Raw genomic sequence first — 55,733 nt, forward strand, 5'->3', positions numbered from 1 at the left:
GCCGTTGGTGCCGTTGGTGCCGTCTTTGCCAGCTGCGCCGGTATCGCCTTTGGCGCCGTCAACGCCGTTGGTGCCGTTGGTGCCGTTGGTGCCGTCTTTGCCAGCTGCGCCGGTATCGCCTTTCAGGCCAGCAGGAATAGCAAATGCAAAAACAGCATTTGTGTTAGTGCCAGTATTCGTTACACTTGCTGAGGAACCAGGTGCAAGAGTCGTTACGCTGCCTGCAGCAATTGTTGCGGCTACACCTGCTGGTCCACTGAGGCCGGTAGCACCTTGCGGGCCATCTGCACCTTGCGGGCCGGTAGCCCCCGTAGCACCAATGTCGCCTTTGGCACCCGTTGCGCCGGTAGCCCCAGTAGCGCCGGTAGCCCCCGTGGCCCCCGTCAGACCAGTAAGCCCTTGCAGGCCCGTATCACCTTTCGGCCCTTGAGCACCCGTTAAGCCTGTCGGACCTTGTACACCCTGCAAGCCAGTCAGGCCAATCGGACCCTGCGAGCCCGTAGTACCGGCTATGCCTTGCAAACCTTGTGGGCCCGCTGGGCCAGTGGCTCCTTGTGCGCCAGCCGCGCCCGCCGGGCCCTGGGCTCCCGTATCTCCTTTTTGGCCGGTGGCACCAGTCAGGCCGATGGGGCCTTGCGGACCAGCAGCGCCAACATCACCCTGCACACCGGTAGCACCGGTAGGTCCAATTGGGCCGGTTGCGCCGGTTGCGCCCGTGGCTCCGGTTGCGCCCGTGGCGCCAGTCAAGCCAATTGGCCCTTGTGCGCCCGTTAAGCCCATTGAGCCTTGGGCCCCTTGCAACCCTGCTGCGCCCTGCGAACCCTGAGCACCCGTCAGGCCGGTTGGCCCTTGTGAGCCAGTATTACCAGCTACACCTTGTGGCCCGGCGGGGCCGGTGGCACCCTGGGCACCGGCTGGCCCTGCGGGGCCTTGAGACCCCGTATCACCTTTCGCACCGGTGGCCCCAGTCAAGCCAATCGGGCCCGTCGCCCCCGTCGCGCCCGTATCGCCTTTGGTTCCCGTGGCCCCGGTAGCGCCGGTAGCGCCCGTGGCACCGGTTAGGCCCGTGGCCCCGGTAGCTCCGGTGGCTCCGATATCGCCTTTCGGCCCTTGCGCCCCGGTTAGGCCGGTGAGGCCCTGCGCCCCCTGAGGCCCGGTGAGGCCAGTAGCGCCTTGCGCTCCAGTCGTGCCAATAGGCCCTTGCGCACCCGCGGGGCCAGTCAGTCCCTGAAGACCTTGCGGGCCGGTAGCCCCCGTAGCACCGATGTCGCCTTTGGCCCCCGTGATGCCTTGAGGACCAGCGGGTCCGGTAGCACCAATTGGGCCCGTCGCGCCCGCTGGCCCTGTTGCGCCCGTGGCCCCGGTAGCCCCCGTGGCCCCCTGAGGGCCGGTCGAGCCAACGGCACCTCTGGGCACAGTGAAGTTCAGGACGGCGGCGGTGCTGGTGCCGCTGTTGGTGACTGCGGCATTGGTGCCGGCGGCCCCGGTTGTGGTGTTCCCAATGGTTACGGTGCTGGCCGGCAGCGTAACGGCGGTGGTTCCCGCACCCAGGCTGAGCTGCTGGCCACTCAGGGTCAATACATCGAGCGGGCGCGTCAGCAGTTTGCCGGTCGCATCAACCGTCACCTGCCGGGTGGTACCTACTGCCCCTGCCAGCGCGGGAAAGGTGGCATTGCCCCCCACCGTCAGATTGCCGCCTAGCGTACCAGAGCCGTCAATATTAAAGCTGGCTTGGTTCTGTACCGCAGTGCCGTTGTTGATGAAAGACCCAGAGGCCGCCGCCGAACCATTGCCGGAGTTTGCGGTGCCCAGCACTGTAATGGGCGCAACTTTAGCCACCGAATGCCAGGTGTCAATGCCTACGGGCGCACCGCTGGTTGCTACGCGCACCCAATTGGTGGGGCTGGCACCCTTGCCGCCGGTGTTTCCCCCGGCGTTGTAGTAGAGGCCCGGCCCGCCCGGAAGCGCGTCGCTGGTGTTGAAAATCATGAGCCCGGTGGCCGGCTTTTCAACCGTTGTGTTGTCCGTGGCCGATTGCAGTGCCACTCGCGGGATGAGCAGGCCCTTGTTGCTGCTCGAAATATCGAGCGCGGCCGACGGGTCCGGGGTGCGCGTGCCAATGCCGGTTTGCGCATGGCTCAGCATTGGTACGGCCACAAGGGCCCCAGCTGATGTCATGCTCAATAAAACCCTCAGAGGTAATTGAGTTTTCATGCGGTGTGGAAATTTTGTTGAAGAAAGAAAAAGTATAAATTATGCCAGAGGAAGAGCACAATATTATTTCTTTCATTTCACACTTTCCAACCTTTGTATTTATTTAAACAAGCATTAATTTTATAATATATTTATTAAATCATATTTTTTTCGCGATTTCAGAATCACAAGTGTTGAAGCACAGATTGCTAATGCCAATGGAGAAAATCAGGCAATACCAAAGCAATAGTCACAGTCTTTAGTTAAACAAATTATGTGAATAATGAAATTAAAATATTTTAAAACTTTTTAAATAAATATTTTAATCAAAGCAATATTTTTTTAATCGAAGAAACAGTATTATCATGCAAGTCTGCATAAGGGTATTTCCGCCAGCCCTTAAAGCAAAGCAGTGAAAAAAACGATGCCTTCTTACGTAATATAAATGTTAAATACCTGTACACAAGGTATTTGCGATATTGGTATCTTAGGCGGGAAAGCTAACGCCGGCAAGCAGCTAGTGCACTTGTTACGGCATGCCTATTGCTGCACAAACGCCTTTACCAGCCCAAACACCTCTTCCGGCTTCTCGGCGTGCACCCAGTGGCCTGCATCGACCACGGTAGCCACCTGCGAATGCGGGAATAATGCCGGAATACCGTGCAGCTTATCCTCGGCGGTGATGTAGTCTGACTTGCCGCCGCGAATGAACAGGGTCGGTTTCAGAAACGGCGCTGGGCCGGTGGTTTCCTCGCCCACGGCGGGCAGCTGCGCGGCCAGCACGTCGAGGTTGATGCGCCAGGCGAAGGAGTTGTCCTCCTTGCGGTAGAGGTTTTTTAGCAAAAACTGCCGGGTGCCGAGGTTGCCGACGTGTTGCGCCAGCGCCGCATCGGCCTCCTGCCGGTTGGTGATGGTGCTGAGGTCCACGGCGTGCAGGCCGGCCAGGATATCGTCCTGGTGCTCCATATCCGAAAAGCGCGGGGCAATGTCGACCACAATGAGCCGGGCCAGCCGCTCGGGGTGGTCGAGGGCGAGGCGCATGGCCACTTTGCCGCCCATGCTGTGGCCCATGAGCGTGGTATCGGGGCCGAGCTGCAGGTGGTCGAACAGCTCCAGCACGTCCTGCGCCATGAGGGCGTAGGTGTGCTCCGCGCTGTGAAAAGAGCGGCCGTGGTTACGCAAATCCACGCTGACGACGCGCAGGCCGGCTTCGGTGGCCCAGCGGCGGGCCAAGCTCTGCCAGTTATCAAGGGTGCCAAACAGGCCGTGGAGGATAACCAGCGGGCGGCCCTGGCCCTGGTCGAGGTAATGAAGTAGCGGCATGGGGCAAAAGTAGGGTGCGGGGGCTGCGAAAGCCTGTTATGAACAAACGAAAAGCCGTCATGCTGAGCGCAGTCGAAGCATCTCTACCGCGAGAGCAAATAATTACTTGCACGATAGAGATGCTTCGACTGCGCTCAGCATGACGGCCTTTATCTACTCAACCCTCTGCCTACGCGCCTGTCGTGGCCGCCTTGAAAGCCGGCGCAAACACCGTCTGGGCAAATTCTTCTACCGTGGTGGGCGTGGTGCTGGCCGCATCGCGCGGGCCGTCTGCCATCGACTTGCCTTCGTTGATGTTGCGCGTCATCTCGTCGTAGAGGTCAGCCTGATTTTCGCTCAAACCCGCGCCAACCATGCCCTTTTTAGCATCCTCATAGGAGAAGGCCACGTAGGGAAGCTCCGGCCGGCCAATGGCTTGGCCGATAGCGGCCGTAGCCTCGGCCAGGGTGTAGTTGCGCGGCCCCAGGATGTACTGCACGGCATGGTTTTCCAGCTTATCGGCGGCCAGCAGCTCAGCGGCTTTGGCGGCGATATCTTTGGTCGCCACCATTGGGAACGCCACATCCGCTTTCGTGGCCGAGCCGGCGATGCCCATGTGCTGAATCATGCCCACGTTGGCCAGCAGGTTTTCCATGAAATAAGCCGGGCGCAGGTGCACCACGTTCAGGCCCTCTATGGCGTTGAGGCGGGCTTCCTGGCGGTGCAGGCCCACCACAGGGCCGGTGCCGGCGGCCTCATCGGCCCCGATGCTGCTCAGGTGCACGGCGTTTTTCAGACCGGATTCGCGCACGGCCTGGGCAGTGGCTTCGCCGATTTGGTCCATGAAGGCCAGCACGTTGGGCGAGGTCACGTTGGGCGGAATCATCAGGAAGGCGGCGTCGGCTCCGCGCAGGGTTTCGGTGAGGAAGGGCGCGTCGTGGGCATCGCCGGCTTTGATGGTGGCGCCGGCTTGGGCCAGGGCATCGAGGCGGGCGCTGGGGCGGGCCACGGCCGTAACCTGGTGGCCCTGTTTCAGGAGGCTGTGCACGAGGGCGGTACCGATGTGGCCGGTAGCGCCGAGGACGGTGATTTTCTTGGACATAAGAGCAAAAGGTTGGGCCGGGGCATTGTTGCGCGGCGGCGATACAAAGGTGGCGGCTTACCTTTGCTTTTCGCAAGTACCTACTAAAAAGTAGGGTACTTACCTAAAGGTAAAAATCGCTGTTAATCAGCTGAATAATTTTATGTCGAAACTCACCAAGCAACAAACGGCCGAAGCATACTGGTCTGCGGCCGATACCGAGCGTAACCTGACGTGCCCCGTGCGCACCACCCTCAACGTGCTGGGCGGCAAGTGGAAGCTGCTCATTCTCTCATACTTGCTGGATGAACCCCGGCGCTACGGCGAGCTGCGCCGGCTGATGCCCGAAATCACGGAGAAGATGCTGATTCAGGAGCTGCGCGAGCTGGAAACCGACGGCATCGTGGCCCGCACCGTGCACCAGACCGTGCCACCGCGCGTCGACTACAGCCTGACGGAGCAGGGGCAGCGCGTGCAGCCGCTGTTTGGCGAGCTGGTGGGCTGGGGCAAGCAGTACCTGGGCCGCACGGTCGGCTGCGGGCTACCCGAAACGTTGGCCCTGACCACGACGGTAGGCGTTGGGTAAACTTCACTCGTTCAACATCTGCGGAGCGGGAACTTTCGCCTCATTTTATTAGACCTGCTTAATTTTTTTGGTTCTGAAACACACATATTTACTCCTTGCCGGGGCGCTGCTGCTGGCCCTGCCCGCCCTGGCCCAGGTCACGCCGCCCGGCTCTGCCACGCCTGCCACGCCTCCCAAAGCCGCTTCGGCCCAGGAGCCCATGCACCAGCCCATCGAAAAGGCCCGCAACTGGAGCCTGCACTTCCAGCAGACGCTCATCGACCAGTGGCACAATAATTTGACCACGCCCTATTCGGGCGACTTTAGCCTGGCCGACCGCGAATCGGCGAAGCTTTCCTTTACGAGCACGGTGTTTATCGGGCGGCGGCTGTGGAAGAATGCGGCCGTGTATTTCAACCCCGAAGTGGCCGGCGGCAGCGGCCTGAGCGGCGCGCGCGGCGTGGCCGGCTTCACCAACGGCGAGACGTTCCGCATCGGCGACCCGTCGCCTAACCTGTACCTGGCGCGGCTGTATTTGCGGCAGGTGTTTGCGCTGGGCACGGCGACTGATATGGACCTCGACGACCTCAACCAAGTGGCTGGCCCCACGCCCCAGCGCTACTTCGCCGTCAACCTGGGCAAGTTCAGCACCGCCGATTTCTTCGACCAGAACAGCTACTCGCACGACCCGCGCACCCAGTTTCTGAACTGGAGCCTGATGAGCGCCGGGGCCTGGGACTACGCCGCCAACACGCGCGGCTACACCGTGGGTGGGGTTTTTGAGTACGTCACGCCCGGTTTCACGGCCCGGTTTGCCTCCACGCTCATGCCCACGCTGGCCAACGGCCCCATCCTGGATTTTCACTACGGCACGGCCCACGCCGAAACCGTGGAGCTGACCAAAGTGTACCACCTCAAGGGGCGGCAGGGCACTATTCGGGCGCTGGGCTTCCGCAACGTGGCGGCCATGGCGACCTATAACACGGCCATCCGGCTGGCCCAGCTCACCGGCGAGCAGCCCGATGTGACGCTGGTGCGCCACGATGGCCACACTAAGCTCGGCTTCGGCCTGAACGCCGAGCAGGAAATCGCCAAAAATGTGGGCCTGTTTGCCCGCGTGAGCTACAACGACGGCAAGAACGAAACCTGGGCTTTCACCGAAATCGACCACAGCGCCAGCATCGGCATTGCCAGCACCGGCGACCGCTGGGCCCGGCCCGACGACCGCCTCGGCGCGGCCATTGTGGTGAACGGCCTCAGCCCCGAGCACCGCGCCTACCTGGCGGCCGGCGGCTACGGCTTCATCGTGGGCGACGGCCCCGGCACGGGCTACGTGGCTAACAGCGGGGCGCTGAACTACGGCCTGGAGCAGATTGGCGAAGTGTACTACAGCTTCGCGCTGCACGCTTATCACGCCTCCATCAGTCCCGATTATCAGTTGGTTATCAACCCGGCTTATAATAAAGACCGCAGCGGGCCGGTGCATGTGGTGGCCGTGCGCCTGCATGTGGAGTTCTAACTATGCGGTCCGTCTAGGGTAGGGGCGGGGCCTGCCCCGCCCGCCGTTCGCATCGTTGCAGCGATTCCGTTCAACGGCGGGCGGGGGCAAGCCCCGCCCCTACATCGTCAATATTGAAAATTGCGGTAGAAAAAAGGCAGAAAGAAATAACTTCGGGCAACCGCTGTAACGCCGACGGCATCATGACGGTAACCGGGTTTACTCACTCACCCTTTACCCTTTTTTCGCATGAAGAATTTTCGGATTACCTCGATGTGTGCCAGCCTGCTGGTGCTGGCCGTGGGCGCGCTCTCGTCCTTCACCAATAGCAGCCCCCTAAGTGACCGCGAAACCCGCTCGGTGGGCTCGTTCACCGAAATCAGCCTTGGCGGCTCGGCCCGCGTGGTGGTGAAGCAGGGCAGCCCCCAAAGTGTGGTGGTGGAAGCCAGCAAAGAGGACCTGGCGGACTTTGAGACTGAGGTGAAGAGCAGCCAGCTTCGTCTGGGCTTCCGCCAGAGCTCGGGCCGAATGTTCAGCAACAAAAGCCACGGCCCCGTGACGGTGTACGTGACCGCGCCCAGCCTGACGGCGCTGCGCGTGGGCGGCTCGGGCAAGATGGAAGTGAACGGCGCGCTGCAAGCTGATGCCATGACGCTGGCCGTGAGCGGCTCCGGCGATTTGCTGGTGCCGCAGCTCAAGGCCGGGCACTTGGAAACGGCCGTATCCGGCTCGGGCGATGTGACGGTGGGCGGCACCTGCCCCAGCAACGAAATTCGCATCAGCGGCTCGGGAAAAGTGAAGGCCCACGACCTGAAAACCGAAACCAGCCGCGCCCGCATCAGCGGCTCGGGTGACGCGCATGTGTACGCCAGCCGCACGGCCGATGCGTCGATTTCGGGTTCGGGCAATATGTATGTGGCCGGCGGCGCGCAGCTTAGCAGCGCCGTGCACGGCAGCGGCCGGATTACGAAGGAATAACCGCCTAAAAGACTGTGGAAAAGCCCCGGCCGCAAGCAGCGGCTGGGGCTTTTTGGTGGCCGATAGTGGCCTGCTGGTATAAAATTCGGGCATATGGCCATAGCGGGCCGACCGCCGGGGAATGCGGGCCGTACCTTTGTGGGGCCGCTTGCCGGCTTTGCGTTTCACCCAATACCACCCCGTGTATCTTCATCATGTGGCGGCCTACCTCCCGGAGGCCGTCGTCACCAATGCTCATTTCACTCGTCTTAATGGCTTGGCCAGCGAGTGGATAATTGAGCGCACCGGCATTCAGGAGCGCCGCAAAGCGGGCCCCGGCGAGAATGCCAACACCATGGCCATTGCCGCTACCCGCGCTGCGCTGGCCGCTGCCCCCGCTTTTGCCCAGGCTAGTGTCGACCTTATCGTGGCCGGCACCTACACGCCGCACGATACCATTTTCACCGCCGCGCACGCCGTGCAGCGCGATTTGGACATCAACGAAATCCCGACCGTCAGCATTTCTTCGGCCTGCTCCTCGCTGCTGAACGCCGTGGAAATTGTGGAGGGCTACTTCGCCATGGGCAAGGCCAGCCGCGCCGTGGTGGTCGTGACCGAGCACAACACCGCCTACAACAACGAGGAAGATACCATGGCCGGCCACCTCTGGGGCGACGGCGCGGCGGCCCTGCTTATCAGCAAAGAGCGCATCAGCCCCGGGGATTTGCACATTGCCGAAGTCATCACCGGCGGCGCGGCCCCGGTGGGCAAGGCCGATGAGGCCGTGACCCTCAAGCCGGTAGAAAAAGGCATCGTGATGCCCTTCGGCCGCGACGTCTTTCAGCAGGCGTGCACCTACATGGCCCGCGTGACCCAAACGCTGCTCGACAAGCACCACATCGCCACGCCCGACCTCACCTACCTCATCCCGCACCAGGCCAATCTGCGCATCTCGAAAAACGTGGCCAAGCAGCTCGGTATCGAGCTGGAACGCACCGTGAACAACATCGAGCGCCTCGGTAATACCGGCTGCGCAGGTGCTGCCATCGGCCTGGCCGAGGTATGGGACACGCTGAAGGGCGGCGATAAGGTGATTATTACGGTGTTTGGCGGCGGGTATTCCTACGGGGCGATGCTGCTTAATAAGTAGGTAGGGGCGGGGCTTGCCCCCGCCCGGATGTTCAGCGGACGAGCCTTACGATTCGGGCGGGGGCAAGCCCCGCCCCTACATTTGCCCAATGCTTCCTCCCGCCGCCGCTTTCCTCCCCGAAATCACCTTCCAGACCAGCCGGGCCAGCGGGCCGGGCGGGCAGAATGTGAACAAGGTAGAGTCGCGCGTGGAGCTGCGCTGGCACCTGCTGAACTCCGAAATCCTCACCGACAGCCAGAAGCAGCTGATACTGGAGAAGCTGGCGAACCAGCTCACCGCCGACGGCCTGCTGCTCCTCACCGCGCAGGACGACCGCAGCCAACTCCGCAACAAGGAAATCGTGCTGGCCCGCTTCCACGAATTACTCCTCAAAAGCCTGCGCCGCCCAAAGCCCCGCAAGGCCACCAAGCCCAGTAAAGGGGCCGTGCGCAAGCGCCTGGAAGGCAAGAAGATTCAGGGCGAGAAGAAGGCTAACCGGCGGCGGCTGGAGTAGCTTTCTGACCTGACTTAAAAGTGAAGAACCTATAGTAGCGTGCCGCGCAGTATCAGCAGGGCCACCGAGAAGTAGATAATCAGGCCCGTGACATCGACTAGCGTGGCCACAAAGGGTGCGGAGGACGTGGCCGGGTCCAGGCCCAGCTTCTTGAGCAGCAGCGGCAGCATGGAGCCCGCCAGCGAGCCCCACAGCACGATGCCCACCAGCGCAATGCCTACCGTGACGGCCACCAGCAGCCAGTGCTCGCCATAAATGGGCGTGATGCTCTGCCAAATGGCAATGCGGCTGAAGCCCACCAAACCCAGAATCAGGCCCAAGGCCGAGCCGGTGATAAGCTCGCGGCGCAGCACCCGCCACCACTCGCCCAGCGTGAACTCGCCCAGGGCCATGGCCCGGATGATGAGCGACGTAGCCTGCGAGCCCGAGTTGCCGCCCGAGCTGATGATGAGCGGCACGAACTGCACCAGCACAATGGCTTTCTGTAGCTCGCCTTCGAAGAATTGCATGGCCGAGGCCGTGAGCAATTCGCCCAGAAACAGCACCACCAGCCAGCCAGCCCGCTTCTGCACCAGGCTCATGAGCGGCATGGTGAGGTATGGCTCATCAAGGGCTTCGGAGCCGCCGAGCTTCTGCATGTCCTCGGTGTCTTCCTGCTCGCGGATGCTCAGGATATCATCAATCGTCACGATGCCGAGCAGGATGCCCTGGTCCGAAACCACGGGCAGGGCGTTGCGGTCGTTGCGCCGGAACACATCGATGGCCTCTTCCTGGTCCTGCGTCACGGTGAGTTGCACGAAGCGGCGGTCCATCAAATCGCGCACCCGAGCCGTGGGCGCGGCCAGCAGAAACTCGCGGATGCGGATGTCATCAATCAGCACGCCCTGCGCGTCGGTCACGTAGAGCATGCTCAGCGTTTCGGACTGCCCGCCGTGCTGGCGGATGTAGTCGAGCACCTGCTGCACCGTCCAGTTCTCGCGGATGGCGATGTAGTCGGGCGTCATCAGGCGGCCCACCGAGTATTCGGGGTAGCCCAGGAGTTGCAGGGTCACCTTGCGCTCTTCCTCGGAGAGGCTTTGCACGAGCTCGGCCACGAAGTTGGCGGGCAGAAATTCCAGCAGGGCCGTGCGGTCATCCGGCGACATCTCGTTGAGGATGTCGGCCATCTTGTCCTGGGCCAGGTTGTCGAGAAAGTGCCGCTGCTCCTCCAAATCGAGGTATTCGAACACCTCGGTGGCCAGCTTCAGCGGCAGCAGTCGGAAAATGATGAGCTGTTCCCGGTCCTCTTCGGCCTCAATGAGCGATACCAGCTCCGAGGGTTGAAAATCGCGGAGCAGCTGCTTGAGCTTAAAAAATTCGCCCTCCTGAATCAGGGACGTGATGGTTTCCACGGTCTGCGGCTGCATGAAAAAGAAGGAGGGGGAGGTGCTTCGCTAGGCAAGCGGGGTTGATGAAGGGAATAAGCGCCACAAAAGTAGGGCGAAGCGGGCGGTAAATGGGTAGGGCGGGGCGGTTTGTTGTTTGAGCAACGTCTGTCATCCTGAGCGCAGCGAAGGACCTTACCATGTCTGCTACCGTTTGCAGTGGCCTCATACGGCGCTGGCGTGGTAAGGTCCTTCGCTGCGCTCAGGATGACAGACCAATTTCCCCCTCCCGCCCCCAAATCCCCGCCGCCGCCCCATCTTGCCGCCCAATCCCCGTGCTCATGCCTGAAGATGACTCTCCCATTGCCGCGCCGCTGGGCACCCTCGTGGTGCTCGGCGGGGGTGACGACGACCCCCTGCTCACCCTACTAGCCGGCCTGCTGCCCGACCGCAACCTGCCCATCGAAGTGCTGACCACGGCCACCCGCCGCCAGCCCGCTCGCACTGCCGCCGCCTACGCCCACGCCTGGCACCAGCTGGGATGCCCCCACGTGCGGCACCTGCAAGTGAACGAGGACCACCCCGCCGACGACCCCGCCACGCTCACGCGCCTGCGCCGGGCCGCGCTCGTTTTCATGAGCGGCGGCGACCAGGAGCGCCTCACTGATTTCCTGCTCGGCACCGAATTCCTGGCCATTCTCAAGCAGAAATACCAGACCGAAGCCGGCTTCATCATCGCCGGCACCAGCGCCGGGGCCTCCGCCGTGGCCGAGTTTATGTTGGTGGACGGCCACGGCTGGCGCAGCCTGCTGGGCGGCCGCATCGAAGTGCAGCCCGGCCTGAACCTGCTACCCGGCGTGCTCCTCGACCAGCACTTTGCCGAACGCGGGCGCTACCCGCGCCTCATGCACGCCGTGCTGGCCCAGCCTGAATTATTAGGCATAGGTTTGAGCGAGGAAACGGGGTTGATTATCCGCCCCGGTCAGCCCGCGCAGGTGTTTGGCGAAGAAGCCGTGGTGGTTATCGACGCGGCCCAGGTTACCCACAACAACCTCCCCGGCCTGGCCGAGGGTGCGGTTATCAGCGGGCACGGCTTGCAGCTGCACGTGCTGGTGGCGGGGCAGGTGGTGGATATTCCGGGCCGGGCCGCCCGGCACGCCGGGGAATAATTGGTCATTCCGAGCGGAGCGAGGAATCTGAGATAAGCTGTTTGGACGGCTTTACCCAGATTCCTCGCTCCGCTCGGAATGACAGCATTCTACCGGCGTACTTCTACCCAGCCTTTGGCGCGGCGGTTGTCGGCGTCGCGCAGCTGGTAATAGTAGATGCCGTCGGGCAGGCCGGTGGCGTCCCAGTTGTTGTGGTAGTCGTCGGTTTGATACACGCGCTGGCCCCAGCGGGTGTATACTTCCAGCGAAGCCGGCCGACAGCTGAAGCGGGGCTGAAAGGTCTGGTTGGCGGCGTCGCCGTTGGGGGTGATGATGTTGGGCATGAACACCTCGCCCACCTCCACGGGCGAGAAGCCGGTGAGCACCTCGCAGTTGCCGTAGCGCGCCGTGAGCGTGACGTGATAGGTGCCCGGCTGGGCGTAGCGGTGCTTCGGCTCAGCCAAGATGCTGGGTTCGCTGCCATCGCCAAAATCCCAGCTATACGTGGCGTGCGGGGCCAGCAGCACCGGCGAGAACGGGCAGTCGAACGGCGCGAGGCCGGTGTAGCGCGGCGCGGCGGCGCACACCGGCAGGTTAAGCCCCACATCCTGCGCCGACACGGGCGCCAGCACCACCGTGCGGGTGGCCGTGGCCTGGCAGGGCCCCTGCGTCACGGTGTAGGTGAGCGGGAAAACACCGCCCCGGTTGCCGGTATTCGGCGGGGTGAAGAAGCCGCCGGCCGTGACGCCGGTGCCGCTCCACACGCCCCCGGCCGGTGCGTAGCCCAGTAGCTGGAAGGGCTGGCGCAGGTCGGCGCACAGGGTGGTATCACGGCCGGGCGTGATGGCCGGCAGGCGGGCCACTACCACCTGCTGGCTGAGTGTGCCGCAGCCCATTGAGTCGGCAACGCTGTAGGTGAGCGTGTGGGTGCCCACGCCGGCCGCCGCCGGGTCGAAGCGACCATTGCCCACGCCCGGCCCGCTGAAGGTGCCGCCGACCGGCGTGGCCGCCAGCGCCACCGCCGCCCCGGCCACGCACTGCGGAGGCACCGGCGCAAACGTGGGCACCACCGGCGGGGCCACCAGATAGCGCACGCTGCGGGTGCTCAGGCAAATGCCGGTGGTAGCCACCGTGTAGCTGATGACGTATTGCCCCGGCCCCACGGCCGTGGGCACGAAGCGGTAGCCGCCGCCCGCGTTTGCCTGCACGCCCGGCCCGGCCCACACACCGCCCGCCGGACTGCCGGCCAGCGCCACGGGGCCGTTGTCGAGGCACACATAGCGGCGCGGGCCGGGGTCGGCCTGCAGCACTTCAAAGTTCATTTTGAAGGCCCCGTTGTTGCAGTTCGAGCTGCCGTTGCGCACGGTGTAGGTGCCCGCGCCCGGCGGTAGCGGGAAGCCCTGGTTACTGCTACAGCTGGCGCACACCGCTTGGTACACCACGCCGCGCTTGTCGAAGCGCGACGTGCCGCCGTCGACGTGCTCCCGGGTCCCATTCTGGCCATAAAAGGTGGCGTACTCCAGCCGGGTCATGCCGGCCGAGAACTCGGCCAGGTAGAAATCGGAGCCGTCGGTAGTGGTCTGGACCGCCCCGCTGGTGGTGGGCAGGCCGGTGGTGCTGCCGCCTAGGTAGCTGATGCCGGTTCGGCTGGGGCTGTTCACTTGCCCGCCCCAGCCGCACACGTACACCCGCTCACAGTCATCGACCAGGAAAGCCGTGGGCACCAGGTTGGGGCCGTTGGCATTGCTGCCGCTGCCAAACGCCGTGCTGTAGAGGCTGGCGGTGAGGTCAGGATTCAGTTTCTGAATGAATTGCGTGCCATTGGGCGTGGCGTAGAGGCCCAGCGTGGCGGGGTACTGGCCCAGCGTCTGGCCCAATAAGTAGGCATTGCCCGCCGCATCGAGTTGCAGCAGGTAGGCCTGGTCATAGGCACTGGTGCCCACGTAGCTGCTGCGCTCCAGGGTGCGGCCATCGGCGCTGATGCGGGCCACGAAGCCATCGATGAAGCCGGGCGCGGTGCGGCGGTATGCTCCGGCGGTGGTCGGAAAATCGGTCGAGACCGTGCCACCGCATACGTAGGTGCGGCCCTGCGCGTCGAGCTGGATGGAGTAGGCGGCATCGGCCCCGAGGCCGCCCAGGTAGCCGGCCCAGAGCATCACGTTCAGGCCCGGCGTGAGTTTGCAGACGAGCGCATCGGACTGCCCACCGGCCGCCAGCACGTTGTTAAACCCGTTGTTCATCAGCGGGAAGTTGCGCGAAAAGGTATTGCTGGCGATGTACACGTTGCCGGCCCCGTCGAGCAGCACATCGCCCCGGAAGGTGTCGCCGTAGTTGGCCGCCAGCGCGGACTGGGTCACGCCGTCGTTGCCCGAGCCGCCCAGGTACGTGCTGGCCAGCAGCCGGCTGCCATCGGCGCTGAAGCGCGTCACGAACAGGTCGGAGCCGTTGGGCATGTTGTAGGGGTCGCCGTCGCCGAAAGGGTCGAGGTAAGAGCCGCCTCCAAAGTTGCGCTGCACCACGCCGGTCGTAGTAGGGTAGTTGGTGGAGGACGTGCTGCCCAGCACCACCAGCTCGTTCTGCGCATTCACCACTAGGCTGTGCGGAAACTCGCTGCTGCCGCCGCCCAGGTAGGTGGCCCACACCCGCGCCGCTGCGCCGCTCACGCTGGTGTTGTACTTGATGATGCCAATGTCCTCGATGCTGCTGAAGGTGGTGTGAAACGCGCCCGGCGTGGCCGGGTAGGTTCCGCCCAAATTGCTGGCCACGATGCCGCCCGAGTACATATTGCCCGCGTTGTCATAAGTCGCGGTGAAACCCCAGTTATCAGCCGTTGAGCCCGTGAGGGTGGAGAACTGCACCGTGGGGTCGATGGTCAGGGCGCGGGCGTGGTCGTAGCTGCCGAGAGCGAAGGTGAGGGTGCTGCCCGTGAGCACGTAGCGGCAGGCCACCGGCTGGCGCTGCCCGGCGGCATCGAGTTGCCAGGCCCGTGGGGCCAGCTCGGTAGTGGTGCCCACCGTGGTTTTGATGACGAAGTTGCCGGCCGCATCCAGGGTCAGGGCGCTGGCACCGTCGTAGCGCAGGGCCACGCGGGCGGGGTTGGCGCGGGGGGCCAGCAGCACGTCGTATTCCAGGTGCTGGCCGGCGTTTTCGTACAAGGTCAGGTCGATGCCGGGCCACAGGCTGGTGTAGCGCAGCTGCCGGAACGCGCCCACGTGGCTGGCCCAGCGCCGTTGGTCGGTGCCGATGAAGTAGTTGCGCTCGCCCGCCGTGGGCGTTTCGGCCGTGAGGCGGGCGCGGGCGCTGGCTTTCTCAAAATGCACGGTGTAGGCGTGGGCCGCGATGTCGGAGGCTTTGGCAGTGCCGGCAGGGCGGGTGGTGCCGTCGTGGTGGTGCAGGGCGGCGGGGTCCAGGAAAGCGTAGGTCAGGGCATCGGGCAGCACGAAGAGGGTGCCGGCTGGCAGGTTGGCCTCGTAGCGCACGCGGCCATCCCACTGGCCTTTGTTCTGCACGAATTCGAGGCTGGGACTAGAAGGTGCTACGGCCGCGCCTCGCGCCGCCTGGGCGGGGCGAGAGAAGGAGGCCGAACAACATATCAGAGCCAGCACAAAGCGGCTCAACGAGCGAAAAGGTATGGGCATAGAAACGCCAGAGGCAGAAAGGGGTGGAAAGGCAAAGATTGGGGAAAAAGCGGAGCCCGCCCAAGGGAAGGAGGGGGCTTTGGCCGGAACGGCAATCGTGCAAAATTCGTGCGCGGGTGATGCCATGATGAACAGCACGGCCGTCAGCATTGGCGGCCACCGGTATCCTTGCGTTATGCAGCACAATGTACGGGATGTAACAGCGAGAGCACCCGGCCATCTGCTCCGCCGCTCAGGCGCGGATGGCAGCACTGCCCACGCTCCATTTGCGCGGGTTGGTGAGGCTGCGGCCAGGACCTGTGCCGGTGAATTCCGTCCTTTGCGCCGGGGCTTCCGTTAAAGCTCCTCTCAAGCGGCGTTGCCAAGCTGCGCTGAATGCCTGCTTATCCTCAGGGTTACCAAGGATATCCATTTTAATGCTAGAAGAAACGAAACATTACTTTTCCAACGCTGTCGGGTCGGTCCTGTACGTTCCCGGCTCCTTCGTGTACCTGCACTGGACGGGCGAGCCCTTGCACAGCGCCGAGCTGCGCGCCCTGTATGTGCACGCCCGCAACCTGCTGCTGCGCTACGACCTGCGCCGCATTCTGGCCGACCACCGCGCCATGCCGGCCGCCTTTGACGAGGTTGACCGTGACTGGCTGCTCACCGACTGGTTTCCGCACACCACCGAGGAGATACCGCGCGTGCGCTACGCCGCCCTGCCCAGCCCCAACCCGCAGCGCCGCCTGCACACCGACGACGTGGTGCAGGCCCTGCGCCACTACGCCGAGGTAGCACTCTTTAATGATATTGCGTCGGCTACGTCATGGCTGGAAGCGGGGTAGGCCACGGCCATTCCCCAATCCCGCTTCTTTTGTTTCCACCCACCAGGTTTCGTATGGAGTTGCCCTTTTTTCGCTGGTTCCGCACCCGTTTTGACCTCGCCCACGACATGGCCGAGCCGGCCGAAATTGTGGCCGACGTGGAGGCCGGCATTGCTTTTAAAGGCACGAATCTGTGGGTGTTATTCTTTGCCATTCTGGTGGCTTCGGTGGGGCTGAACGTGAACTCCACAGCGGTTATCATCGGGGCCATGCTCATTTCACCGCTCATGGGGCCAATTGTGGGTGTGGGCTTTGGGGCGGCTACTTCTAATGTGGATTTGGTGCGCCGGGGGCTAAAGAACCTGGGCATTGCGGCTGGGCTCAGCGTGCTGGTGTCGGCACTATATTTCCGCCTCACACCGCTCACCGATGCTGGTTCGGAGCTGCTGGCCCGCACCACGCCTACTACCTGGGACGTGGCCATTGCCCTGTTTGGCGGAGCGGCCGGGGCCATCGGCTTCACCCGGCGCGAGGTGAGCAACGTGGTGCCGGGCGTGTCCATCGCCACGGCCCTGATGCCGCCGCTGTGCACTGTGGGCTACGGACTGGCCACGGCCCACTGGGCCTTCATGGCCGGCGCATTTTACCTGTTTTGCATCAATGCGGCCTTCATCAGCCTGGCCATGTTCCTGGTGGCGCGCATCCTACCGTTGCCGCACTTCGAGTTTGAAAACCCCCGGCAGGCCCGGCGGGCTAAAGTGTTGTTCTGGTCGGTGGCCGTGCTCACGGCCGTGCCCAGCGTGTGGCTGGCGGCCGGCATCGTGCGGCGCACCACCTTCGAGCACAATGCCCAGCAGTTCGTGGACGAGGAGTTGAACCTGCCGGGTGCCTACGTGGTCACGCGCCGCATCGAATACGACAAGCGTGCCATCAACGTGCTCTTGACGGGCCGCATCCTCACGCCCGCGCAGCTCCGCGCCGTGCGCGCCCGGTTGGATGCGTACCACCTGCGCCGCGCCCAACTGACGGTGCGCCAGGGCCTGGCCCAGCTCGATTCGGCCGATGCCCGCGCCCTGCGCAGCAGCCTGCTGGAGGACGTGCGCAGCCGCAACGAGCAAACCCTGGCCAGCTACGACGCCCGCCTAGCGCAGCTGCAACAACTGTTGACGCAGCAAGCGGACCAAACCGGCCTGCCCGCACCCGCAACGCTGCTACGCGAAGTGCAGGCGGAGCACCCCACCGTGCGCCAGCTCGGCCTGAGCCGCCTCGTGCAGCCCGCCGCCGACTCGCTCCGGGCCGATACTGCCGTCGTTGTTTCGCTGCGCACCACCCAGCCGCTGCCCGCCGCCGAAGCGCAGCGCCTCACCCAATGGCTGACTGTGCGCGCCGGTACGCGCCAGCCCGTGCGCCTGCTGCTGGAAGGCCCGAAATAGCGGGTTCGAGCAGCTTGATTTCCGCCGAACGGACGCGGCTGGCGGCCGCCGCCCGACCTTTGTAGTTCATCCGCCTCCCCCCCCAATGCCTGAATTTCCCTCCCGCTACGCCCGTGTGCTGGCCTGGCTCGACCAGCGCATCATCCGGCCCTTCTATACCGACCGGGTGCGGCGGCTGATTCTCCAGAGCTTTCCGTTCTGGATTGCCTCCATTCTGACGGGCATGGTGGCCGTGGGCTACGAGAAAGTGTTTGGCTGGGCCGAGCAGATGAGCTTTGCCTGGCTGACGCGCACACCCTGGCTGGCGTTTGTACTCACGCCGCTGGCCTTCGGGGCATCGTGGCTGCTGGTGCGGCAGTGGGCCCCGGCGGCGCGGGGCAGTGGCATTCCGCAGGTCATGGCGGGCATCGAGCTATCGAATCCCAGCCAGCACCGCCGCACGGCCTATTTGCTGAGCCTGCGCGTGGCCATTGTCAAGGTGCTGAGCAGCGTGGTGCTGCTGCTGGGCGGCGGCGTCATTGGCCGCGAAGGCCCCACCATCCAGATTTCGGCGGCCATTTTCCGGGCTATCAACAAGCTGCAACCGGCGGGCTGGCCCCAGCTCTCGCGCCAGATTGCCCTGGTTACGGGCGGCGCAGCGGGCCTGGCGGCGGCCTTCAACACGCCGCTGGGCGGCATTGTGTTTGTGGTGGAGGAGTTGACCCAGATGCACATGGCGCGGTTTCGCATGGCCGTGTTCACGGCCGTTATCATCGCGGGCCTCACCGCCCAGACGTTTCTGGGGCCTTATCTGTACCTGGGCTTTCCGAAAATCATTCCGGTGGCAGGGTGGGGGCAATTGCTGGTGGTGATAGTGGCGCTGGTGTGCGGGCTGGCCGGGGCGGTATTTGCCAAAACGCTGCTGTGGCTGGGGCGCTATCGGCAGCGCTTCACCACGCTGGCCGCGCAGGCGGGCTGGGTGCTGGGCTGCGGCCTGCTGCTGGGCGGGCTGGCCTACTGGGTGGGCATTGAGGGCGTGGGCACGGGCAAGCCCATTATCAACCGCCTGCTGTTCCAAAACAATGGCGTGACACCGTGGTACCTGTTTCCGGTGCGCTTCGCGGGCATGGCGCTCAGCTACAGCAGCGGCGGGGCGGGCGGCGTGTTTGCCACCTCGCTCAGCGCCGGGGCCATTCTGGGCGATGGCATCTGCCAGGTGTTCGATGTGGCCGTGCCCGACCGCAACCTGCTGATTCTGGTGAGCATGGTCAGCTTTCTGACCGGGGTGGTGCGCTCGCCCTTCACGGCCGCCATTCTGGTGCTGGAGATGACGGACCGGCACTCGGCCATCTTCCAGCTGCTCATTAGTGGCCTGCTGGCCCAGGGCGTGGCTTCGCTCATCGACCCGCACTCGCTCTATGAGCACCTCAAGGCCGGCTTCATCCGTGAAACGGGCGAGGCCGAACGAACCGGCCGGCCAATGCCCGCCCCGCCGGCCGATTAAAAGCCCGGCCAGCCGCTGCGCGGGCCAGCCGTTACCTTTGCCGGCTCTGTTGCCTCTGCTGTGCGCCGCTCTTTCGCTTTCAAATTTACGTTGCTGACCCTGGCCTGGCTGCTGCTGGCCATTGCCTGCGAGCAGGTGCCGGCCGGCGCGTTCTGGCCGGTGGTGTTTGGGGCGCTCACCACGCCGGGCGCGCTGCTGCTCACGGCCCTGCTGGCCCTGTACTGGCTGCGGCGCAACTGGCGCGTGGCGGTGCTGCCCATCGTGGCGCTGGGCCTCACGTGGCCGCACGTGCAGCGCGGGCTGGCCCTGCACGTTCCGCTTAATGCGGAAGCGAGGACGAAGAATGAGGAATTCAAGAGCGGGAAGGAAACGCTGCATTCCGCTTTCTTCCTGCCCCGGGCCAACGAAGTGAGCCTGCTCTCGGCCAACGTCCGCATCTTCAACGTGTATGCCCAGCTGCGCGACCCGGACTACGCCTCCTCCAGGGGCTTCATCCACTGGCTGGCCACCAGCCCGGCCGACGTGCTCTGCCTCCAAGAGTTCTACAACGAGCCGCGCCGTTCCCGCGAAAGCGGCGGCATTTTCCAGTCGGAAGACCAGCTGGGCAAGGGCAGCGGGCGGCACGCTTTCGTATCCACCAGCCTCACCAACAGCGCGGGGGCCGAGTTCGGGTTGGCTATTTTTTCGCGCTTCCGCATCGTGCGGCAGGGCGTCATTCCGTTCGGCAAGCTCTCGCAAAACCACGCCATGTGGGCCGATTTGGCCCGCCCCGCCGCCCCCGGCCGCGCCCGCCCCGACACCATTCGCGTCTTCAACCTGCACCTGCAAAGCATGGCCATGGCCGAAAGCGACATCGCCACCGCAACCGAAAGCCGCGCCGGCCTCCGCCAGAAGGCCCCCAACCTGCTGCGCCGCTTCCGCAACGGGGCCGTGGCCCGGGGCGTGCAGGTCGATACCCTGGTGGCCCGCGTGGCCCGCTCGCCCTACCCCGTGCTGCTGGCCGGCGATACCAACGACCTGCCCTATTCCTATACCTACGACCAGCTCGCCGACCACCTTCAGAACGCCTGGGCCACCGCCGGTCTCGGCCTCGGGGCCACGTATAATGGCAAGCTGCCCGGCCTGCGCATCGACCAGCAGTTTGCCAGCAAGCAGTGGCAGGTGCTGGCCTGTAAGGTGCACCGCGAAATTAAGTGGAGCGACCATTTCCCCGTGGAAGCGTTGTACCGATTGCAGTAGGGGCGGGGCTGGTCCCCGCCCGTCGTTCCTACACGAAGACTCCGCTCAACGACCGGGCGGGGGCCAGCCCCGCCCCTACTGCAGTTGCATTTTTTGCACAAAACATCCCGGCGGGTTGAGCAAAAGGCCCTAATGTTTTGTTGTGGCCTGCCAGCCGGCGCACGTCGCCCGGCCCGCTACCTTTGTACCATGTCGCTCACGCTCTACAACACGCTTACCCGCAAGAAAGAAGAATTCCAGCCCGTGCACCCGCCCCAGGTGGGCGTGTACCTGTGCGGCCCCACCGTGTATAGCGAAGCCCACCTCGGCAACGCCCGCGGCCCCGTGGTGTTTGATGTGCTCACGCGCTACCTGCGCCATCTGGGCTACCAGGTGCGCTACGTGCGCAACATCACCGACGTGGGCCACCTCGAAAGCGACGCCGACACCGGCGAGGACAAGATGGAGAAGGCCGCCCGTGCCGCCCGCATCGAGCCCATGCAGGTGGCCCAGCACTTCACCAACCGCTACCGCCAGCATATGCTGGGCCTCGGCTGCCTGCCGCCCGACATTGAGCCCCAGGCCAGCGGCCACATCATCGAGCAGATTCAGGTGATTGAAGAAATCATGGCCAACGGTTTGGCTTATGAAGTCAACGGCTCGGTGTATTTCGACGTGCCCAGGTACGACGAGGAAGGCAAGCGCTACGGCAAGCTCTCGAACCGCAGCATCGAAGACCAGATGGCTAACACCCGCGCCGGCCTCGAAGGCCAGAGCGAGAAGCGCAGCCCGCTGGACTTTGCCCTCTGGAAGAAGGCTTCGCCCGAGCACATCATGCGTTGGCCCTCGCCCTGGGGGGAAGGCTTCCCCGGCTGGCACCTGGAGTGCTCGGCCATGAGCCGCAAGTACCTCGGCGAGCTGAGCGACATCCACGGCGGCGGCCTCGACCTCATGTTCCCGCACCACGAATGCGAGATTGCGCAGAGCCAGGGCAGCCACTCGCACACCGACGAGGCCCGCTTCTGGGTGCACAACAACATGATAACCGTGAACGGCACCAAGATGAGCAAGAGCCTGGGCAACTTCGTGTTGCTGGGCGATATGTTCAAGGGCCCCACCGGGCCGCTGGCCTTCGGCTACTCGCCGATGGTGGTGCGCTTCTTCCTGCTGCAAGCCCACTACCGCAGCCCGGTCGACGTGAGCGATGACGCCCTGCAAGCCGCCCGCAAAGGCTACCGCAAGCTGATGAACGGCCTGCGCCTGCTCGACCGCCTCTCGGCCGATAGCCTCTCCGGCGAGGTAATCCGCGACCGCACGGTGGCCCCGCTGGCCGAAGGCCGCCAGCCCGACACCGCCGCCGGCGACACGGAGCTGCGCAAGCTGGTGGCCGACGTATTCGTGGGCCTGAACGATGACCTGAACACTGCCCGCGCCATTGCCAGCCTGTTCAACCTGTTGCGCAAGTTCAATACCCTGGCCGCGACCACGGCCGCGATGGCCACCGTTTCCTCCGCCTCCCTCACCGAAGCCGTGGAAGCCTACCGCGCCGTGGTGTCGGATATCCTGGGCCTGCAGGATGAGCCCCGCGCCAACGCCGAGGAGCTCCTCAAGCTCACCCTGGAATTCTATACCGAAGCCAAAGCCGAAAAGGCTTATGATAAAGTCGACGTTATCCGGGCCGCCCTCAAAAGCCAGGGCATCGTGATAAAAGACACCAAGGCCGGCGTGGAGTGGGCGTATAGCGAGGAGTAGAGACGGCCAAAATCGTCTGTCATCCTGAGCACAGCGAAGGACCTTCTCACCGATGAACAACTTGCAGTAATTAAGAACGGCGCAGCGGGGATAAGGTCCTTCGCTGCGCTCAGGATGACCGTAAAGAACATGAACTTCCGCACCCTCCGCCTTCCCCTCGCCGCGCTCGCCGGCCTCCTGTTCCTCACCGGCTGCCCCGAAAAGAAGCCCTCCGAAACCGCTGACACCAGCGCCCCGGCCGAAGCCAAGCTGCCCAAAGCCCCGGTCTTCAATGCCGATTCGGCCTATGCCTTCACGGCGAAGCAGGTGGCGTTCGGGCCGCGCGTGCCCAACTCCAAGGCGCACCGCGCCACCGGCGACTGGCTGGTGGCTAAGCTCAAAAGCTACGGCCTGAAGGTGATGGAGCAGCCCTTTGAGGCGATGACCTTTGATGGCACCAACATCCACGCCCGCAACATCATTGCGCAGTACCAGCCGCAGGCGGCGCGGCGCGTGGCCATCTTCGGCCACTGGGACACCCGCCCCTTTGCCGACAACGACAAGGTGAAAAAGAATGCGCCGATGGACGGCGCTTCCGATGGTGCCAGCGCCGTAGCTGTGGCCCTGGAAATGGCTCGCCAGCTCAGCCTGCAACCCGACTCGCTGGCCCCCAACGTGGGCGTGGACTTCATCTTCTTCGATGCTGAGGACTGGGGCCACGACGACACCACCCAGCAGGACCTCAAGAACCAGCTCGACGGCAGCGGTACTGATTCCTGGTGCCTGGGCTCGCAGTATTGGGCGGCGCATATGCTGCCCGCCAACTACAAGGCCGAATACGGCGTGCTGCTGGACATGGTAGGAGCGAAGAACGGCAAGTTTACCCGCGAGGAAACCTCGCGCACCAACGCCCGCACCGCCCTCGATAAAATCTGGGGCGTGGCCTCGCAGTTGGGCTACTCCGACTACTTCCGCTACGAGGACACCGGCGGCATCACCGACGACCACGTGTACACCAACCGGGCCGGCATCCCCACCATCGACATCTACCACTACAACTCGCCCACCGACTACTTCCCCGCCTACCACCACGCCACCACCGACAACATGGCCATCATCGACCGCAACACGATGAAGGCGGTGGGCCAGACCATGCTGCAGACGCTGTACGTGGACTAGGCAAAGAGCTGTCCTTCCGACGCAGGAGGAATCTGAGTAAAGCCGTTGGACGGGTTCCCCAGATTCCTCCTGCGTCGGAAGGACAGCCTGGGAAAGGCAGTCACAAAAAACGGCCGGCGGGGCAACCCGCCGGCCGTTTTTTGTATCAATGGGGCTCACCCCAACCTTCCTTTCCGGCTCTTGATGCGTCTTTCCTCTCTCCTGTTGCTGCTGTTGCTCAGCCTGCCTGCCCTGGCCCAGAGTAAGTTAAAAACCGAAGTCAGTGCCTTGTTCTACTTCCGCCAGCGGGTGGATGTGCAGCCCTTCGCCGGGAAGCCCTACCGCCTCTCGGCCCGCATGAAAGTGGAGGCCCCGGCCGGCGACAGCGCCGATGCCAACGTCTTCGTGGTGGTGTTCGACAAGAACAAGAAGTTTCTGAGCATGAGCAAGCCCGGCCAGATGCGCGCCAAGCGCCGCGACGGCCAGTGGCGCACCTTTGCCCTGGCCGGCACGCTGCCCAAAACGGCCGCCCAGCTGGTCGTCAACGCGAATGTGTACCTCAACGGCACCTTCGGCTACGACGACTTCAAGCTGGAAATCGCCACCGCCAAAGGCCAGTGGCAGGCCGTACCATTGGCCAACGGCGACTTCGAAGCCGCCCGCGCCGACAGCGCCAGCGGCTTCCCCAACGGCTGGCGGCCCTTGTACCTCAACACGGCCTTCCGCTACCGCACGGCGGCTGAGGCGGGCGGCAACCACTACCTCGAAATCATCGGCCAGGGCGCTATTGCCTACGGCCACAATCCCGCCGCCGGCCACACGGTGGCCCTCAACGGCATCAAGCTCTACTACGAGACTTACGGGCAGGGCGAGCCGCTTTTGCTGCTGCACGGCAACGGCCAGTCCATCTCGGCCTTCAATGGGCAGATTCCCGAGCTGGCTAAGCATTACCAAGTCATCGCCGTGGACACCCGCGCCCAGGGCCAATCAACCAACGGCAAGCAGACGCTCACCTACGACCTCTTTGCCGAGGACATGAGTGCCCTGCTCACGGCCCTCAACATCCCCGCCGCCCACGTCGTGGGCTGGAGCGACGGCGGCAACACCGGCCTCAGCCTGGCCCTGCACCACCCGCAGCAGGTGAAGAAGCTGGTGACGATGGGAGCCAACCTCTGGGCCGACACCCTGGCCGTGACCGCCGCCACCCTCAAGGAAGTGCACAAGGGCAAGACCCTGACCACCTGGCTCTACCCCCTCAGCCCGCGTATGCGCCAGATGCGCCCGCTCATGGTGCTGCTCCTCGACTACCCCCGCATGAAGGCCACGGACCTGGCCGGCATCACGGCGCCCACGCTGGTGCTGGCCGGCGAGCACGACCTGATTCAGGATGCCCACACCCGGCTTATTGCCAGCAGCCTGCCGCACGGGCAGGTGCACATCTTCCCCGGGCTGACGCACTACGCCCCGCGCGAAGACCCCGCCATGTTCAACGCGGCGGTGCTGGCGTTTCTGGGGCGGCCGTAGGGGCGGGCTACCGGCAACGAAGAAGGGCAAGCCATGTGGCTCGCCCTTCTTCGTTTTAACCTTGGGGAAGTCTACTCCACCGTCAGGCGCAGGGCCGTGTTACCAGCGCGCACTACGTACACGCCCGCAGGCAGCCCGGCCGGCAACGCCAGCGTGGCCATTCCGGCGGCATCGGCCTTGGCCGAAGTCATCTGGCGGCCTAGCGCGTCGAACACCGTGGCCACCGTGCCAGGCACCGCGCCCGTGAGCGTGGCTCCTGTCTTGGCGGGGTTGGGGAACAGGGCCAGGATGGCCTTGGCGCCGGTTAGGGTAGTGCTCGGTAGGGCCACCGTGCGCACGGGCGAGTAGCTGAAGGTGCCGTCCAGGTCCACCTGCTTCAAGCGGTAGTAAAGAGTGACTGAGCGGCTGAGTGGCTGAGTGTCCAGCAATTCGTAAGCCTGTGGGGTGTTGCTGCTACCGGCCGCCGCCACTGTACCAATGCGGGCAAACGTGTGGTCATCGAGGCTGCGCTCCACCTCGAAGCGGGCGCTGTTCTTCTCCGAGGCCGTGGCCCAGGCCAGGCGCACGGCAGCCGGGCCAGCAGGCGCGGCCGTGAAGGCGGTGAGCTCGACCGGCAGGGGTGCTGCGAGGGCGGCCCCGTAGTAGGCGATGTTGTTGGCGGCCAGGCCGCCCGCCGTGGCGAAGGAACCTCCCACGTACAAGTTCCTGCCATTGATGGCAAAGGCGTAGACGCTGCCATTACTATCGATGCCATTGGCCGCGCCCGTGCCCAGGCTGGTCCAGGCCGTGCCATCCCACTTGGCTACGTGGTTGGCGGGGTTGCCGCCGGCCGTGGTAAACTGCCCGCCCACGTACAGGTCGGTGCCATCGAGCAGGAGGGCCGATGCGCCATTGCCCAGGCCGCTGCCCAAGGCACTCCAGGCGGAGCCATCCCACTTGGCCACGTTGTTGGCCGGCGTGCCGCCGGCGGTGGTGAAGTAGCCGGCCGCATACAGGGTGCTGCCGCTCAGGGCCAGCGCCGAGACGCTGCCGCTGATGCCGCTGCCGAGTGCGCTCCAGGTGGCGCCGTCCCATTTGGCCAGCTTCGCAATGGAACTGTTGCCGCCGGCCGAGGTAAAGTCGCCCGCCACGTATACGTCGGTGCCGCTCACGACCATGGACGACACGCCGGAGTCGTACATGCCCACACTGAGGCCGGTGCCCAGCGCACTCCAGGTGCTCCCGTTCCACACGGCAATGTTGTTGGCCGGTGTGCCACTTACGTTGTTGAATTTGCCGGCCACATAGAGTAGGCCGTTGCTTATGGTCATGGCCCTGGCCCCGATGCTGTACCCGGAGCCGCTGAGGCCGCTGCCCAGGGCGCTCCAGGCCGTGCCGTCCCACTTGGCAATGCGGTTGGCGGAGATGCTGCCGGCCATGTAAAAATAGCCGCCCACGTACAGGTCCGTCCCGTTTGGGGCGAGGGCCAGGGCACTCACGCTGCTCACGCCCGCGCCCAGCGCGCTCCAGGTGCTGCCGTTCCACTTGGCTATGCCGTTGGCCGCCACGCCGGCCACGCTGGTAAAGGAGCCCGCGATGTACATGCTGGTCCCGTTCACCAAGATGCTGTTGACCGAAACACTCGAGTACTGCGGACCGGTGACCCCGGGCGCCGTGCCGGTGCCCAGGGGGCTCCAGGTGCTGCCGCTCCATTGGGCCACGTGGGTGGCGGTGTTGCCGCCCGCCGCGGCGAACCGGCCGCCCGCGTAGACGGTGGTGCCGCTTACGGCCAAGCCCGAGATGCCGCTGTCAGTGCCATTGGCCGCGCCGGTGCCCAGGGGGCTCCAGGCGGAGCCGTTCCACTGCGCGATGCGGTTGGCGGGGGCGCCGTCGGCGTTGGTGAACTGGCCGGCGGCGTACACCGTCGAGCCGCTCACGGCAATGGCCTCGACCAGGTTGTCCATGCCGCCGCCCAGCGCGCTCCAGGCGGAGCCGTCCCACTGCGCGACGTATCTGGCGGAGACGCCGCCGGCCGTGGTGAACGCACCGGCCGCATACACCGTCGAGCCGCTCACGGCCACCGACTTTACGTAGTCACCCAGGCCGCTGCCCAAGGCACTCCAGTCGGTGCCGTCCCACTTGGCAATGCGGTTGGCGGCAACGCCGCCGGCGGTGGTGAAGTAGCCGCCCGCGTACACCGTCGAGCCGCTCACGGCCAGGGAGTAGATGTTACTATTCATGCCCGTGCCCATGGGGCTCCAGGTGCTGCCATCCCAGTGGGCCACGTTGGTAGCGGCCATGCCACCAGCCTTATCAAAGCTGCCGCCGATGTAGACGTCGGTGCCATTGGCGCTCAGGGCCAGGGCCAGCACACTGCCGGGCGTGCCGTACTGGGTGAGCGCGCCCGTGCCCAGGGCACTCCAGGCGGTGCCATCCCACCGGGCCACAGAATTGGCGGTGATGCCGCCGGCCGTGCTGAAGCTGCCGGCCGCGTACACGGTCGTCCCGCTCACGGCAAGGGCGTTGACGCTGCCACTGGTGCCGTTGGCCGCGCCCGTGCCCACGCTGCTCCAGGTGGTGCCATTCCACTGGGCAATGTTGTTGGCGGCCACGCCGCCGGCCGCGGTGAAGCTACCGCCCACGTACACGTTGGGTCCGCTGATGGCCACCGTATAGATGTCGCCGCCCACGCCGTTCTGCGTGCCGGCCGGGCTGCCGCCCACCACATTCCAGGCATCGCCGGCAGTCGTGCGCTGTAGCACGGGCTGGCCGCCCTTGCCGTAGCTGAGCTGGTAGCCCGCAGCATTGAACGCGCCCTGCGTGCCGGGCCGCACCGTGCCGTCGGGGTTGAGGGCGGTGCCCACCGAGGGGCCCGCGCCGGCCGCCGGGGCTTGGGCGCGGGCGGCGCGGCCGGCCAGCAGCAGCGCCAGCAAGGCCAGCAGCAGGAGCAGGCCGGAGCCCGTCAGGGCGCGGCGCAGGGCGTGGGCCGCACGGGCCGCCGGGGAGTCAATCGGAATAAAGAAACGCATACGCTACGCAGGAGAAATGAAAAAAACCGCCCCCATCCCCTTCGGAACGACGGCCAATAAATTCGTTGAGAACCAATAATCCCACAAAGGTCCGGTCTATACCAACACGGCGGTATCGCATGAACATGCGATATTGATGCCCGGGCCGAACGCCAAAACCGCCGCCGCCCCCAGTGGGACAGCGGCGGCTGAAACAGGCGGCAGCGGCGCTACTCTGCCTTAACCTTATTGCACGATGCGGCTCAGCACATCCGTAAACGGTTGCTGGTCGGTGTCGCCGCCCACGGCGGCCACCTTGCAGTACACGCGGTCGCCCGATTTGCAGGCCGTAAGCAAAGCGTCGCCCTCGCGCACCACCACCACGTACCACTCAATGTCGGGCTCGGTGGGGTCGAGGGTGTAGAGGTACTTGAGGGCTACGGCGTGGGGCGGTCGCTTGGCCTTGGCGCAGAGCGTGCCGGGCTGGGGGCCATCCACGAGCTGGAACTTGAGCGGCACCTCCAGGGTGGTGTGGCGCTCGCGCTCCTTGGTGAGCATGAGGCCGGTGGAGAGCAGGGCGGCCTCGTCGTCGGCGTACAGGGCGTTGGCCATCTGGGCCACGGCGCCGAGGGCGGCGTTGAGGGTGACGCGGAGCTGGGCCAGCTCGGCCGTTTGGGTGGGGGTGGGGTGCAGGATGCTGGCCGCCGCCGAGTAGGGCGTGAGGGCCGCCAGCAGGGCATCGGTCTGGGTCTTGGCCTTGGGGTAGCGGGCGTTGCCCACCGTGTTGGTGAGGCAGTTCTGGGCCAGCGGCCCAATCTCCATCTTGGCAACGTTATCGAAATTGGTAATCAGCTTTCGGGAATTCATGGGAAAAGGATTGTAGACAAAAAACCTGGAAACAGCTGGCCCGCAGGCCCCGACGCACCCGGGTTCTTCGTCGCCACACGGCCCCCCGCCGGCCGGCCCCGGCCCGCGCCCGGCGGTCCACGCCATGCCAGACGCATCGGACGCGCCGTCCTAAACGTCCGACGGCGCGTTGGACGTTTAGGACGGCGGGTCGGACGTATCGGATGGGCCGTCCTAAACGTCCAACGGCGCGTCGGACGTTTAGGACGGCGCGTTGGACGAATCGGACGGGCCGTCCTAAACGTCCGACGGCGTAACTGACGCATCGGACGGCGCGTCCTAAACGTCGGTTACGCCGTTCAATGCGTGGAAAACCCCAGTGGATGCGTGGAAAAGGCCGGCGGCCCGCCTGCCCGGCCGGGAGGCGGTTTCCCGCGCCGGAGCCGCCGCCCAGCCCAGCGCCCAACAGGGCGCGCACGCAACGAATACGGCGGGGCAAAGGCAACATGGCGCGGGTAGAGCAGACCAGGACAAGGCCCTGAGCACCACCGCCCCGGCCAGCGCCGAGGCCCGGCACGCCAGGACAACGCACCAAATATAAGTGCCGCCATTGCCCCCGCAAACGTTTGGGAAAAATAAATTGGCCGGGGCGGCTGACTGGCAGCACCATAGCGCCAACGGCTAGGTTTGCGACCCCGGGCCGGCTCCGGCCCGGGGAGGGCCGGGGAAGGCCGGCAGCGGGCCAGCGGCTGGCCCCGGCCCGCAGGGGCCCGGCTACCCCACCGCCGTCGGCAGGGCCACGCCGTAGAGGGCGGCCACGGCGGCATCGACGGCCGCTTCGGACGTGGTGGTGTCGGCGGCGGGGTCGGAGGCTTTGGCGTCCAGAATCTGCTGCACCAGCGCGGCAATGGCCGCTTGCTCGGCGGGCGTGGCGGCGGGGATGGGAAGCTGCTCGACGTATTGCTTGAAAAAGCGCAAGTACCCGCCGCGAATCGAAGCCGATAGGCTACGGAAGTACACGTCTATCAAGCTAGAGTTGAGGACACCCAATAGAAACAAGTCATCTATGGGCAGGAAGTAGCCGGTATTAGCTAAACAGGCACCGCTTACATCAAGCGTGAAAGACAGGATGGGCGCAATGTCAGGGAAGCAAATCTTGGGCTTCTCAAATTCCTGCCAATACTCGATGCTGTCTTGCACCTCGTACCATTTGTAAGTACCGGGTTTTCGCCCCGGCCATTCGGCAGCGGCTTTGTCACTGAGATGCTTCGGACGCGGCTCAAGCTGCTTCCGAAATTGCTCAAGATGGGCCATTACTGCCGGGTACTTCTCAGGGTCGATGCCCCGGCGCATGAACAACAGATATTTAGAAGCCTTGGGTTGTTGATACCGCTTTACGTCGCGTCCACCTAAAAACGGCTTTATAACTTCCTCAGAATTGGGGTCTGTATCAATCAAAGCCTTCCGAGTATTGGCATCGATAACAAAGGCTTCATTGTAGCCAGTCAGTATGCCACGATACATTTTCACGTCTATGTATTGCCCAAGCGGCATACCTGCTGCACTAAGTTTGTCTAACTCTTCCTGTGCTTCAGCATCGGCTAAGTTCCATCCATCAGCCCTCAAAGAGGATTGCGGAACGGCGCGGGCTACACTTATAACAGAGGCGGCAAAGTCAGGCAGCAGCTTCGGCAACGCAGCAGCGCGGAAGGTGCTTTCCGCAGCGGGCGCGCCCTGGCGCAGGGCCACGATGGCGGGGTAGGTGGTGGCTTCGGGGAACACGGGCAAGTCGCCGAAGTCCACGAACTCCAACAGGGTTTGGGTACTGGCCAGCCAGCCGCGTAGCGCGGCCCCGTAGCCGGCCCGCAGCCACTTGTTGGGCACGATGTAGGACAGCTCGCCGCCGGGGGCCAGCAGCTCGGCCCCGAGTTGCAGGAAGTACACGTAGAGGTCGGCCGTGCCGGCAAAGACGTGGCCGAAGCGCTGCTTGAGGTGGGGCTTGAGGGCGGTGAAGGCTTCCTGCCGGATGTAGGGCGGGTTGCCCATCACCACATCGAAGCCGCGAAAGGCCCCCGCGTCGTCGAGCACCTCCGGAAACTCGAAGCGCCACTCGAAGGCCTCCCGAAAGAGGGCGCCCTGCTCGTGGGCCTGGATTTCGGCGTCGAGCTTGTCGGCCAGCAGCTCCAGGCGGCGCATTTCGAAGGTGCGGGCCTCCTGCTCCTTCGGGCTGCCGGCGAAGAGCGTGCCCTGGGTTTCGAGGACCAGCCGCTGGTTGCGGTACTTGCGCAGGTCCACCCGCTTCTTGTCCTTGAGGTGCAGCACGGCCGTGAACTGCTCCTTGATTTGCTGAAAGAACCCCAGCAGCTTGTTCTTGTCGTCGCGCCCCCGGCTGCCGAAGTATTCGTGGGCGGCCTCCTTGTACTTCTTCAGCGTGAAGCCGCCCTTTTTAAACACTTCGGACAGGTCCACGTCGAGCGCAAAGCGGGCCAGCAGCGAGTTGCCGGGCTTCACGTTCAGGTCGAGGTTGGGCAGGGTTTCCAGCTCCCGGAAGTCGGTTTCGGGCTTGTAGTAGGCGTGTTTCAGCAGCTCAATCCACAGGCGCAGCCGGCAGATGCGGACGGAGTTGGGGTTAAGGTCGACCCCGAACAGGGCGTGCTCCATCAGGGCGCGCTTCTCGCGGAACAGGGCTTTTTGCAGGCGGGTGCGCTCGGGGCCCACGGTGCGCAGCCCCGTGGCCGCGTCGAAGGCCGCCACCCGGTAGGGGGCGGGCAGGCCGTCGGCATCGGTCACCAGCAGCTCGTCGTGCTCCACCTCCAGGCGGTAGGGCAGGCGCGCGCCCTCCTCATCCAGCAGCAGGCCGAGGCGCGATTTCAGGGCCAGCAGCTCGTTGAGGGCACTCACCAGGAAGTGGCCCGAGCCCACGGCCGGGTCCAGCACGGTGAGGGTGTTGAAGTGGGCGGCGTAGGCGGCGCGGCGGGCGCGGTTGGCGGGCACCAGGGCATCCTGCAAGTCGTCCAGGGTTTCGCAGGCGGCCAGCTCGGGCCAGGCGGGGGCCTGGGCGAAGTGGCGCAGCACGGCGCGGCCCAGGGTCTGGCGGGCCATGTACATGGTCACGAAGCCGGGGGTGTAGAACGAGCCGTCGCGGTAGCCGTTTATCTTCTCGAACACCAGCCCCAGCACGGCGGCCGAGAGTAGCGGCCGGGGCGCGGGGGCGGCCGGTGCGGCGGGGGCATCGGGCGCGGCGGCGGCGGGTGCGTGGCTGGTGGTGGGGTCGGTGGCGAAGTCGTAGGCGTCGAGGAAGTGCAGCAGGTAGGGCAGCGCGGCCCACTGGGGGGCGGCGCTGGTGTGGGCCTTGGCGGGGGGCACGGCCGGGGCACCGGCCTTGCGCAGCACCGAGCCGGGGTAGGGGGCCAGCCCCAGCCCATCGCGCAGGCCGCTGATGTCGAAAGTGTAGCCTTCCAGCTGGCTGGGCTCGAAGAGGGAAGAGTTGAGGTAGGGCACCTCGGGGAAGGCGGCGCGCACGTCGGGGCTGCGGTCGGCGGGGGCGCGGTTCAGCACCTCGAAGAACAGGGTAAGCACCTCGTCGTAGTCGGTGAGCTTGGCCGGGTGCAGGAAGCGAAAGTGGGCGGCATCGGCGGGGGCGTGGTAGCGCACCAGCTGCCCCTCCAGCAGCTTGAGGAACAGCAGGCGGTTGACCCACATGAGGCACAGGGCCAGGGCCACTTCCTCCAACTGGGCTTCCAGGGTGTCGCCGTAGGGGGCGCGCTCGGCCAGCGGCATGTTGTTGAGGCCGTGGCCGGTGTGCAGCTTGCGCAGCGTGTTTTCGAGCAGGGAGCCGGGCTGGCGCTCGGCCTCGGGGCAGCGGCCAATGCGGCGCAGGCCGCCCTGCTTGTCCTCTTTCAGCCCCATCAAGTACAGCAATTCGTTGTAGAACTCCTGGTTGAGGGTGTTGGGGTCGCGCCGCCCGGTGAGGGGCTCCTTGAGCAGGTAGGCGGGGTGGAAGAGGCGGTAGAGAGCCAGCAGGTCGGCGGCCTTGGTGGGCAGGCCGGGGCGCAGGTCCACGTAGGCCACGCGCAGCTCGCCCTCCAGCGCGGCCAGCTTCTTGCCGGCAATGCTCTTGTAGAAGAAGCTGGTGTCGGTATCGGCCTTGGCCCCCGCCTTCCAGTCGCGGAAGGCCTTCACAAAGCCCTTGTCTTTCCAGAACAAGCGGTTGAAGTCGACGGCATCGAACACGTACCACTCGTAGCCCGTGGTGACGATGAGGCGGCGGAAGTCGTCGGCCTGCTCGTCGGTGCGGTCCTCCAGGTAGTAGAGCAGCAATTGCTGGAAGGCCTTGCGGTTGAGGTCGTCGGGGGCCAGCATCTCGCCGGGGTTCTTGGGCCCCTTCACTTCCAGCACCACCGCCACCGGCGAGTCGGCCGTGTCGCCGAGGTGCAGCACGAGGTCGCGCTTGTTGTGCACGTTGCCGTAGCGGGAGCCGCCGTCCTCCGGCCGGGTCACGAGGCGCAGGAAGTCGAGAATGTGGGTTTCCCCGTGGCGCTCAATCTTGGTCGGGTCGAGGTGCCGGAGCATCTCGGCCAGGTGGGCCCGGAATTCGCCCAGCTGCTCGGCGGAAGGGCGCAGGCGGCGCAGGGCGGCCGTGGCCGCGTCGGGGGAAAGAAGACTGGGTAGAAGCATGGGAGCAAATGTAGGCGCGGGCCGCTTGCAAGCCCACCGTAGGGGCGGGGCTTGCCCCCGCCCGCCGTTGAACGACCTCCCAGCAAGCCAAACTGCGTGCCCGGCGGGCGGGGGCAAGCCCCGCCCCTACTCTACCACGAGGCGCAGCGCCTGCTCCCCGGCCCGCACCACGTACAGCCCGGGGGGCAGGCCCGTTGCATCCAGCGTGGCCGTGCCGGCGCGGGCGGGCACCACGCGCACCACGCGGCCCAGTGGGTCCAGCAGCTCGGCCGAGGTGGCGGCGGGGGGCAGGGCCAGGGCCACGCGGCCGGTGGCGGGGTTGGGGGCGGCCGTGAGGGCGGCGGGGGCCGTGGCCGGCGCGGTGGCCAGCGGGCCGGTGCCGCCGTTGAGGCGCACGGTGAGCTCCGGCGTGCCACTGGCACTCGTCAGCGCGTCGAGGTCGCCGTCGCGGTCCAGGTCGGCCAGCAGGATATTCGCCGAAGTCACACCGGGGCCACTGCCGCCGATGCTGGTAAAGCTGCCGCCTCCATCGTTGGCCCAGGCATACAGGCCCACGCTGCCGGCCACGGTCACGGCCAGGTCGAGGTCGCCGTCGTGGTCGAGGTCGCCCAGGGCCAGGCTAAGTGGGCGGGCGGGGGGGACGACGGTGCGCGGGGTGTTGAAGCTCCCGGTCCGGTCATTCAGGCTGATGACCACCAGGTTGCTGCTCCCGCCCGCCGTGGCCACGTCGAGGTAGCCATTGCCGTCGAGGTCGCCCAGCGTCAGGTCGGTGGGCGTCAGGCCGGCCGACCCGCCCGTGGTGCGGCTAAAGCTCGCCGGGCCATCATTGAAGCTGACGAAAAAGGCGTTGCCGCTGGGCAGCAGCGCCGCCAGGTCCAGGTCGCCGTCGTTGTCCATGTCGCCGAGGGCCACCCCGGTGGGTTGGCTGGCGCAGGGCAGCGTGGTGCCGGGGCTGAAGCTGCCGGCCCCGTTGTTCAGCAGGCACTGGATAAGGTTGGCGCTGCTGGCCGCCACCACCAGGTCCAGGTCGCCGTCGCCGTCGAGGTCGCCCACGGCCAGGGCACTGGGGCCGCTGGCGGTGGGCACCTCCTGGGTCCCGCTAAACGTGCCGGCCCCGTTGTTCAGGCGCACGCTCACCGTGCCGGCCAGCCGGTTGGCCACCAGCAGGTCGAGGTCGCCATCGCCGTCGAGGTCGGCCAGGGCCAGGGCCCGGGGTTCCTGGTCGACGGCGATGCTGACCGGGGGGGCGTAGCTGCCCGCCCCCTGGCCGAGCTGCAGGGCCACGGTGTTGCCAAAGGTGGGAGCCGCCAGCAGGTCGAGGTTGCCATCCCCGTTCACATCGCCCACGGCCAGCGCTACCACCGGGGTCGGTTGCGGCACCACCACCGAGCTGCCGAATACGCCCGTGCCGGTGCCCCCGGTAGCCGCCACAAACTGCCCCACGCGGGGGGCGGCCAGCGGCCCGCCCCCCGCGGCGACGGCCGTGGTGAGGGAGTACTGCACGGTTTCGCCGGGCCGGTAGTCGTAGGCCGAGGGGGCCAGCGTGAGGGTGTTGCCGGCCACCGTGGCCGTGCCCCCGCCGCGCAAGCCCCCGCGCTGGCTGCTAAACACCTTGAGCCCCGCCGCCGAGCCAGCAGTGAGCGGCTGGCTGAAGGTGGCCACCACGGCACCGTTGCGCGGCACGCTGCGGGCGTTGGCCGCCGGGCTGATGGTGGTGAGGGTGGGCACCTGGGCCTGGGCCGGCCGCAGGGGGGCCAGCAGCAGCAGCCCACCGGCAGCACCCAAAAGCAAAAAGTGCCGGTTCGACATAGCGGTAATGAAAATGAAAAAGGAAAGGCCCATACGGCCGCGGCGGAAACGGGCCGCTAATTGACAAAGTTATGCGCCGGCCGGGGCCGCCACGGCCAGCAGCGCGGCATCCGCCGGCCCCCGCAGCGCCACTCCATACAGGGCGGCCCCGACGGCTTCGGCGGGGTAGTGGCTGGCGGCGGCGGCCTACTCTACCAGCAGGCGGCCCGATGCCGTGCCGGCGCGCACCACGTACACGCCACTGGCCAGGCTGGCGGGCAGCACCAGGGCGGCCGTGCCGGTGGCATCGGCGGTGGCCGTGAGCACCGGGCGGCCCAGCGCATCGAGCACCGTGACCCGCGTGCCGGGCGCGGTGCCCGTGAGGATGGCCGTGCCGTGGGCAGGGTTGGGGAAGAAGCCCAGGGCGGGCGAGGGGCTGCCGGCCCCCGCCGCCAACGGGCCGGTGCCGCCGTTGAGGCACACCCCGGCCGTGTTGTTGTAGCGGGCCACCACTAGGTCCAAGTCGCCGTCGGCATCCATGTCGCCCAGCGCCAGGCTGGCGGGCGAAGTGCCCACGGCCACCCGCAGCGTGCCCGTGAAGGTGCCCGTGCCGTTGTTGGCCCGCACGCTCACGCTGGCGTTCTGGGCATCGGCTACCAGCAGGTCGGCGTCGCCGTCGGCATCGACATCGCCAAAGGCCAGGGAGTAGGAGCCGGGATTGGTCGAGGTGGGGCTGACGGTTACCTCCTGGGTGCCCGAGAACGCGCCGGTGCCGTCGTTTACGCGCACGCTGGCGGTCGGGCTTTCGGAGTTGGCGGCGGCCAGGTCGAGGTCGCCGTCGCCGTCGATGTCGGCCAGGGCCACGGCGTAGGGGCGGGTGCCCACGGCCACGCGGCCAGTGCCGGCAAAGAGGCCGTTGCCCGCGTTGAGGCGCACCTCCACGCTGCCGGCCGCGCTGTTGTTGGCGGTAACCAGGTCGAGGTCGCCGTCGTTGTCGAGGTCGCCCAGCGCCAGGCCCTGGCTGCCCAGGTCCACAAACACGTTGGTGCCGCCGGCAAATACGCCGGTGCCATCGTTCAGGCGAATGCTCACCACGCCGTTGTTGCCGCCGCACACCACCAGCAGGTCCAGGTCGCCGTCGCCGTCCACGTCGCCCAGGGCCGCCGCGCCGGGAAAGTTGTTGTAGCTCACGCCCACCGGTACCTCCTGCGTGCCGCTAAACTGGCCGAGGCCGTCGTTCAGCCGCACGCTGGCGGTGGCCCCGTAAAAGTTGGCCGTAACGAAATCGAGGTCGCCGTCGCCGTCCACGTCACCCAGCACCACGTTGTTCACGCCCCGGCCCACGGGTAGGTTCTGGGTGCCGCTAAAGCTGCCCGCGCCGTTGTTCAGGCGCACGCTCACGGTGCTGGGGCCAACGGTGAAGTAGTCGGCATTGGCCGTGACCAGGTCCAGGTCGCCGTCGCCGTCCAGGTCGCCCACGGCCACCCCCTGCGGGTTGGGGCCCACGCCCACGCTGTTGCTCACGCCAAAGCTGCCCCGGCCCGTGCCGCCCACCGCCGTGGTGAGTTGCGCCACCCGGGCCCGGGCCAGGGCCGTGCCCGCCGTGGCGGCCGTGGTCACGGTGTACTGCACCGTCTCGCCGGGCCGGAAATCATAGGGCCGGGGGCTGAACAGCAGCATGTTGCTGCTCACCGTAGCGGGCGTTGCGCCCGTGCGCCGCCCGCCCCGCTGGCTGCTGAACACCTGGAGCGCCGCCGCCGAGCCCGGGCTGAGCGGCTGGTTGAACGAAACGGTGAGGGGCCCCGAGCGCGGGGCCGCTACGGCATTAGCCGCCGGGCTGATGCCCGTGAAAACGAGGGCCTGAGCCCCGGCCGTACCGGCCATCAGCAACAAGGCCCCAAGGCCGAAAGCCCGGCGGGCAAAAGGGTAGTAAGGCATCATGTAGCTACGCAAGGAAAGGAGGGATGCTGGCCGCCGCGCCGCCAAGGCCCGCCAAAGGTAAGGCTCCCATCCGGCCACCAGAGGCCAGCCCCGGCCAGGGGCCACATCCGGTCGGGAGCAGGGCATCTGGTTGCCCGGCTAAGCCGTCAGGCGGCCCCCCGCCTCGCTCACCGTCAGCGTCACGGGCTGGCCCACGGTCAGGGCCAGGTTGTCGGCCTCGTGCCCCACCGGGAAGCCGTAGCCGACGGGGAAGTCATACATCCGCGCGTAGCGGTCGATGATTTCCCAGGCGGTGCTGCCAAAGGGGATGGTATTGTCGCGCATGTCGGAGAAGTGGCCCACCACCAGCCCGGCCAGGCCCGCCAACTGCCCGGAGCGGTGCAGGTGCAGCATCATGCGGTCGATGTGGTAGAGGTACTCGTCGAGGTCTTCCAGAAACAGGATGCGGCCCGCGAAGCTCGCCTGCGAGGCCGTGCCGGTGATGGTCTGCAGGAGGCTCAGGTTGCCGCCCACCAGCGCGCCGGTGGCCGTGCCGGGCCGGTTGAGGGCGTGGGGCGCGGCTTCGATGGGCTGGAAGGCTTCGCCGAACAAGGCTCGCCGCAGGGTTTCGAGGGCCAGCTCGCCGCCGGCCTGATGAAACAGCACCGGCATCACGCCGTGGATGCTGCCGTGGCCCAGGGCCAGCAGGTGGCTATTGAGCACCGTGATGTCGGAGAAGCCGGCCACCCACTTGGGCCGGGCCGCGAAGGCCGTGAAATCGAGCCCGTCCACGATGCGGGCCGTGCCGTAGCCGCCCCGGGCGCAGAGGATGGCCCGGATGGCCGGGTCGTCGAGTTGCTGCTGGAAGTCGCGGCGGCGCAGGTCGTCGTCGCCGGCAAACTGGTGGTGGTCGCCGGCAATGCTTTCGCCCAGCACTACTTCCAGCCCCCAGCTTTCGAGGGTGGCGATGGCGGGAGCCAGTTCGGCGGCCGATATTTTGCGGGCGGGGCTCACGATGGCGACGCGCTGGCCAGCGTGCAGGGCAGGGGGGAAGGAAATCGACATAAAAGAGCAGGGTTAAGCGGCTGCAAATAACGCAGGCCGTATCTTCGGAACCAGCGCGGCCCGTTCGGACGCCCCAACCCCGGCCCCGGTTCCGGCGTTGGTATCCGGACCGGGGTCCGCTTAAGTACCCGGCTCACCTTTTCCTCTTTACCTGATGAAAGCACTTCTCCTCTTCCTCACGGCCCTGCTGCTCACGGCCGCCCACGGGGCCAGCGCCCAGACCGTTATCGACACCACCGGCGGGCGCTACTACCGCCCCATCTTCGCCAATGTGACCGTGACTTCGGGCGTGACCTACGGCGCGGCCGTGAACTCCGTGGGCACCAATCAGACGCTGACCATGGACATCTACCAGCCCACCGGCGATGCGCTGGCCCGGCGGCCGGTCATCATCTTCGCCCATCAGGGCGGCTTCGTGTCGGGCACCAAAACCGATGCCTATATGGTGGACGTGTGCACGAAGTTTGCCAAGCTAGGTTACGTCACGGCCAGCATCGACTACCGCCTGCTGGACCTCAGCATCGTCTTCGCCGGCGGCTTCGACACCGTGAACGTCGCCAAGTCGGCCATCCGGGGCATGCAGGATTTGCGGGCCGCCGTGCGCTTCTTCCGCAAAGACGCGGCTACTACGAATACCTACCGGGTCAATCCCAGCTACGTCATCGTGGGCGGCTCCTCGGCCGGGGCCTTCGCCGCGCTCGAAGTCGGCTACCTCGACAAAGCCGCCGAAGTGCCCGCCTACGTGGGCATTGCCGCCCTGGGCGGCGTGGAAGGCGTGAGCGGCAATCCCGGCTACAGCAGCCTGCCTCAGGCCGTGCTCAACCTGAGCGGCGCCACCGAAACCCCCAACTACATCGAAGCCGGCAACGCGCCCCTGTGCAGCGTGCACGGCACCGCCGATGGCACCGTGCCTTACCTGCAAGGCCGGGTGGGCTCGCTGCTGCCGCCCAAGTACGTGTACGGCAGCGGCCGGCTGCACCCCCGCGCCACCGCGTTGGGCATCCGCAACACCCTGCGCCCGTTGCGCGGCGCGGGCCACATTCCCTTCGAGAGCAACGCCTTATACGCCGACACCACCTTCCGCACCATCCGCGACTTCCTGCGGCCCGTGCTGGCCCTGCCCGGCCTGGTAGTCACGGCGGCGGTAGCTCCCGCCACTGCCCAGCCCGCCGCCCAGGCCTACCCCAACCCCGCCGACGACGCCATCCGCATCGAGCTGCCCGCCGCCTGGTCCACCGCCGCCGAGGCCCAGCTGCTGGACGCGGCCGGCCGCGTCGTGCGCCTCATCCAGCCCACCACCCGCACCCTAAGCGTGCCGCGCGGCACCCTCAAAGGGGGCGTCTATTCGCTGAAGTTCCCCGGCCAGCCGGCGGTCCGCATCGAGTTCCGCTAGGGGCCGGCGGGCGGCGCTACCAACTCCATATTCACGCAAAAGGGCAGGCCAATGGCCTGCCCTTTTGCATTGCCGCCCGTGGGGGCTTACTCCACCGTGAGGCGCAGGGCTTTGTTGCCAGCCCGCACCACGTACACGCCGGTGGGCAGCCCGGCCGGCAGGGCCAGGGCAGCGGTGCCAGTGGCATCGGCCGGGGTCGAAAGTACCGGGCGGCCCAGCGCGTCAACCACCGTCACCGTCGTGCCGGGCCGCGCGCCGATGAGGGTGGCCGCGCCGCCGTGGGCGGGGTTCGGATACAGGGACAAGCCAGCGGCGGCCCCCGTTAGGGCCACGGTGCGCACGGGCGAATAGTTGAAGGTGCCGTCCTGGTCCACCTGCTTGAGGCGGTAGTAGATAGTGGATTGGTGGGTTGGCAGGTTGTTGTCGAGCAGCTCGTAGCTGCGGGCGCTGCTGCTGCCGGCAGCGGCCACCGTGGCGATGCGCTCGAAGGTTGTGCCGTCGGCGCTACGCTCCACCTCGAAGGCCTTGCTGTTCTTCTCGGTGGCCGTGCGCCAGCTCAGGGCCACGGCGGTGCCCTGGGCCCGGGCCGTGAAGGCGACCAGCTCCACGGGCAGCGGGTTCACGTTGAAGTCGCCGCCGGCGGTGAAGTCGGAGAAGCCCGACACGCCGGTGCGGCTGAGCACGGGGGCCGTGCCGGAGCCAGTGGTGGCGACGTGGGCGCCCACCAGCGCCCAGTCGGCGGCGGCGTTGGCCCGCTTCAGCAGCACGAGCTGGGTGTAGTCGGCCGCGCCCCGGATGCCGGTGAAGGTGAACGTGGGCGTGTAGGTGCCATCAACGAGGCCGGCGGCGGCGGTGAAACGCCAGTAGCCATCGCCCGAGGTTTTGTTGACGGTAATGCTGCCTTCGGTGAGGGGAAGGCCCTGGCTGCCGGCCGGGCTGGCAATGAACTCGGCCATGAGCGTGCCGCCCGCCGTGGGCGCGGTGGTGTAAGTGATGGTGGCCGGGCGGCCCACCGTGGCCAGGCCCACCGGGAAGTCGCGGCTGCCCGTGCTGGTGCCTATCCAGCGCTGGAAGGGGCCGGCCACGCGGCCGGTGTTGGTGGCGGTGGCATCGAGGGTGCCCGTCACCGTGGCGCTGGTGCCCAGGGTGAGCAGGTTGGTGGCGGTCGTCGTCACCACGCCTTGTTGCAGGCGGAGCGTGCCGCCGATGGCGGTGGCCTCCGAGAGCGTGACGCCGGCCGCGTTGTTGATGGTGAGCGAGCTGGTGCTGGTTGTCATGGCCGCGAGGCCCGTACCCGTCACCTGCGCCGCCGGCCCATTATACTCCAGGGTGCCGTTTAAGGTGCGGGAGCCGAGGCTCTGCACGTTGCCGGTGGCCGTGCCGCCGGCGCTGATGCCGTCGGGGCTGCCCAGGCGCACGGTGCCCCCGGCCACGATGGTGAAGGTGCCCGCGCCGGTGAAGGCCTGGGTGCCCAGGTCGAGGGTGGTGCCGCTGGCCACCTGGGCATTCACCAGGCCCGTGATGGTGCCGGAGTTGTCGAAGGTTTGGGTGCCGGCGGTGCCGGGCTTGCTGAAGAGCAGCTTCTGGGTGGTGCTGGCCATGTTGCCGGTGCTCACGGTGCCGGCATTGCTGAAGCTGCCGTTGATGGCTACGGTGCCGCCAGTGTAATTAACGACCGGTCCGTTGGTGCCCGTCAGCAGGTTGAAGGTCGCGCCGCTGGCCACCGCAAAGTCGCCGTTCACCGTGAGCGGCGTGGTGCGCAGTGTATTGGGGAGGCCGTTGTTGGGCTGGGCCGCCGCAAACGTGCCGCCGTTCAGCAGAAAGCGGCCCTGCACCGTAATCGGCGTGCCCCCGGTGCCGGTGCTGCCGCCGTAGCTGCCAATCACACTGGTGCCGGCCTGCTGCACGTAGCCGCCGGTGCGGTTGCCGCTGCCGTCCACGGTGCCCAGCGTGAGGCTGCCGGTGGGGGTATTAAACAGGCGCAGCGTACCCGCGCCGGTGCTGCGCACGGTGAGGGTGCCGGCCACGGTCATGTTGGCCGTGGACATGAACAGGTACGGCTGCACCGCCGTGGCCGTGCCGGCGGGCAGGCCCGTCAGGTTCACGTCCAGGTTTTGCAGGGTCTGGTTCACGACGGCGTAGGTCTGGTTGAGGATGCCGCCGGCCAGCTCCAGCGTCGAGCCGGAGCTCCAGGTCAGGAGCGGCATGGCGACGTTGATGGCTGTGGCGTAGTGCACCACCCGGCCGCCGCTTGCCACGGTGGTGGTGGTGGTACTGAGGCCCTGGCTGGCCGGCGTGACGGTGCCGGTGCTCAGCACCAGCGTGCCATTCACGACCAGGGCATTGGTGCCGGCCACGCTCAGCGTGCCCGAGTTGAGGCTGGTGCCCGTCACGCCGTCGGCCCCGCTCAGCTTGCCGATAGACAGCACGCCGCCCGCGTTCACGGTCATGGTCGCCCCGCCGATGATGGAGAGCATAGCGCCGGCCGCCGTGTTCACGATGCCGCCGTTTTCTATGGTGGTGGTCTTGGTAAAGGTCGAGGCGGCTACTGTGACCACGTGGCCGCTGCGCACGTTCACGGTGCCCACGAAGCTGCCGGTGGGCGCTACGGGCGCGGCAAACCAGCCCGTGCTGCCGTCATACGAGGCCTCCCAGGTGGCAGGGGTGCCCCAGTTGCCGGTGGCCACGCTGCGGAAGTAGCCGGGGGCTACGGCGGTCTGCACGGTGTAGGTGGTGGTGGTTTGCAGGTCTTCCGAAGTCAGCACAACGGTGGCCGTGCTGCCCGTATTCAGGGTTGCCGAGGCGCTGCCGCTGGCCACGGCCGCGCCGTTGACGGTGATGCTGGTGTACCCGTTGCTGGCCGTGGGCGTGAGGGTGTAGGTGGTGGTGCCGGCCGGCACATACAGCGTGTAGGCCAGCGTGGCGGCAGCGAAGACGGGGCTGAGCGCGCCCACCGAGGGCACCAGGTTGGCCAGCTTGGCATCGGTGCCCACGATGTGGGTGGTGATGGTGGGCGTGTACAGGCCCTGGCCGGTCACGGTGGCCTTTTCGGCCCGCACGCGCAGGTAGTAGTCGGTGCCGTTGGCCAGGCCGGTCAGGGCCTGGCTGGTGGTATTGTAGCCGCTCAGGGCGAAGGGCGAGCCGGCTACGGGCGCGGCGAAGGTGTTATTGGTCGCCACATCGAGCACATAGCCCTCCACGATGCCGGCGGCCGGGGCCGCCCCGTTGATGGTGGGGCCCGTGAAGCTGGCCGTGAAGCCGGTGCCGCTGCGGCCCGACACGGCCAGACCGGTGGGCTGCAGCAGGGCGTAGCTTTCCACCCAGTTGCTGGTGGTGTTGCCGCTGGTCAGGTTGAAGTTGGTGAGGGTGCCGTGGGCCGCGTCGGCGGCCTGGTTGGCCACCGTGGGGTAGGCGGTGTTGGCCCCGCCGGCCGTGCCGTGGTCGAAGTTGTAGTACGCCAGCAGGCTGGCGGGCACGGCCGCGCTGGTGCTGGTCATGTCGGCCAGCACCTGGGCCGGGGTGAGGGCGGCGTTGTAGAGGCGCACTTCATCGAGGCGGCCGTAGAAGGGCTGGCTGTACGCGGCCGAGCGGCCCAGCCACAGGGGCTCAGCCGTGGCAATGGGCGAGGTCCCCGACGTGGCGGCCACGGCCACCCCGTTCACGTACAGTTGCAGGGCAGTGCCGTCCCAGGTGGCGGCTACGTGCGTCCAGCGGCTGGCCGGAATGGCCGTGGTGGCCGTGGCATACGGCCGGGCCGAGGTACCCATGCCGCCGGGCCACACTTCGGCGTACAGAAGGCCGTTGGCCAGCAGCACCAGGTTGTAGTCGCCGCTCTTGCGGATGATGGAGTTCACCGCCGGCAGGTTGGTGCCGTACACCCAGGCTTCCATCGTGAGGCTGCCCAGGCCCAAGTTGTCGAGGGCCGGGGTGGGGGCCACCGCCACGTAGTTGCTGCTGCTGCCGTCGAAGGCCAGCGCGTTGCCGGGCGGGGTCAGGGGCGCGAAGGGCCGGCGAATGCTGGTCAGGCCGTTGGCCGCCGTGCCGGTCAGGCTGGTTTTGTCGGCCCGCACGCGGTAGTAGTAGGTCTGGGCCGGGTCGAGGCCGGTGATGGCCTGGCTGGTGCCGGCCACCGTGAAGGGCGAGCCGGCCACGGGCGCGGTAAAGGTGTTGTTGGTGGCCACGTCCAGCCGGTAGCCGTTGTCGACGGTGCCAATGGCCGGGGCCGTCCAGTTGGCGGTGAAGCCGGTGGCCGTGCTGCCGGTGGCGGCGGCCAGCGCGGGCACCACCCCGGCGTAGCTTTCCACCCAGTTGCTGGTGGTGTTGCCGTTGGTCAGGTTGAAGTAGGTGAGGGTGCCGTCGTTGCCGTTGCCGCTCTGGTCGGTGAGGGTGGTGAAGGTGGCGTTGCTGCCAGCGTTGGTGCCGTGGTCGAAGTTGTAGGCGGCCACCAGGCCGGCCTGGGGCGCGGCGGGTTGGTTGAGGTAGGCCGCCTGCACCTGCGCCGCCGTGCGGGCCACGCTCCAGATGCGGACTTCGTCGAGCAGGCCGTTCCAGTAGGCCTGGCCGTTGCGCATGCCGATGGCAACGGCGCTGGTGCCCGTGAGCACGGCCCCGGTGGCGGCCCGGCTGTTGTCGAGCACGCCGTCGACGTACAGGCGCAGCGTGCTGCCGTCGTAGGTGCCCACCACGTAGTGCCAGCGGCCGTCGGCCAAGTTGGTGCGGCCATACAGCCAGCCCCCGGCCGCCGACGGCCCGTTGAGTAAGAAGGAGGCCCGGCCGGCCGCCGCGTTGTTACCATTCAGGGCCAGGTACCACGAGTCTTCGGCCTTGGTCGTGATGTACTGCTCGGCGGTGCTGTTGGTATTCACCCAGCCTTCCAGCGTAATGGTGGTCGTGAGGTTGAACGCCGCGTTGTGCGCCACGGTCACGTAGTTGTTGGTGCCGTTGAAGGCCAGGGCGTTGCCGGGCGGGGTCAGGCCGCTCAGTGTGCGTACCGTGCCGCTGGCATAAGCGCCCGTGCCGGTTACGCTGGTTTTGTCGGCCCGCAGGCGATAGTAGTAGTTGCGGTTGGGCAGCAGGCCGCTCACGGCCTGGCTGGTGGTGCCGGCCGTTACGCCGAACGAGGTGGCACCGGAGGAGAACGTGCTCGTCGGTGCCACTTCCAGCGCGTAGCCGTTCACGATGCCCACCAGCGGGGCCGCCCAGTTGGCGGTGAAGCTGGTCGTCGTCACGCCGCTCACGGTGGCTAGGGGCACCACGCGGGCGTAGCTTTCCACGTAGTTGCTGGTGGTGTTGCCACTGGTCAGGGCGAAGTTGGTCAGCGTACCATCCTGAAAGTTCGTGGTGCGGTCGAAGAGCGTGGTCTGGGTGGTGTTGGCCCCGCTGGCCGTGCCGGCATCGAAGTCGTAGGCTGCCACCAGCCCGGCCTGCGGCACCGCCGGCTGGTTGGTATAAGCCGCTTTGATTTCGGCCGCCGAGCGGGCCACGCTCCAGATGCGCACCTCGTCGATGCTGCCGTTGAAGTATTCATAATTGGCCCCCGAGCTCGGGTCGTTGGTGCAGCCGATGCGCAGGTTGCTGGGGCTGGGCACTGTGTGGCCGCCCGGCGTATCGCTGCCCACGGCCACCCCGTCGAGGTAAATGGTGCGGGTCGTGCCATCAAACGTGGCCGCCACGTGGTGCCAGTGACCGCTCAGGTCGGGCGTGGTCACGATGAGGTCGGGCCCCCACCAGTAGTTGATGATGCCCGTCGGCGACAGCCGCAGCGCATTCACCTGGTTGGTGGTGCCCCAGTTTCCCCAGCCGATGATGCCCATCACGCCCATGGCATTGGGCTTAATCCAGGCCTCCAGGGTGTAGGTGCCGTTGCCCGTGGGCACGGGCGTGGTGTTGGGCAGGGCCACATAGTCGTCGGTGCCATCGAAGGCCAGGGCGTTGCCGGGCGCGGTCAGGCCGCCGGGCGTGCGCAGACTGAACCCGTCGCGCGAGTAGGCTCCCTGGCCGGTCACGCTGGTTTTGTCGGCCCGCAGGCGCAGGTAGTAGCGGGTGTTCACGGTGCGCCCGTTGATGGTGGCGCTGGTAGCGCCGCTGGCGGGCGTGAGCGTGGTCACGCCCGCGCTGTAGTCGGCCGTGGTCGAGCAGTCGAGCACGTAGTTGGTGATGGTGCCCACGGGCGGGGCCGTCCAGGTCACGCTCAGGCTGGCACCGCTGGCATTGCTGGTGGCGGCCAGGTTGGTGGGCTGCACCAGGGCGTAGCTTTCAATCCAGTTCGAGGTCGCGCCGGTGAGGGCAAAGCCAGTGAGCGTACCGGTATAGCCGGCCGCGCTGCCTATGTTGGGCAGGGTATTCACGCCGGCGTTGTTGCCGCCGGCCGTGCCCCGCTCACAGGTATAGTACACCTCCAGTCCGGGCTGGGGCAGCGTCAGCACGTTATTGAACGCGGCCTTCACCTGGGCGGCCGAGCGGGCCACGCTCCAGATGCGCACTTCATCAAGGCTGAAGTCATAGGCATCGGGGCTCTGGTTGCCCAGCCGGAGTTGCAGGGAGGGGTCGTTGGTGTAGTGAGTGCCGCCGCCGCCGCGCGAGTTTTCGGCCACGCCGTCCACGTAAATCGTCGTCGTGTTGCTACCCACTACCCCGGCCAGGTGGTGCCACTTGCCGTCGTTGATGAAGGTGTTGCTGAACAGGTACTGCCCGCCCACGTTGAATACCGCCTTGCCGGCATCGGCCGAGGAAAACCCGTAGATGCCCAGCCAGAAGTTGCTGCTGGTATTCACGAACTGCGCGGTGTAGCGCGGCGCGCTGCTGGTTCGTACCCAGGCCTCCACCGTGTAGGTGTTGCTGTAGTCCGGCAGCTCGGTGCCGGTATTCACATAGCAGAAAGTGCCGCTGAAGCTCAGCGCATTGCCGGGCGGCACCTGGGCCAGCGCCGGGAAAGTGCCCAGCAGTACCAGCCACAGCCACATCAGGGCCAGCCGCGCGCAGCCGGAGGTAAAGTTTCCAATCATAAAAGAGAGAGAGTGTGAAGTTTGCCGCAAATGTCGGGCTTACTTCAAAGCGGCGGTATCGCATGTTGATGCGATGCCGGCCCGGTCCGGCGCGCCAGTCTCTCCCTTCTTTTTATCCAGCCAGAAGTTATTGGATGAGGCCTTTCAGGCCAGCGTCGAGGCGGCCAGCTGGCCTTCTGCCACTGCTTCCACGGCCTGCACCTCGCCCCGCCGGGCCACGAATACGCCGGCCGTCCGCAGCTCGTCGCGCCATTGGCGCAGGCGCAGCAGCGGCACCGGCCCGGTGGCGTACACGCCGTGCACGTCGGTGCGCAGGGCGGTGGCGGGCAGCTCCAGCCAGGTCAGCACCTCGCGCAGCACGCCCACGTCGGGGTGGCGCAGGTACACGTCCAGCTCCAGCTCCTCGGCCGCTTGCAGGGCCGGGGCCGTGGCCTGCTTGGCATAACCGTAGCGCAAGCCGCGCCGTAGCGCCAGCACATCGGCCAGCACCGCCGAGCCGGTGGGGTGCCCGCCCGCCCCGCGCCCGCCCAGAAACTGTGGCCCCGCATACTCGCCCTCCACCACCACCCCGTTGAACTCGTGCTCCACGATGAACAGCGGCGACTCCGGCCCCAGCATCTGCGGCGTGACCAGGGCGGCCACGCGGCCGTTGGGCAGGCGCTGCACGCTGGCCACCACCTTCACCTTCTGGCCCCGCGCCGCCGCATAGGCCACATCCGCCGCGCCCACGGCCTCGATGCCCAGGTTCAGCACCTCATCAGCTTCCAGAAAAACCCCGTAAGCGTGGGCCGCCAGAATCACCGCCTTCGAGCGCGGGTCAAACGCGCCCATGTCCAGCGCTGGGTCGGTTTCGGCAAAGCCCAGCGCCTGCGCCTCGGCCAGCGCCGCCGCGTAGTCGGAACCTTCCTCGCTCATGCGCGTCAGCACGTAGTTCGACGAGCCGTTGAGGATGCCCTGCACCGCCCGCAGCGGCTCGTGGCTGAAGTAGCCATCCAGCGTCCGGATAACGGGAATGCTGCCGCACACCGCCGCCTCGTACAGCAGCGCCCCGCCAAAGTTCTGCTCCAGCTGCACCAGCTCCGGCAGGTGGCGGGCCAGCATGGCCTTATTGGCCGTCACCACGCGCCGGCCCTGGCGCAGGGCCGCACTCACCAGCCGGAAGGCCTCCGCCGCATCGTCAATTACTTCCACCAGCACGTCCAGCGTGGGGTCGTTCAGCAGCTCATCGGCGTGGTAAGTGAAGTGGTCGGCCGGCAGCGTGCGCGGCTTGTCGGGGCTCTTGACGGCAATGCGCGTCACGGCCAACCCCAGGCCGGGCTGCTGTTGCAGGATGTCATAGAAGCCCTGCCCCACGCAGCCAAAGCCGATAAGGCCCAGCCGCAGGGGTTGTGGTTGGTTGTCCATAAAAGAGAAGGTAGTCAGTATTGTTTGGCCCGATTCTGTCATCCTGAGCGCAGCGAAGGACCTTCTTACGGCCGAACGGTGCGCAGTAATCTCAAATAGCGCAGCCGTGGTAAGGTCCTTCGCTGCGCTCAGGATGACAGGCCCGCCGGCCTAATGCACGAATGTGGGCGCGTAGAATAGCTCCAGAAAGTGCGTGATGGCCGCCGTTTCCAGCAGGAACCCATCGTGCCCGTAGCGCGAGTCCAGCTCGCCATACATGGCCCCCGGAATATGCGCCGCCAGCTCCCGCTGCTCCGTCAGCGGAAACAGCACGTCGGAGGTAATGCCCAGCACCAGCGTGCGCGCCCCGATGCGGGCCAGCGCCGCCGGCACCCCGCCCCGGTTGCGGCCCAGGTGGTGCGTATCCATGCTCCGGCTCAAAGAAACGTAGCTGTAGGCATCGAAGCGCGACACCAGCTTGTCGCCCTGGTAGCGCTGGTAGGTGCTGGCGCGGTGCTCGCGCAGCAGTTCGTCGTCGCTCGGGTCGGTCTGGGTTTCGGCGTAGGCCGAGTAGCTGCGGTAGCTGAGCAGCGCAATGGCGCGGGCGGCGCGCAGGCCCTCATCGCCCCCGCCGGGCTGGCCGGCGGCATAAGTCGGGTCGGCCTCAATGGCCAGCCGCTGCGCCTCATTAAAGGCAATGCCCCAGGCCGAATGCCGCGCATTGGTGGCAATGACCACCAGATGGTCGAACAAATCAGGCCGCTGCACGGCCCACTCCAGCGCCTGCTGCCCGCCCAAAGAGCCGCCAATCAGCGTATTGATATCCGTCAGTTCCAATTCCTCGCGCAGGGCCTCGTGCGCCTTCACCAAATCCCGAATGGTCAGCAGCGGGAAGTGCTGGAAGCGGGCCTCCCCGGTAGCCGGGTCGGCATCCAGCGGGCCGGTAGTACCGTAGCACGAGCCCAGCACGTTGGCACACACGATAAACCATTCCGACGGGTCGTAGTAGCAGCCTGGGCCTACCAGGCCCGGCCACCAGGCCAGCACGTCGGCGTTGGCCGTGAGGGCATGGCACACCCAGACCACGTTGTCGCGGTCTTCGTTGAGCTGGCCCCAGGTTTGGTAGGCCACGTGCGCCCCGGTCAGGGTTTCGCCGCTTTCCAGGGTAAGGTCAGGCAGGTCAAATACTAGGGTTGGCATAATTCAATTAAATAGCACAGCTTCAGAACCAGCGAACCGGCCCGGCGCAATAGTTTCTCACTCCCATATCTCCTCCCATCACGGAAGAGGCCCGGGCCGATGCACTGATTCTAAAGCTGCGATAAAACTCGGCCGCCAGCGAGACTGGCACCGACCCGCCAGGGGTGGCCCGCTGGCGGCAATTCTGGTTTAAACTTCCAGCGGCTGGGCGTGCTCCAGCTCGGGCTCGCCCACTTCGTCGCCCTCAGTCGGCAGGCTGGCCGTGTTGCCGATGGCATCAAACGCCGCCTGCAAATCCGCCTTGATGTCGTCGAAATGCTCAATCCCCACCGACAGACGCAGCGAAGTCGGCGTCACGCCCGAGGCCAGTTGCTCCTCTTCGCTCAGCTGCTGGTGCGTGGTAGCCGAGGGCTGGATGATGAGCGTCTTGGCATCGCCCACGTTGGCCAAGTGGCTGATGAGCTTCAGGTTATCAATGAATTGTGTAGCCGTCTCCTTCGTGCCCTTCACGCGGAACGAGAGTACGCCGCCGAAGCCGCGCTTCAGGTATTTGTTGGCAATGGCGTGATAGGGGCTGCTGGGCAGGCCGGGGTAGTTCACGCTTTCCACCTGCGGATGCTGCTCCAGCCAGGTGGCCACTTTAAGGGCGTTTTCCACGGTGCGGTCCACGCGCAGGCTCAGGGTTTCAAGGCCGATAAGCAACTGCCAGGAGTTGAACGGGCTGATGGCCGGCCCGAAGTCGCGCAGCCCTTCCACCCGCGCCCGGATGATGAAGGCAATGTTGCCAAACGGCCCGCCCTTGCCAAACACGTCGTTGAAAATCAAGCCGTGGTAGCCCTCGCTCGGCTCGGTAAACTGCGGGAATTTGCCATTGCCGAAGTCGTAGGTGCCGCCGTCGACAATCACGCCGCCCACGCTGGTGCCGTGCCCGCCAATCCACTTCGTAGCCGACTCCACCACAATGTGTGCGCCGTGCTCCAAAGGCCGAAACAGGTAGCCGCCCGCGCCAAACGTGTTGTCCACAATCAGCGGTAAGTCGTGCTTCTTCGCAATGGCCGCAATGGCCTCAAAATCCGGAATGCTGAAGCTGGGATTGCCAATCGTTTCCAGGTAAATGGCCTTGGTCTTCTCGTCAATGTGCTCCTCGAACGAAGCCGGATTGTCGCCATCCGCAAAGCGCGCCTCAATGCCCAAACGCTTGAACGCCACCTTGAACTGGTTGTAAGTGCCGCCATACAGGTAGGCCGTGCTCACGAAGTTGTCGCCGGCCTGCAGGATGTTGTTAAGGGCAATGAACTGGGCCGCCTGGCCCGAGCCAGTGGCCAAGGCGGCCACGCCGCCTTCCAGCGCCGCCACGCGCTGCTCGAACACGTCGGTGGTGGGGTTCATCAGGCGGGTGTAAATGTTGCCAAACTCCTTCAGGGCAAACAGGTTGGCACCGTGCTCGGCGCTCTTGAACACGTAGCTGGTGGTCTGGAACAACGGCACGGCGCGGGCCCCGGTGGTGGGGTCGGGCTGCTGGCCGGCGTGGAGTTGGAGGGTTTCGAAGTGTTGGGGCTGAACAGACATGATGGGGGAGGTTTTGAAGTTTTGAAAAACCGAAATGACAATTGGAAAAAGTGCGATGCGGCTCTGAAAAAGCCTTTTTTAGCGCCGAAACTCCCCGAAATAGCCCGTGCTGCCGGCGTGGCCCAAACCCACCGCGAAGGCCCGAAAGCGCACGCGGCGGACCCACGGGGCCACCAAAAAAATCCAGAAGAGGGGGGGAGGGGTTCTAAGCCGGAATTAGCTTAGCAACAACACGGGCGGCAACAGCACATTCGCATTCGCTGCAACGAAGGCGATGCCACATTACGGCCGTCAGCGGCCGAAACGAAGAAACCCGAACCTGCGGCGCACAAAGCAGCCGAAGCATTCGGGGGCAAAAAACTGGGGTATGAAGAATTTTCCATGGCACTCGAATCATCTGTCCCAGCGCGGCCGGAGCTGCGGGTGGGTAGGAATTGGCACCTTTCGTTTTGCGAAGGTTGCCAGTGGGTCACGGAGCCTAGTCTCTCGCCACTTCTGTATAAAACTTGAAAACTGCCCACCGTTAGCGGGGAGTACCTGTTTGGTATCGGCAAATGTACGGGAGAATTTTTGGGATGGGCAAGCGGATGGGCGAAAATATTTTTTCGACGGTCTGGCGTGGCCCCTTCCAGCATGACGTGCTTTTTAGTTGTTCTTTTGACCCCATAAAACGCAAAAAAGCCACCCTGAAACAGAGTGGCTTTTCTCACCTTTTTTCTGCAAAAAAGTACCTAGAGACTAGGTATGGTCAACACCTGCCCCACTTCGATGTGGTCAGGGTTGTCGCCGATGAGCGCCTTGTTGGCGTCGTATATCTGGTGCCACTTGGCGGCGTCGCCGTAGTGGTGCTTGGCTATTTTGGAGAGGGAATCGCCGCTGACAACGGTATACGTGTTGCCGGCAGCTTCTGGTTTGGCGTTGCCAAAAAAATCGGTGCCGCCAGCCGCTGGCTTAGCCGCGGGCTCTACGGGCTTTTGTTCGCCTTTGTCGCTGATGAAATCGAAGAGTCCCATGGTTTTCGGTGAAGTTAAATGAAGAGATAAATTCTGCCGGAAACCCTTGCGGGCGGGCCGACCGGGTTGCTATACGGACAAGTGTAGGCGGGGTTTCGTTCTAAACTCTTTTGCGTCTGCATCGTAAGCCGACGAGGCCGCACCCCGTGCGTCATGTTTTCATTCTTTCACCATTACCCTTAGTGCACATGAAACTCCAGTCCCTTTTTTCGCTCCGTTACTTCGCCAGCCTGCTGCTGCTTGTGTCGCTGTTTGCCGCTTCGTGCAGCAACGATAAAGGCAAAGTAGAAGGCGTGAACATGCTGTACGGCACCGATAGCAAGGTGTGGAAAACCGCCAAGGAAACCGACACCGCCGGCGACAAAGTGAAGCAAACCGACGCTCAGAAGCAAGAGGAGCTGCGCATTTTTGCCAACGGCACATACAACATGACCGGCGCGAGCGGCGCAGTTTCGGGCAAATACACGTTTGACCAAGCCGGCAAAACCATCACCATGACCCCCGACGGTGCCACCACCAGCAACACCTTCGCCGTGGAAACCCTCACCGACAAGAAGCTCACACTGAAGTCGGCCGACGGCGCCGCACTGATGCTCGAAGCCGAGTAAATCACTCCGGATTCAAGTAATCGAAAAGCCCCGAACCAGTCTGGTTCGGGGCTTTTTTTGTGCTGATTATTTTGTGATAGGATGGGCTGTGGTGGTTGGCCGCTTCGCAAACACCCGCGCTACCCAGCGTGGCAGAAAGATGGTGCCCAGCACCAGATACAGGTAATACGTGACCACTCGATACAGCAAAACCATGAAGCTGGTGAGCGTGGCCGTGCCAATAAACTTGCCGAAAAACGTGGGAAACGCGCCCTCCACAATGCCCGCGCCGCCGGGCGTGATGGCCAGCAGCAGCAGCACTTTGTAGGTGAGGTTGCGGGCAAAAATGAAGAGGAAGGTGTCGGCATCCATCGGCACGAAGGCGGCGATGAGGCAGCCGATAACCAGGTAACGGGCCGTCCAGACGAAGAACGTGCTGGCCGCCGCCCGTACCCAGTAGATAGCCGGATTGCCGCGCAGCTGAATGGAGGCATCCATCATGCCCTGGCCGTGCTTGTAGGCAGAGCGCTGCCAGCGCCGCAGCAGCCGAAACGAGAACAGCCGCACCAGCAGCCGCCGCACCGATTTCGGGTTGATGAAAATGGCGTAGAGCATCAGCCCCGCGTAGGCCGTAACGGCCACGTAGCTGACCACAAACGCCACCCGCAGCGTGGCGATGAAAGCGCCCTGCATGGCCTCGTGCGGGTAGAGCCCGGCCCCGGCGATGAGGACGACCAGCGGCACCATGATGACGTAATACAGGTTGTCCATCAGGGCCGTAACCATGATGTATGCCAGGGACTTGCCTAGTGGAATGCCTTCCTTATTCAGAATAAACGAAGCCACTGCCGTGCCGCCCACCGCCGAGGGCAGCACGCACGACGCAAACTCCCAAATCATAATCACGTCGAGGCTCTGACGGTAGCTCAACTCGCGCTCGGCAATGTGCCGGATGCGGTAGATATAGCCCAAATCGCGGGCCAGCAGCACCAGCAATGTTATCAGCAGCCACTCCCAGCGGGCATGGGCTAGGGGGGCCAAATCGCCGGGCTTGTAGCTGCGCCAGAACATAAACCCCACCACGCTCAGGCCAATCACGACGGGCAGAATGAGCCGCGAGGGCTGCAAGCGCTGCAAAAAATGCGCGTCGTCTTCGGGCAGGGGAGCGAGGGTTTTGTCGGTCATCGAAGAAAATAAAGCAGCCCGGCAAAAGTAGGCGGTAGCGGGCCGGCGACTGATTAAAAATGGATTAAGGTGATATGAAAAACGTCATGCCGGGACAAGCTCAGCATGACGTTTTTCAGTGATAATCCGAACCGTTAGGCTAGGGCCGGCCGCCGGGGCTGCCGGCCGGCACGGTGCCGTTGGGCGTGCTGGTGCCGGGCGAAGGCGCGTTGGCCGGCGTATTGATGGGGTTGCCGGCCGGCGCTACCGGCTGGCGGCGGGTGGTGTCGGCGGGCTGGGCCGTGGCGGGGCGCAGGCCGGGGTATCCGCCGGGACGTTGGCCGTTGGCGGGCCGGCCGGTGCTGTCGGCTGGCGTTTTGCCTGAGGTACTGTCGGGAGCCGTGCCGCGTTGCTGGCCGCCGGGGTAGCCAGCGGGGCGTTGGCCATTGGCTGGTGCACCTGGGGCACCGGGGGCACCGGCTGGCCGGCTGCCGGCCGGATAGCCGCCGGGGCGGGCCCCACCCGCCGGGGCGCCGCCGCCGCCAGCAGGCGCACCGCCTCCACCACCTCCCTGGCCACCGCTCAGGTCGGCACCGCCACCACCGCCACCGCCATCGCCTTTCAGGTCATCGTTATTGATGCTTTTGCCGCGGCGCGTGGGGCCGGCCGTGAGCTTGCCGATGCGGTAGCTGAAGTTCACCTGGAAGCTCAGGTTGTGCAGCACGTTGGTGCTGGTTTGGTCCAGCAGCGGGCTGCTTACCGTGTTGCGGATGTTGATGGAGTTGGTGAAGAAGTTTTGCGCGCCGAGGCCAAAGCTGCCCTTTTTATCGGCGAAGTCGCGCCGCACGCTCATACCGTAGAAGCCGAAGCCGCTTTGCTCCCCTTGCAGCTGCACCTGCCGCCCGCGGTAGAACCCGAAGCCTTGCAAGGCCCACACATCGGTGAACTTGTAGCTGCCGAACAACCGGCCGCTGGCCACCAGGCCTTTGTTGCTGGCGTTATAGAGCGGGTCGGACACGTTATTATTCAGCACCGCGTAGTATGTATCGACGCCGGTGTTCAGGTTGAACTTGCCGCTGTTGAAGCTGGCAAACACGCTGCCACCATAGGCATCTTCCTGCCCAATATTTTTATACGTAACCAGCTGTACCCCAGTAGGAACATTGTTGATGTCAAGCTCTGGCTGGCGCACCGTCTGAATCGAGCCCGTGGTGTTGCGGGCGAATACCGAAAAGTTCAGGTTTACCTTCTTCACCAGCGTGCTGTAGCCCAGCTCGTAGTTGTTCGTGTATTCGGGGTCGAGCTTGGGGTTGCCTTCCGTCTTGATGAGCAGGTTGGACTGCTGCGGGTTGGGATTCAGGAACTGCAGCGACGGGCGTTGGATGCGGCGGTTATAAGCCAGCTTCACCACGTTGCCGTTGGCGAGCTTGCGCGAGAAGTTCACGCTGGGCACCAGCACTCCGTAGTCGGGGACGTCAACGGGCGTGGTGCTGCTCTTGAAATCGGCGTTGATAGTAGTGTATTCGTAGCGTACACCCGGCTTCAGGGTAAAGCCTTTGGGCAGGCTCACGGTGTACGCCACGTAGCCGGCGGCCACGTTCTGGCGGTAGTTGAAGCCGTTATTCAGGCCCACCCCGCCCCGGGGCACGAAATCTCCGTTCTCGCCCTGCGCGGTGAGGTAGGAGTAGTCGCTGCTCACGCGCCGCAAAATGTCCTTTGCCCCAAATTCCAGTACCTGGGTTTTGCCGATGGGTGACTGATAGTCCGCCTGCACCGTAAATTCCTCGTTGGCGCTGGGGTTGTCGTTGCGCAGGCGGCTGGCCGTGCTGAAGTCCGAATTCAGGATGGTGTTCGTGAAATCGTTCGTGCGGTCGTTGCGGCTGTACAGGGTCAGAATGCTGAATTCCTGCTGTGGCTTTGCGAAGGTGTGGGTGTAGTTGAGGCTGGCATCCACGGTGCCCGAGTTGTCCACCACGCTCACGTCGCGCACCGAATTCCCTTGCGGCGACGTCGACAGCGTCGTCAGGCGGCTCTGGTCGCTGTTGGAGCGCCGCGCGCCGTACGAGAGCGAGGCCTGCAGCGAGTTGTGCTCGTTGATGTCGTAGTCCCAGCCCAGCACCGAGCGCCCGAAGCCCTGGTTCTGCTTGGTATCAGCCGACTGCGAGGTGGTCGAGAGCACGTTGCCCAGCCCGTCCTTCAGCGTCTGCTGGTTGCTGAAGCTGCCCGGAATGTTGTACCCCGCCCGGCCGCCGGCGTTCAGCGAGAAGCCCATCTTGCCGGTGCGGTAGCTGCCGTTCAGGTTGAGGTTGCTGCTGCGCGTGCCCACGCTGGCATCGATGCCCAGGGTGCCGCCGCTCAGGTTGTTGGTTTTGGTGATGATGTTGATGATGCCACC

32 protein-coding genes, 1 pseudogene and 1 riboswitch are annotated in these 55,733 nt (G+C 65.5%); of the genes and pseudogenes, 15 read left to right on the top strand and 18 right to left on the bottom strand.

The annotated features are described in order from the left end of the window. The 3 genes and pseudogenes from AAFH49_RS13220 to AAFH49_RS13230 all read right to left on the bottom strand — a co-directional run. Positions 1–2,178: pseudogene (locus AAFH49_RS13220) on the bottom strand (hypothetical protein); the annotation flags it as partial. Between the two features lie 555 nt (positions 2,179–2,733). Further along, positions 2,734–3,516 (bottom strand): alpha/beta fold hydrolase, encoded by a 783-nt coding sequence (locus AAFH49_RS13225; protein ID WP_342298809.1) that lies wholly within the window; start codon positions 3,514–3,516, stop codon positions 2,734–2,736. Between the two features lie 169 nt (positions 3,517–3,685). Beyond that, the gene (locus AAFH49_RS13230; RefSeq protein ID WP_342298810.1) at positions 3,686–4,597 is read right to left on the bottom strand and encodes an NmrA family NAD(P)-binding protein; all 912 of its coding nucleotides are present in this window, start codon (positions 4,595–4,597) and stop codon (positions 3,686–3,688) included. Between the two features lie 142 nt (positions 4,598–4,739). Here AAFH49_RS13230 and AAFH49_RS13235 point away from each other — a divergent pair, with 142 nt between their 5' ends. The 5 genes from AAFH49_RS13235 to arfB all read left to right on the top strand — a co-directional run bounded on the left by AAFH49_RS13235 (position 4,740) and on the right by arfB (position 9,239). Next, on the top strand, positions 4,740–5,162 hold the full coding sequence (locus AAFH49_RS13235; protein WP_342298811.1) for a winged helix-turn-helix transcriptional regulator: 423 nt from the start codon (positions 4,740–4,742) through the stop codon (positions 5,160–5,162). Between the two features lie 67 nt (positions 5,163–5,229). After that, a complete protein-coding gene (locus AAFH49_RS13240) occupies positions 5,230–6,660 on the top strand; it encodes a carbohydrate porin (RefSeq protein WP_342298812.1) in 1,431 nt (476 codons plus the stop codon). Between the two features lie 228 nt (positions 6,661–6,888). After that, positions 6,889–7,617, top strand: a complete 729-nt coding sequence (locus AAFH49_RS13245) for a head GIN domain-containing protein (protein ID WP_342298813.1) — start codon at positions 6,889–6,891, stop codon at positions 7,615–7,617. A 181-nt stretch (positions 7,618–7,798) separates the two neighbouring features. Next, a complete protein-coding gene (locus tag AAFH49_RS13250) occupies positions 7,799–8,746 on the top strand; it encodes a 3-oxoacyl-ACP synthase III family protein (protein WP_342298814.1) in 948 nt (315 codons plus the stop codon). 88 nt (positions 8,747–8,834) lie between these two features. Beyond that, positions 8,835–9,239, top strand: coding sequence for an alternative ribosome rescue aminoacyl-tRNA hydrolase ArfB (arfB, locus tag AAFH49_RS13255; RefSeq protein ID WP_342298816.1), 405 nt, complete (start codon positions 8,835–8,837; stop codon positions 9,237–9,239). 29 nt (positions 9,240–9,268) lie between these two features. On the opposite strand, the gene mgtE is transcribed toward arfB, so the two are convergent. Then, positions 9,269–10,645, bottom strand: coding sequence for a magnesium transporter (mgtE, locus tag AAFH49_RS13260; RefSeq protein ID WP_342298818.1), 1,377 nt, complete (start codon positions 10,643–10,645; stop codon positions 9,269–9,271). Positions 10,646–10,944: 299 nt separating this feature from the next. On the opposite strand from mgtE, the gene AAFH49_RS13265 reads away from it, so the two are divergent. After that, positions 10,945–11,772: a cyanophycinase gene (locus tag AAFH49_RS13265; protein ID WP_342298821.1), complete on the top strand. Its 828-nt coding sequence runs from the start codon at positions 10,945–10,947 to the stop codon at positions 11,770–11,772. An 89-nt stretch (positions 11,773–11,861) separates the two neighbouring features. On the opposite strand, the gene AAFH49_RS13270 is transcribed toward AAFH49_RS13265, so the two are convergent. Further along, a complete protein-coding gene (locus AAFH49_RS13270; RefSeq protein ID WP_342298823.1) occupies positions 11,862–15,389 on the bottom strand; it encodes a DUF7948 domain-containing protein in 3,528 nt (1,175 codons plus the stop codon). Positions 15,390–15,805: 416 nt separating this feature from the next. On the opposite strand from AAFH49_RS13270, the gene AAFH49_RS13275 reads away from it, so the two are divergent. From AAFH49_RS13275 to AAFH49_RS13305, 7 genes are all read left to right on the top strand, one after another. Next, on the top strand, positions 15,806–16,216 hold the full coding sequence (locus tag AAFH49_RS13275) for a hypothetical protein (protein ID WP_342298825.1): 411 nt from the start codon (positions 15,806–15,808) through the stop codon (positions 16,214–16,216). A 53-nt stretch (positions 16,217–16,269) separates the two neighbouring features. After that, the gene (locus tag AAFH49_RS13280) at positions 16,270–17,628 is read left to right on the top strand and encodes a DUF389 domain-containing protein (RefSeq protein WP_342298828.1); all 1,359 of its coding nucleotides are present in this window, start codon (positions 16,270–16,272) and stop codon (positions 17,626–17,628) included. Positions 17,629–17,713: 85 nt separating this feature from the next. After that, positions 17,714–19,111: a chloride channel protein gene (locus AAFH49_RS13285; protein WP_342298831.1), complete on the top strand. Its 1,398-nt coding sequence runs from the start codon at positions 17,714–17,716 to the stop codon at positions 19,109–19,111. A 60-nt stretch (positions 19,112–19,171) separates the two neighbouring features. Further along, entirely contained in the window at positions 19,172–20,350 is a 1,179-nt protein-coding gene (locus AAFH49_RS13290) for an endonuclease/exonuclease/phosphatase family protein (RefSeq protein ID WP_342298833.1), read from the top strand. A gap of 189 nt (positions 20,351–20,539) precedes the next feature. Then, complete coding sequence (gene cysS, locus AAFH49_RS13295) at positions 20,540–22,081, top strand: cysteine--tRNA ligase (RefSeq protein ID WP_342298835.1); 1,542 nt, start codon at positions 20,540–20,542, stop codon at positions 22,079–22,081. Positions 22,082–22,195: 114 nt separating this feature from the next. Beyond that, the gene (locus AAFH49_RS13300; RefSeq protein ID WP_342298837.1) at positions 22,196–23,239 is read left to right on the top strand and encodes a M28 family peptidase; all 1,044 of its coding nucleotides are present in this window, start codon (positions 22,196–22,198) and stop codon (positions 23,237–23,239) included. A gap of 183 nt (positions 23,240–23,422) precedes the next feature. Continuing rightward, positions 23,423–24,742 (top strand): alpha/beta fold hydrolase, encoded by a 1,320-nt coding sequence (locus AAFH49_RS13305; protein ID WP_342298839.1) that lies wholly within the window; start codon positions 23,423–23,425, stop codon positions 24,740–24,742. Between the two features lie 71 nt (positions 24,743–24,813). Here AAFH49_RS13305 and AAFH49_RS13310 read toward each other — a convergent pair whose 3' ends face one another. From AAFH49_RS13310 to AAFH49_RS13335, 6 genes are all read right to left on the bottom strand, one after another. Beyond that, on the bottom strand, positions 24,814–27,750 hold the full coding sequence (locus AAFH49_RS13310) for a hypothetical protein (protein WP_342298841.1): 2,937 nt from the start codon (positions 27,748–27,750) through the stop codon (positions 24,814–24,816). 225 nt (positions 27,751–27,975) lie between these two features. Further along, entirely contained in the window at positions 27,976–28,596 is a 621-nt protein-coding gene (locus AAFH49_RS13315; RefSeq protein WP_342298843.1) for a hypothetical protein, read from the bottom strand. Positions 28,597–29,349: 753 nt separating this feature from the next. Beyond that, the gene (locus tag AAFH49_RS13320) at positions 29,350–33,252 is read right to left on the bottom strand and encodes a type IIG restriction enzyme/methyltransferase (RefSeq protein ID WP_342298845.1); all 3,903 of its coding nucleotides are present in this window, start codon (positions 33,250–33,252) and stop codon (positions 29,350–29,352) included. A gap of 126 nt (positions 33,253–33,378) precedes the next feature. After that, positions 33,379–35,061, bottom strand: a complete 1,683-nt coding sequence (locus AAFH49_RS13325; protein WP_342298846.1) for an FG-GAP-like repeat-containing protein — start codon at positions 35,059–35,061, stop codon at positions 33,379–33,381. A 186-nt stretch (positions 35,062–35,247) separates the two neighbouring features. Next, positions 35,248–36,981, bottom strand: coding sequence for a T9SS type A sorting domain-containing protein (locus AAFH49_RS13330; protein WP_342298847.1), 1,734 nt, complete (start codon positions 36,979–36,981; stop codon positions 35,248–35,250). A 138-nt stretch (positions 36,982–37,119) separates the two neighbouring features. After that, positions 37,120–38,025 (bottom strand): S66 peptidase family protein, encoded by a 906-nt coding sequence (locus tag AAFH49_RS13335; protein WP_342298849.1) that lies wholly within the window; start codon positions 38,023–38,025, stop codon positions 37,120–37,122. A gap of 154 nt (positions 38,026–38,179) precedes the next feature. On the opposite strand from AAFH49_RS13335, the gene AAFH49_RS13340 reads away from it, so the two are divergent. Beyond that, a complete protein-coding gene (locus tag AAFH49_RS13340) occupies positions 38,180–39,418 on the top strand; it encodes a hypothetical protein (protein WP_342298851.1) in 1,239 nt (412 codons plus the stop codon). Positions 39,419–39,504: 86 nt separating this feature from the next. On the opposite strand, the gene AAFH49_RS13345 is transcribed toward AAFH49_RS13340, so the two are convergent. The 5 genes from AAFH49_RS13345 to AAFH49_RS13365 form a co-directional block, all read right to left on the bottom strand. Continuing rightward, entirely contained in the window at positions 39,505–46,422 is a 6,918-nt protein-coding gene (locus AAFH49_RS13345; RefSeq protein WP_342298854.1) for a LamG-like jellyroll fold domain-containing protein, read from the bottom strand. 144 nt (positions 46,423–46,566) lie between these two features. Beyond that, complete coding sequence (locus AAFH49_RS13350; protein WP_342298855.1) at positions 46,567–47,826, bottom strand: homoserine dehydrogenase; 1,260 nt, start codon at positions 47,824–47,826, stop codon at positions 46,567–46,569. A 150-nt stretch (positions 47,827–47,976) separates the two neighbouring features. Continuing rightward, positions 47,977–49,005, bottom strand: coding sequence for a homoserine O-acetyltransferase MetX (metX, locus tag AAFH49_RS13355; RefSeq protein WP_342298856.1), 1,029 nt, complete (start codon positions 49,003–49,005; stop codon positions 47,977–47,979). Between the two features lie 189 nt (positions 49,006–49,194). Continuing rightward, the gene (locus tag AAFH49_RS13360; protein ID WP_342298858.1) at positions 49,195–50,574 is read right to left on the bottom strand and encodes an O-acetylhomoserine aminocarboxypropyltransferase/cysteine synthase family protein; all 1,380 of its coding nucleotides are present in this window, start codon (positions 50,572–50,574) and stop codon (positions 49,195–49,197) included. Between the two features lie 390 nt (positions 50,575–50,964). Beyond that, positions 50,965–51,080: riboswitch (SAM riboswitch) on the bottom strand. A gap of 225 nt (positions 51,081–51,305) precedes the next feature. Beyond that, entirely contained in the window at positions 51,306–51,587 is a 282-nt protein-coding gene (locus AAFH49_RS13365; RefSeq protein WP_342298859.1) for a LysM peptidoglycan-binding domain-containing protein, read from the bottom strand. 188 nt (positions 51,588–51,775) lie between these two features. On the opposite strand from AAFH49_RS13365, the gene AAFH49_RS13370 reads away from it, so the two are divergent. Beyond that, a complete protein-coding gene (locus tag AAFH49_RS13370; RefSeq protein ID WP_342298861.1) occupies positions 51,776–52,195 on the top strand; it encodes a hypothetical protein in 420 nt (139 codons plus the stop codon). Between the two features lie 66 nt (positions 52,196–52,261). Here the strand turns inward: AAFH49_RS13370 and AAFH49_RS13375 are convergent, their stop codons facing one another. Beyond that, positions 52,262–53,359, bottom strand: a complete 1,098-nt coding sequence (locus AAFH49_RS13375; protein WP_342298862.1) for a lysylphosphatidylglycerol synthase transmembrane domain-containing protein — start codon at positions 53,357–53,359, stop codon at positions 52,262–52,264. Between the two features lie 139 nt (positions 53,360–53,498). Then, positions 53,499–55,733 (bottom strand): TonB-dependent receptor domain-containing protein (locus AAFH49_RS13380; RefSeq protein ID WP_342298864.1); only part of this gene is annotated, 2,235 nt, incomplete at its 5' end.

It is taken from the genome of Hymenobacter segetis, from assembly GCF_038448715.1.
Taxonomy (GTDB): domain Bacteria; phylum Bacteroidota; class Bacteroidia; order Cytophagales; family Hymenobacteraceae; genus Hymenobacter; species Hymenobacter segetis.

Excerpts from the sequence above, each read along its gene's own strand:
- AAFH49_RS13375 (WP_342298862.1), bottom strand. The coding sequence starts at position 53,359 with ATGACCGACAAAACCCTCGCTCCCCTGCCCGAAGACGACGCGCATTTT.
- AAFH49_RS13310 (WP_342298841.1), bottom strand. The coding sequence starts at position 27,750 with ATGCGTTTCTTTATTCCGATTGACTCCCCGGCGGCCCGTGCGGCCCAC.
- AAFH49_RS13315 (WP_342298843.1), bottom strand. The coding sequence starts at position 28,596 with ATGAATTCCCGAAAGCTGATTACCAATTTCGATAACGTTGCCAAGATG.
- AAFH49_RS13300 (WP_342298837.1), top strand. The coding sequence starts at position 22,196 with ATGACCGTAAAGAACATGAACTTCCGCACCCTCCGCCTTCCCCTCGCC.
- AAFH49_RS13340 (WP_342298851.1), top strand. The coding sequence starts at position 38,180 with ATGAAAGCACTTCTCCTCTTCCTCACGGCCCTGCTGCTCACGGCCGCC.
- arfB (WP_342298816.1), top strand. The coding sequence starts at position 8,835 with ATGCTTCCTCCCGCCGCCGCTTTCCTCCCCGAAATCACCTTCCAGACC.
- AAFH49_RS13270 (WP_342298823.1), bottom strand. The coding sequence starts at position 15,389 with ATGCCCATACCTTTTCGCTCGTTGAGCCGCTTTGTGCTGGCTCTGATA.
- AAFH49_RS13265 (WP_342298821.1), top strand. The coding sequence starts at position 10,945 with ATGCCTGAAGATGACTCTCCCATTGCCGCGCCGCTGGGCACCCTCGTG.
- AAFH49_RS13305 (WP_342298839.1), top strand. The coding sequence starts at position 23,423 with ATGCGTCTTTCCTCTCTCCTGTTGCTGCTGTTGCTCAGCCTGCCTGCC.
- AAFH49_RS13235 (WP_342298811.1), top strand. The coding sequence starts at position 4,740 with ATGTCGAAACTCACCAAGCAACAAACGGCCGAAGCATACTGGTCTGCG.
- AAFH49_RS13360 (WP_342298858.1), bottom strand. The coding sequence starts at position 50,574 with ATGTCTGTTCAGCCCCAACACTTCGAAACCCTCCAACTCCACGCCGGC.
- AAFH49_RS13320 (WP_342298845.1), bottom strand. The coding sequence starts at position 33,252 with ATGCTTCTACCCAGTCTTCTTTCCCCCGACGCGGCCACGGCCGCCCTG.
- AAFH49_RS13370 (WP_342298861.1), top strand. The coding sequence starts at position 51,776 with ATGAAACTCCAGTCCCTTTTTTCGCTCCGTTACTTCGCCAGCCTGCTG.
- cysS (WP_342298835.1), top strand. The coding sequence starts at position 20,540 with ATGTCGCTCACGCTCTACAACACGCTTACCCGCAAGAAAGAAGAATTC.
- AAFH49_RS13285 (WP_342298831.1), top strand. The coding sequence starts at position 17,714 with ATGCCTGAATTTCCCTCCCGCTACGCCCGTGTGCTGGCCTGGCTCGAC.
- AAFH49_RS13275 (WP_342298825.1), top strand. The coding sequence starts at position 15,806 with ATGCTAGAAGAAACGAAACATTACTTTTCCAACGCTGTCGGGTCGGTC.
- AAFH49_RS13365 (WP_342298859.1), bottom strand. The coding sequence starts at position 51,587 with ATGGGACTCTTCGATTTCATCAGCGACAAAGGCGAACAAAAGCCCGTA.
- metX (WP_342298856.1), bottom strand. The coding sequence starts at position 49,005 with ATGCCAACCCTAGTATTTGACCTGCCTGACCTTACCCTGGAAAGCGGC.
- AAFH49_RS13350 (WP_342298855.1), bottom strand. The coding sequence starts at position 47,826 with ATGGACAACCAACCACAACCCCTGCGGCTGGGCCTTATCGGCTTTGGC.
- AAFH49_RS13335 (WP_342298849.1), bottom strand. The coding sequence starts at position 38,025 with ATGTCGATTTCCTTCCCCCCTGCCCTGCACGCTGGCCAGCGCGTCGCC.
- AAFH49_RS13225 (WP_342298809.1), bottom strand. The coding sequence starts at position 3,516 with ATGCCGCTACTTCATTACCTCGACCAGGGCCAGGGCCGCCCGCTGGTT.
- AAFH49_RS13230 (WP_342298810.1), bottom strand. The coding sequence starts at position 4,597 with ATGTCCAAGAAAATCACCGTCCTCGGCGCTACCGGCCACATCGGTACC.
- AAFH49_RS13245 (WP_342298813.1), top strand. The coding sequence starts at position 6,889 with ATGAAGAATTTTCGGATTACCTCGATGTGTGCCAGCCTGCTGGTGCTG.
- mgtE (WP_342298818.1), bottom strand. The coding sequence starts at position 10,645 with ATGCAGCCGCAGACCGTGGAAACCATCACGTCCCTGATTCAGGAGGGC.
- AAFH49_RS13345 (WP_342298854.1), bottom strand. The coding sequence starts at position 46,422 with ATGATTGGAAACTTTACCTCCGGCTGCGCGCGGCTGGCCCTGATGTGG.
- AAFH49_RS13330 (WP_342298847.1), bottom strand. The coding sequence starts at position 36,981 with ATGATGCCTTACTACCCTTTTGCCCGCCGGGCTTTCGGCCTTGGGGCC.
- AAFH49_RS13280 (WP_342298828.1), top strand. The coding sequence starts at position 16,270 with ATGGAGTTGCCCTTTTTTCGCTGGTTCCGCACCCGTTTTGACCTCGCC.
- AAFH49_RS13325 (WP_342298846.1), bottom strand. The coding sequence starts at position 35,061 with ATGTCGAACCGGCACTTTTTGCTTTTGGGTGCTGCCGGTGGGCTGCTG.